General features: G+C 35.7%; 60 protein-coding genes (1 of these 60 running past the window's edge). 54 read left to right on the top strand and 6 right to left on the bottom strand.

What is annotated here, in order from left to right:
• The 42 genes from LSO06_RS05650 to LSO06_RS05450 all read left to right on the top strand — a co-directional run.
• Positions 1-355 carry the 3' portion of a hypothetical protein gene (locus LSO06_RS05650; protein WP_231761134.1) on the top strand. It extends 497 nt beyond the left edge of the window, so 355 of the gene's 852 nt are visible here — the last part of the coding sequence; its start codon lies off the left edge, out of view; it ends in the stop codon at positions 353-355.
• Between the two features lie 218 nt (positions 356-573).
• Positions 574-1,320 (top strand): hypothetical protein, encoded by a 747-nt coding sequence (locus LSO06_RS05645; protein WP_231761133.1) that lies wholly within the window; start codon positions 574-576, stop codon positions 1,318-1,320.
• Between the two features lie 284 nt (positions 1,321-1,604).
• Positions 1,605-2,465 (top strand): hypothetical protein, encoded by an 861-nt coding sequence (locus LSO06_RS05640; RefSeq protein WP_231761132.1) that lies wholly within the window; start codon positions 1,605-1,607, stop codon positions 2,463-2,465.
• 225 nt (positions 2,466-2,690) lie between these two features.
• Entirely contained in the window at positions 2,691-3,395 is a 705-nt protein-coding gene (locus tag LSO06_RS05635; protein ID WP_231761131.1) for a hypothetical protein, read from the top strand.
• 263 nt (positions 3,396-3,658) lie between these two features.
• Positions 3,659-4,423: a hypothetical protein gene (locus tag LSO06_RS05630; RefSeq protein WP_231761130.1), complete on the top strand. Its 765-nt coding sequence runs from the start codon at positions 3,659-3,661 to the stop codon at positions 4,421-4,423.
• Between the two features lie 265 nt (positions 4,424-4,688).
• A complete protein-coding gene (locus LSO06_RS05625) occupies positions 4,689-5,603 on the top strand; it encodes a hypothetical protein (protein WP_231761129.1) in 915 nt (304 codons plus the stop codon).
• Between the two features lie 176 nt (positions 5,604-5,779).
• Positions 5,780-6,343, top strand: a complete 564-nt coding sequence (locus LSO06_RS05620) for a hypothetical protein (protein ID WP_231761128.1) — start codon at positions 5,780-5,782, stop codon at positions 6,341-6,343.
• Complete coding sequence (locus tag LSO06_RS05615; RefSeq protein ID WP_231761127.1) at positions 6,324-6,623, top strand: hypothetical protein; 300 nt, start codon at positions 6,324-6,326, stop codon at positions 6,621-6,623. The genes LSO06_RS05620 and LSO06_RS05615 overlap by 20 nt, the downstream gene beginning before the upstream one ends.
• 741 nt (positions 6,624-7,364) lie before the next feature.
• A complete protein-coding gene (locus LSO06_RS05610; protein ID WP_231761126.1) occupies positions 7,365-8,036 on the top strand; it encodes a hypothetical protein in 672 nt (223 codons plus the stop codon).
• 148 nt (positions 8,037-8,184) lie between these two features.
• Positions 8,185-8,940, top strand: a complete 756-nt coding sequence (locus LSO06_RS05605; protein WP_231761125.1) for a hypothetical protein — start codon at positions 8,185-8,187, stop codon at positions 8,938-8,940.
• Positions 8,941-9,248: 308 nt separating this feature from the next.
• Entirely contained in the window at positions 9,249-9,839 is a 591-nt protein-coding gene (locus tag LSO06_RS05600; RefSeq protein WP_231761124.1) for a hypothetical protein, read from the top strand.
• Positions 9,840-9,887: 48 nt separating this feature from the next.
• Positions 9,888-10,433: a hypothetical protein gene (locus LSO06_RS05595; RefSeq protein WP_231761123.1), complete on the top strand. Its 546-nt coding sequence runs from the start codon at positions 9,888-9,890 to the stop codon at positions 10,431-10,433.
• A 12-nt stretch (positions 10,434-10,445) separates the two neighbouring features.
• The gene (locus LSO06_RS05590; protein WP_231761122.1) at positions 10,446-11,030 is read left to right on the top strand and encodes a hypothetical protein; all 585 of its coding nucleotides are present in this window, start codon (positions 10,446-10,448) and stop codon (positions 11,028-11,030) included.
• A 636-nt stretch (positions 11,031-11,666) separates the two neighbouring features.
• Positions 11,667-12,869, top strand: coding sequence for an anti-CBASS protein Acb1 family protein (locus LSO06_RS05585; RefSeq protein WP_231761121.1), 1,203 nt, complete (start codon positions 11,667-11,669; stop codon positions 12,867-12,869).
• 9 nt (positions 12,870-12,878) lie between these two features.
• Entirely contained in the window at positions 12,879-13,388 is a 510-nt protein-coding gene (locus tag LSO06_RS05580) for a DUF1357 family protein (protein ID WP_231761120.1), read from the top strand.
• A 46-nt stretch (positions 13,389-13,434) separates the two neighbouring features.
• Complete coding sequence (locus tag LSO06_RS05575; RefSeq protein ID WP_231761119.1) at positions 13,435-14,046, top strand: DUF228 domain-containing protein; 612 nt, start codon at positions 13,435-13,437, stop codon at positions 14,044-14,046.
• An 18-nt stretch (positions 14,047-14,064) separates the two neighbouring features.
• Positions 14,065-14,991: a hypothetical protein gene (locus LSO06_RS05570; RefSeq protein ID WP_231761118.1), complete on the top strand. Its 927-nt coding sequence runs from the start codon at positions 14,065-14,067 to the stop codon at positions 14,989-14,991.
• Between the two features lie 2 nt (positions 14,992-14,993).
• Positions 14,994-15,398 carry a DUF3890 domain-containing protein gene (locus LSO06_RS05565; protein WP_231761117.1) on the top strand — a complete coding sequence of 135 codons (405 nt, stop codon included), beginning with the start codon at positions 14,994-14,996 and terminating at the stop codon, positions 15,396-15,398.
• Positions 15,398-15,769 carry a DUF1506 family protein gene (locus LSO06_RS05560; protein WP_231761116.1) on the top strand — a complete coding sequence of 124 codons (372 nt, stop codon included), beginning with the start codon at positions 15,398-15,400 and terminating at the stop codon, positions 15,767-15,769. The genes LSO06_RS05565 and LSO06_RS05560 overlap by 1 nt, the downstream gene beginning before the upstream one ends.
• A gap of 35 nt (positions 15,770-15,804) precedes the next feature.
• Positions 15,805-16,344, top strand: coding sequence for a DUF764 family protein (locus tag LSO06_RS05555; RefSeq protein WP_231761115.1), 540 nt, complete (start codon positions 15,805-15,807; stop codon positions 16,342-16,344).
• 44 nt (positions 16,345-16,388) lie between these two features.
• The gene (locus tag LSO06_RS05550) at positions 16,389-17,465 is read left to right on the top strand and encodes a DUF787 family protein (RefSeq protein ID WP_231761114.1); all 1,077 of its coding nucleotides are present in this window, start codon (positions 16,389-16,391) and stop codon (positions 17,463-17,465) included.
• Positions 17,465-17,884: a DUF1463 family protein gene (locus tag LSO06_RS05545; protein WP_231761113.1), complete on the top strand. Its 420-nt coding sequence runs from the start codon at positions 17,465-17,467 to the stop codon at positions 17,882-17,884. The genes LSO06_RS05550 and LSO06_RS05545 overlap by 1 nt, the downstream gene beginning before the upstream one ends.
• Positions 17,885-18,298, top strand: coding sequence for a DUF1473 family protein (locus LSO06_RS05540; protein WP_231761112.1), 414 nt, complete (start codon positions 17,885-17,887; stop codon positions 18,296-18,298).
• A 48-nt stretch (positions 18,299-18,346) separates the two neighbouring features.
• Positions 18,347-18,571 (top strand): DUF1322 family protein, encoded by a 225-nt coding sequence (locus LSO06_RS05535; RefSeq protein WP_231761111.1) that lies wholly within the window; start codon positions 18,347-18,349, stop codon positions 18,569-18,571.
• Positions 18,568-18,702: a hypothetical protein gene (locus LSO06_RS05805; protein ID WP_255673287.1), complete on the top strand. Its 135-nt coding sequence runs from the start codon at positions 18,568-18,570 to the stop codon at positions 18,700-18,702. Before LSO06_RS05535 ends, LSO06_RS05805 begins: the two co-directional genes overlap by 4 nt.
• A 143-nt stretch (positions 18,703-18,845) precedes the next feature.
• Positions 18,846-19,979: a hypothetical protein gene (locus LSO06_RS05530; protein ID WP_231761110.1), complete on the top strand. Its 1,134-nt coding sequence runs from the start codon at positions 18,846-18,848 to the stop codon at positions 19,977-19,979.
• An 8-nt stretch (positions 19,980-19,987) separates the two neighbouring features.
• Positions 19,988-20,557 (top strand): DUF792 family protein, encoded by a 570-nt coding sequence (locus tag LSO06_RS05525; protein ID WP_231761109.1) that lies wholly within the window; start codon positions 19,988-19,990, stop codon positions 20,555-20,557.
• A 21-nt stretch (positions 20,558-20,578) separates the two neighbouring features.
• Positions 20,579-21,439 carry a dermokine domain-containing protein gene (locus LSO06_RS05520; RefSeq protein ID WP_231761108.1) on the top strand — a complete coding sequence of 287 codons (861 nt, stop codon included), beginning with the start codon at positions 20,579-20,581 and terminating at the stop codon, positions 21,437-21,439.
• A gap of 55 nt (positions 21,440-21,494) precedes the next feature.
• Positions 21,495-22,436 carry a DUF693 family protein gene (locus LSO06_RS05515; protein ID WP_231761107.1) on the top strand — a complete coding sequence of 314 codons (942 nt, stop codon included), beginning with the start codon at positions 21,495-21,497 and terminating at the stop codon, positions 22,434-22,436.
• Positions 22,420-23,040 (top strand): DUF777 family protein, encoded by a 621-nt coding sequence (locus tag LSO06_RS05510; protein ID WP_231761106.1) that lies wholly within the window; start codon positions 22,420-22,422, stop codon positions 23,038-23,040. Before LSO06_RS05515 ends, LSO06_RS05510 begins: the two co-directional genes overlap by 17 nt.
• A gap of 209 nt (positions 23,041-23,249) precedes the next feature.
• Positions 23,250-24,590, top strand: a complete 1,341-nt coding sequence (locus tag LSO06_RS05505) for an ICP22 family protein (protein ID WP_231761105.1) — start codon at positions 23,250-23,252, stop codon at positions 24,588-24,590.
• Positions 24,591-24,794: 204 nt separating this feature from the next.
• On the top strand, positions 24,795-25,649 hold the full coding sequence (locus LSO06_RS05500) for a hypothetical protein (RefSeq protein WP_231761104.1): 855 nt from the start codon (positions 24,795-24,797) through the stop codon (positions 25,647-25,649).
• A 110-nt stretch (positions 25,650-25,759) separates the two neighbouring features.
• Entirely contained in the window at positions 25,760-26,080 is a 321-nt protein-coding gene (locus LSO06_RS05495; RefSeq protein WP_231761103.1) for a hypothetical protein, read from the top strand.
• Between the two features lie 209 nt (positions 26,081-26,289).
• Positions 26,290-27,384 (top strand): hypothetical protein, encoded by a 1,095-nt coding sequence (locus LSO06_RS05490; protein ID WP_231761102.1) that lies wholly within the window; start codon positions 26,290-26,292, stop codon positions 27,382-27,384.
• A gap of 132 nt (positions 27,385-27,516) precedes the next feature.
• Positions 27,517-28,428, top strand: a complete 912-nt coding sequence (locus LSO06_RS05485; RefSeq protein WP_231761101.1) for a hypothetical protein — start codon at positions 27,517-27,519, stop codon at positions 28,426-28,428.
• A gap of 58 nt (positions 28,429-28,486) precedes the next feature.
• A complete protein-coding gene (locus tag LSO06_RS05480; protein WP_231761100.1) occupies positions 28,487-29,425 on the top strand; it encodes a hypothetical protein in 939 nt (312 codons plus the stop codon).
• Positions 29,426-29,566: 141 nt separating this feature from the next.
• Positions 29,567-30,508 carry a hypothetical protein gene (locus LSO06_RS05475; protein ID WP_231761099.1) on the top strand — a complete coding sequence of 314 codons (942 nt, stop codon included), beginning with the start codon at positions 29,567-29,569 and terminating at the stop codon, positions 30,506-30,508.
• A 100-nt stretch (positions 30,509-30,608) separates the two neighbouring features.
• The gene (locus tag LSO06_RS05470; RefSeq protein WP_231761098.1) at positions 30,609-31,361 is read left to right on the top strand and encodes a hypothetical protein; all 753 of its coding nucleotides are present in this window, start codon (positions 30,609-30,611) and stop codon (positions 31,359-31,361) included.
• 246 nt (positions 31,362-31,607) lie between these two features.
• Positions 31,608-32,231: a hypothetical protein gene (locus LSO06_RS05465; protein ID WP_231761097.1), complete on the top strand. Its 624-nt coding sequence runs from the start codon at positions 31,608-31,610 to the stop codon at positions 32,229-32,231.
• Between the two features lie 667 nt (positions 32,232-32,898).
• Complete coding sequence (locus tag LSO06_RS05460) at positions 32,899-33,489, top strand: BTA121 domain-containing protein surface lipoprotein (RefSeq protein ID WP_231761096.1); 591 nt, start codon at positions 32,899-32,901, stop codon at positions 33,487-33,489.
• A 407-nt stretch (positions 33,490-33,896) separates the two neighbouring features.
• The gene (locus LSO06_RS05455; RefSeq protein WP_231761095.1) at positions 33,897-35,024 is read left to right on the top strand and encodes a hypothetical protein; all 1,128 of its coding nucleotides are present in this window, start codon (positions 33,897-33,899) and stop codon (positions 35,022-35,024) included.
• A gap of 123 nt (positions 35,025-35,147) precedes the next feature.
• Positions 35,148-35,465 carry a hypothetical protein gene (locus LSO06_RS05450; RefSeq protein WP_231761094.1) on the top strand — a complete coding sequence of 106 codons (318 nt, stop codon included), beginning with the start codon at positions 35,148-35,150 and terminating at the stop codon, positions 35,463-35,465.
• Positions 35,466-35,657: 192 nt separating this feature from the next.
• Here the strand turns inward: LSO06_RS05450 and LSO06_RS05445 are convergent, their stop codons facing one another.
• Positions 35,658-36,317 carry a hypothetical protein gene (locus LSO06_RS05445; protein ID WP_231761093.1) on the bottom strand — a complete coding sequence of 220 codons (660 nt, stop codon included), beginning with the start codon at positions 36,315-36,317 and terminating at the stop codon, positions 35,658-35,660.
• Between the two features lie 920 nt (positions 36,318-37,237).
• On the opposite strand from LSO06_RS05445, the gene thyX reads away from it, so the two are divergent.
• The 9 genes from thyX (at position 37,238) to LSO06_RS05400 (ending at position 48,780) form a co-directional block, all read left to right on the top strand.
• On the top strand, positions 37,238-38,059 hold the full coding sequence (thyX, locus tag LSO06_RS05440; RefSeq protein WP_370639808.1) for an FAD-dependent thymidylate synthase: 822 nt from the start codon (positions 37,238-37,240) through the stop codon (positions 38,057-38,059).
• An 18-nt stretch (positions 38,060-38,077) separates the two neighbouring features.
• Positions 38,078-38,449 carry a class Ib ribonucleoside-diphosphate reductase assembly flavoprotein NrdI gene (gene nrdI, locus LSO06_RS05435; RefSeq protein ID WP_370639807.1) on the top strand — a complete coding sequence of 124 codons (372 nt, stop codon included), beginning with the start codon at positions 38,078-38,080 and terminating at the stop codon, positions 38,447-38,449.
• Positions 38,427-40,502 carry a class 1b ribonucleoside-diphosphate reductase subunit alpha gene (gene nrdE / locus LSO06_RS05430; RefSeq protein WP_231761090.1) on the top strand — a complete coding sequence of 692 codons (2,076 nt, stop codon included), beginning with the start codon at positions 38,427-38,429 and terminating at the stop codon, positions 40,500-40,502. Before nrdI ends, nrdE begins: the two co-directional genes overlap by 23 nt.
• Positions 40,503-40,511: 9 nt before the next feature.
• Positions 40,512-41,483 carry a class 1b ribonucleoside-diphosphate reductase subunit beta gene (gene nrdF, locus LSO06_RS05425; protein ID WP_231761089.1) on the top strand — a complete coding sequence of 324 codons (972 nt, stop codon included), beginning with the start codon at positions 40,512-40,514 and terminating at the stop codon, positions 41,481-41,483.
• 234 nt (positions 41,484-41,717) lie between these two features.
• Positions 41,718-42,479 carry a hypothetical protein gene (locus LSO06_RS05420; RefSeq protein ID WP_231761088.1) on the top strand — a complete coding sequence of 254 codons (762 nt, stop codon included), beginning with the start codon at positions 41,718-41,720 and terminating at the stop codon, positions 42,477-42,479.
• Positions 42,480-42,606: 127 nt separating this feature from the next.
• Positions 42,607-44,049 carry a hypothetical protein gene (locus LSO06_RS05415; RefSeq protein ID WP_231761087.1) on the top strand — a complete coding sequence of 481 codons (1,443 nt, stop codon included), beginning with the start codon at positions 42,607-42,609 and terminating at the stop codon, positions 44,047-44,049.
• Between the two features lie 290 nt (positions 44,050-44,339).
• Positions 44,340-45,449: a hypothetical protein gene (locus LSO06_RS05410; protein ID WP_231761086.1), complete on the top strand. Its 1,110-nt coding sequence runs from the start codon at positions 44,340-44,342 to the stop codon at positions 45,447-45,449.
• A gap of 174 nt (positions 45,450-45,623) precedes the next feature.
• On the top strand, positions 45,624-46,616 hold the full coding sequence (locus LSO06_RS05405) for a hypothetical protein (RefSeq protein ID WP_231761085.1): 993 nt from the start codon (positions 45,624-45,626) through the stop codon (positions 46,614-46,616).
• Between the two features lie 439 nt (positions 46,617-47,055).
• Positions 47,056-48,780 carry a hypothetical protein gene (locus tag LSO06_RS05400; RefSeq protein WP_231761084.1) on the top strand — a complete coding sequence of 575 codons (1,725 nt, stop codon included), beginning with the start codon at positions 47,056-47,058 and terminating at the stop codon, positions 48,778-48,780.
• A gap of 78 nt (positions 48,781-48,858) precedes the next feature.
• On the opposite strand, the gene LSO06_RS05395 is transcribed toward LSO06_RS05400, so the two are convergent.
• Together LSO06_RS05395 and LSO06_RS05390 are read right to left on the bottom strand one after the other, a co-directional pair.
• A complete protein-coding gene (locus LSO06_RS05395) occupies positions 48,859-49,122 on the bottom strand; it encodes a hypothetical protein (RefSeq protein WP_231761083.1) in 264 nt (87 codons plus the stop codon).
• A gap of 171 nt (positions 49,123-49,293) precedes the next feature.
• A complete protein-coding gene (locus LSO06_RS05390) occupies positions 49,294-50,649 on the bottom strand; it encodes an NCS2 family permease (RefSeq protein ID WP_231761082.1) in 1,356 nt (451 codons plus the stop codon).
• Positions 50,650-51,155: 506 nt separating this feature from the next.
• On the opposite strand from LSO06_RS05390, the gene LSO06_RS05385 reads away from it, so the two are divergent.
• Complete coding sequence (locus LSO06_RS05385; protein WP_231761081.1) at positions 51,156-51,455, top strand: hypothetical protein; 300 nt, start codon at positions 51,156-51,158, stop codon at positions 51,453-51,455.
• 93 nt (positions 51,456-51,548) lie between these two features.
• Here LSO06_RS05385 and LSO06_RS05380 read toward each other — a convergent pair whose 3' ends face one another.
• Positions 51,549-52,553 (bottom strand): hypothetical protein, encoded by a 1,005-nt coding sequence (locus LSO06_RS05380; RefSeq protein ID WP_231761080.1) that lies wholly within the window; start codon positions 52,551-52,553, stop codon positions 51,549-51,551.
• Positions 52,554-52,650: 97 nt separating this feature from the next.
• Here LSO06_RS05380 and LSO06_RS05375 point away from each other — a divergent pair, with 97 nt between their 5' ends.
• Positions 52,651-54,447: a hypothetical protein gene (locus tag LSO06_RS05375; RefSeq protein WP_231761079.1), complete on the top strand. Its 1,797-nt coding sequence runs from the start codon at positions 52,651-52,653 to the stop codon at positions 54,445-54,447.
• Between the two features lie 239 nt (positions 54,448-54,686).
• Entirely contained in the window at positions 54,687-55,298 is a 612-nt protein-coding gene (locus LSO06_RS05370; RefSeq protein ID WP_231760060.1) for a hypothetical protein, read from the top strand.
• 202 nt (positions 55,299-55,500) lie between these two features.
• Here LSO06_RS05370 and LSO06_RS05365 read toward each other — a convergent pair whose 3' ends face one another.
• A complete protein-coding gene (locus LSO06_RS05365) occupies positions 55,501-55,971 on the bottom strand; it encodes a hypothetical protein (RefSeq protein WP_231760059.1) in 471 nt (156 codons plus the stop codon).
• Positions 55,972-56,946: 975 nt separating this feature from the next.
• Positions 56,947-57,576, bottom strand: coding sequence for a hypothetical protein (locus tag LSO06_RS05360; protein WP_231761078.1), 630 nt, complete (start codon positions 57,574-57,576; stop codon positions 56,947-56,949).
• Positions 57,577-57,671 lie beyond the last annotated feature (95 nt).

Below are 57,671 nucleotides of genomic sequence, written 5' to 3'. Positions count from 1 at the left end.
ATTTAGCCTGTTAGTTTCTCTTGAAGATGCTACTAAAAAGATAATGGATGGTCATTTGCAAGATAAAAACTTAACAAAAATTGAGAACGACAAGAGTAAGATCAAGAAGGCTACTGCAGAACTTAAGTTATTTATTTCTTCAAGAGATGCCTTTATTGAAAGTATTCAAAAGACAATAGAGGTGGTGCATACAACTAACTTTACTTCTTCAAACGAAGCAAGGGCAGAATTAGACAAGATTATTGCAACAGATGAAGTAACTAGCTCTGCTGCACCTAGTGAGGCTGGATATCTTCATAGCAAGGTTGAGGCTGTTAAGAAAAATGAAGAAGCACTTGATGCTTTAATGAAATAATAAATTTAGTTAAAACTAAACCAGAAGGCCATAGTAAGTGGCCTTCTTTTCATTTTTTCCAACACAACAGCCAAACTTAAATTTTATTAAAAGAAGTATTATGTTTTTGTTAGTTTTAAAAAGGATACTATCTTAGTTTATAATATTACTAAAGGACATAAGTTATAAGCTAAGAATATTCTTTAGTAATATTATAAAAAACAAAAAGGAGAGTAGGAGTGAAAAAGATTAGTATTGTGCTTTTTCTAATAGTAGCAGTAGTGTTGGTTGCTTGTAATCTGGAAACAAAAGCAGATGGCGGACAAAAAACACCCAAAGAGCTAGCAGAGGAAGCGAATCAATTAGCAGTTGAAACTGAAGAAGCGTACAAGGCATTGAAAACCAAGAGAGATGCGTACAATAAAGAGCTTAAAGACGCAAAGACAGCATACGATGCATTAAACTCAAAAAATGAAGTTTCAATACCTGAGCAAGTAAAAAAAGTACAAGACAATAGCAAACTTCACGCAAGCCTAAGTTATGACAATGAATTAATAAAGAAGTTAGACGAATCAATTAAGGCATTACAACTTGGTAGTGGCGACAAGCATACAGAGATAGGATGGGTGAGCAGCTTACTAAGCATGCTAACTGGGCTTGAAAATGTGACTAGAAAGATATTAGATGATCTTTTGAGTGATGCTAATTTGAAAAAAATTGAGAACGACAAGGCTAAGATCGAGACGGCTACTGCAGAACTTAATGAATTTATTGATTCAAGGAATAAATTTATCAAGAGTGCTAAAAAATCAATAAAAGAGGCATACACAGGCAAATCCAGTCATGACACTTTGAAGGACGCATTAAGGAAGATTGCTTATATACTTGATGGGGTTACTACACCCGGAGAGGCTGGATATTGTAATGCCAAGCTTACAGCTATTGAAGCTAATTTAGCAGCACTTGATGCTTTAATGAAGTCATAACTTTAGTTGAAGCTAAACCTGAGGGCCACTTGGCCTTCTTTTGTTTTTATTCCTCTTCTACTACACTTATATGTCGCCATGCTCTACTGCTACCCCCAAAATATTTAGTGTTTGAACAAGAGGAGCAAAGTTTAAAAATTTTGTAAGAAACTAGTATTTTAATATTCTTAGTTAATATTCTATATTAAAGAACAAAGAAATAAATTTATATTGTTATAAACTAAGAATATTTCTTAGAAAAGAATATAATGAATAAAGGTAGAACAACAAAAAGGAGAGAAAGAGTGAAAAAGATTAGTATTATGTTTCTTCTAGTATTAGCATTGTCTTTTGTGTCTTGTAGTCAAGCAGAAACGGGTGATGGTAAACAACAAACATCAGATAAAAAGACAGTAGAAGCAGGAAGTACAAGCCCAAGGCAAACAGGTGCATCTCAAGAGGTGTCAGACGAAGAAATGGCGGATGAGGAGAAGCAAGCAAGGGCTGAACAATTAGCAGCCGCAACTACGGAAGCTTTTAAGATATTGAAAGATAAAAGAGATGAATACAGTAGTAAAATTAATACAGCAAAGGCAGCATATGATGCACTAGGAACGGCACCGCTACGAACACAGGACAAAGTGGAAATTCCTGGTGGGATAACTGATTTTACAAAGGCAAAAGATCAGCCTAAGTTTCATGCAAGTCTAGGTTATGACAATAAGACTATTGAAAATTTAAACAAATCAATTGATGGTTTAAGTAATGGTGGTAGGATTGATAATCCAGAAAGAAAGAAAACAGTTGCTGGTATATTTAGCCTGTTAGTTGCGCTTGAAGATGCTACTACAAAGATATTGGATGATCTTTTGAAGAACGATAACTTGGCAAAAATAAAGAACGACAAGGATAAGATTGAAAAGGCTACTGCAGAGCTTAAGTCGTTTATTACTTCAAGAGATGACTTTATCAAAGGTATTCAAAGGTCAATAGAAGAGGCATTAAGTAAAACTAAGTCTTCTGCAGAGGCGAAGGCAGAATTAGACAAGATTATTGCAAAAACTTCGGCAACTAGCTCTACTACAGCCGGAGAGGCTGGATATCTTCATAGCAAGGTTGAGGCTGTTAAAAAGAATACAACAGCTCTTGCAAGCTTATTTAATTAGCAGCTCTAGTTCAAGTCTAGCTCAAACTAAACCCGAAGGCCATAGCGAGATGGCCTTCTTTCATTCCCCTGGCAAGAAACAAACTTTAAATTTTTGTAAAAACCCAGAATTGCGCTAACTTTACGGCAGGATGTTATTAATGGTTTATATGTTACTAAAAAATACTACTCCAGAGGGGTGGTGTTCTCTGGTAGCACTGTCTGGTACAACAAGAAGGAAAATAAGATGAAAAGAATCAGTATGGTTGTTTTTTTAATACTAGTAGTAGCCTTAGTGGCTTGTAAGAAAGATGGCCCGCCTGGTGGGGCAATGTACAAGTACAAGTACGAAAAGTGTGAGTACTATAAACAAAAATACGAGAAATATAAACGCAAAAAACAAAAACACGAGGAGAAGAACAAACATAAGAAGAATAAGCACAGCAAGTACAGTGAATATGATGAGTGTGATGTCTACAGACCCGACTATGACGAGTGTGGGGGAGGGGACTGCAAGAAAGTTAGTGCACTGAAGGCCAAGAGAGATGAGTACATTAACTTAGTGATTGACGTAGAAATAAAAATTGAGATAAAAATTGAGTCACTAACGACAAACAATGGGGTACCCGCTCAGAGCATTAGTACTTCAAGGTCAAGTACAGTGACGGATGTACAAGCAATGTTAGCTGAGCTTGATAAAACCACCATAAAAGTATTAGGAGAGCACCTAACGGATGAAAACCTGGAAAAGATTGAGAGCGATCAGGATAAGCTTAACCAGGTTGCTGGAGAGCTTGATAAATTTATTACCTCAAGAGATACATTTGTTGAGTATCTTAAAAAGATGCTAACAGAAAGTAGCTCTAAAGTTGGCGTGGATGAAAGCCAACGTAGTGTGGTTGAAAATATTCAAAGCAGTGAAGTCAAGATTGCAAATTTAGTTAATCAATAAATTTAGTTCAAACTAAACCCTTAAGGCCATATCTGATATGGCCTTTTTTATTTTTTATTATCCATTATTTAATCTTTTCATTCTTCTCCACATCTCGCTTTAAATTTGATCAATGTAAGCAAGTCTTTGCGTTTTTGTAAGAAACTAGAATTTTACCAGTTTTACGGTATAATGTTTTCCTTAGTTTATGTTACCTAGGGGGTAGTAGTTTAATAAGGGAACATTACTCGATAGTGTAACGAGAAAGCAGGAGAGAGAACGCGATGAAGAAGATTAGTTCAGTTGTTTTTCTAATATTATCAGTGGTTTTAGTTGCTTGTAGTATAAAGGTAACAAAGAGAGGCAGTGTAAAACCGGATGCTAGGCAAGACTCAGATCAGGGACAGACAGAGGAGGAGATTAAAGCCGAAGCTGATGCAGTGCTTGATGCATTGAAGACCAAGAGAGATAACTACCATAATAAAATGGAAGACTTAAGGACGAAATTTAAAGAAAAGGATCCAACAAAGCGAAATGGTGTGTCAATGCCTGGTGGATTGTTAGGTTCAATAGACAGGGAGAAAATCTATGCAAGCCTGGGGTATGACAATGAAGCTATTGGAAAGCTGAATTCCGTAATTGGCATGTTACAACTTAATGATTCTGTTAACAATAGGGACAAAGAAAGGGAAACAGTGACTAATGTATTAACAATGTTAGTTGAGCTTGATGATGCTACTGAAAAGATATTAGACAAGCATTTAACGGAAGACTCTTTAGAAAAAATTAAGCAAGACAATAAGAAACTAAAGAGACTAGATAAAGAACTTAAAGCATTTACTACTAAAAGAAGTGCGTTTATAAAAAGCATTAAAACAATAATAAAAGAGGCATCAAAAAAAGCTAACGAGGCAGGTGTGAAGGCGGAATTAGATAAGATTACTAATACTACTATTGGAGTTACTACACCTGGTGAGGCTGGATACTATCATAGTACAATTAGCGCTATTAAAGCTAATGAAATCAATATTGGAATTTTAGTTAAGTAACATCTTCAGCTGAAACTAAACCCGAAATCCATAGCATATGGCCTTTTCGGGTTTTTAGTTGTCCAGCTAAACCCTACCAACATAATTCGGCTTTCAAATTAACATTTATGCTTCCTGTTTTGAAAAATGTAAGCAAGTCTTTGAATCTTTTGCAAAAACCTGCAATTTTGTTAATTTTATTGTAGAATATCTTTCTTATATTATAATATTATTAAAGGATAATGTTATTAAGTAGTGATAAGAATAAAATAAGAAGGAGAATGGGATGAAAAAGATTAATACAATTGTTTTTCTAATGTTGTTATTAGCTTTAATGGCTTGTAACATAGATTTAACAGGCAAGGGCGGCGCGGCATCGGATGACGAGAAAGATTTGGGTGAGGAAAATCTAGGGCAGCAATTGGGTGCAGGCCTAGTGGCATTGGGACGACAATTAGGTGTAAGGATAGGTGATGAAGCAGCAGATGGACCAAAGACAGGGGAAGAAAAGAAAGTAGAATTAAAGACAGTAGATACAGTAGGCGGGAGTTCACCAGTACGACAGCCAGGGACAGTGGAAGTAAAAACAGCAGAAGAAGTAGCTTTTGATGGATTGAAAACCAAGAGGGATAATTATAAGAACAAAATGGCTAAATTGAAAGCAGATTTTGAAGCATCCTCATCACAAAATAAAGTTGAAATTCCCTCTCAGGAAAAAGATTTAACAATAGAGGACCAAGCTAGAATACATTCAAGCTTAGATTATAATAATGGCATCATTAAAGACTTAGACGAGTCAATTAAGGCATTAGGGCTTGTTGATATTGGTAAGCAAAAGGAAGTAGATATGGTGTCTGAGATATTGCATACTTTAGCTGCATTTGATGATACCACCAAAGATGTATTAGATATTTATTTAAAGAATGAAACCTTGGAAACTGTTAAGAATGATAAGGACAAGCTAGATAAGCTTACAGCAGAGCTTGATAAATTTATGAGTGCAAGAGATGGGTTTATTAGGGAAGTTCAAGATATAGTAAAAAGAGCAGTATCTAGCAAATCTGATCATGCGCAGTTGAAGAAAGAATTAGGGAAGATTAATGAAGTTAGCACTACTGAAAGCATTGGTAAGCACCGACGAGCTATGCTTGAAGCTCCTCTTGACATTAAAGTTCTATTGGGTTTAGTAGGCATAAGATAGAATTAAAACTGTGATAAAAGGCCATATCTTTATGGCCTTTTATCATCTTATTACCACAAGCAAGAAGCAAGCTTAAATTTTTAAACTAGATTTTACTTTTCTTATGTTATAACTATACTCAAGTTACAACATTACTTAATAAGGACAGCAATAAAGTAATAAAGAAGTAGGATAAGATGGGGAAGTTTAATTTTATGTTTCCTCTGTTACTAGTGGTAGCTTTGTTTTCTTGTGGGCAAGTTACACCACGTACAGGTAGCGTAACTCCAAAAACAGTAACAGGCGAAGAAAAGGAGAGTGAGGGAGCGGGAACGGCAACAGACCAATTAAGAACAGGTGAAATGACGGGCGCAAGGGTGCAAGCATCAAAAGGAACAACAGGGCAATCTGGAGCAGGGATAACACTAGGGGTAAAGACATCAGCAGAAATAGCAGCACGAGAAACAGCAGCAGCCTTTCAGGCGTTGAAGGTTAGGAGAGATGCATACGAGGCAGGAATGGCTAAGTTGAAGACAGATTTTGAAGCACCATCATCACAAAATAAAGTTGAAATTCCTTTCGAGGTAACACTTTTAACAACATCAAAGGATCAGCCTAAAATTCATGCAAGTCTAGGTTACAACAACACCACACACAAAGAACTAGACGAGTCAATTAAGGCATTACAACTTAGTAGCGGTAACAAGAAAGCAGAAATAGATATAGTTACTGGGGGTGCTATTGCTATTAGCAGCACTTGATGATCAAACTAGAATCTTACTGGGAAGTAAGCTTAAAGACGACAATCTGGAAAAAGTTAAGGGCAACAAGAGTGAAAACGAAAGGTTAGCTGCACTCCTTAATGAATTTATTACCAAAAGAGATCTAGCTATGCAGGATATTAAAACTTATGTAAAGGAAGCAGCATCAAAGATAGGCAATGAGGCACAGGTGATGGACGAGTTCAGTAATATTATTCTTAAGACCGATTCTAAACTTCAGGATATGACTAAAATTATCTTAAATACTAGGATTAAATAATTTAAGTTTAAGGAAAAAAGGGCCTGTTTATAGGGCTCTCTTTTTTGTTTTTTTGCCTTATTCCATTTCTGTTCTTAGGTGTTTTATAGGAGCTATGTTTTAATTAGTGTATAAAACCCTCATGCTTCAAATGACAATAAACAAGAAGTTGGCTTTAAGAAGGCTTTAGCAACAGTGATTAATTGAGTGCATACTAGAACAAACAGGAAACAAAAATATTGTATTTTAAATTGAAATATTACATTTTAATATTTTTATTATCTAAGAATTGTAGTATAATGATGGTTAATAGTATGGGATTAGGTATCATTTGATAATGAGAAGAGGGGAATTATTTAGGAGAATGGATGTGTTGCTTTGGGTGAGTCGTTACGGATCAGGGGGCTTGTTGATCTGTATGACTCTTGGCGCTTGGGGGTTGGATATCTCGTTTGGGGTGTTGTGGATTTCACGGGAATTGGGATACAAGAATTTTAAATAGAAAATAGGGGGTCTTGTGGCCTTTTTTTAAGATACTTAGCTTTACGCTTAAATATCAATTAAATCCAAAAAGATAATAAGTTTAGAATAAAAATAAAAGTTACAGAATGGCAATAATGAAGATGATGCCCAAAAGTGTTATTTAAACCTTAGGATCAGTTTCTCTTCAAAAGAACTTATTATAATAATTCAATGTTTATTTTGTTTATTGCTATAGAATTATTCCAGAATGGGTAAGGTGTTTTTAAAGAAGGAGGAAAAATGATGCGTATTGGTATTTTATTTGTATCCTTGAGTATTGTTGTGTTTGGTTGTAGGTTGTACATTATTAGTGATGATTCAGACACCCCTGAGGCGAGGGAGCGTGTTGCTAGACAGAAAGCGGATAAAAAGGTTGTTTCTTTAGAAAAATCTTTAGATGATGTTCTTGGGGTTCTCTACGAGGGGGGAGGTGCTGCTAGTGCTAAGCAGAAGGCATTCTTTGAGTGGTTAAAAGACAATGATCCTGATTATTCTAAGAGGAAAGAAATAGCGGATGCTATGGAGAAAGTGTACGACTTGATAAAAGAAAAGGCTGAGACTTCACAAGAAATCAAAGAAATAATTGAGCAAGGACAGGGCGACGAGGGGATGAAGAAAGCTGGCCTTAGGACATCTAGCGACCTTAAGAGTGATGAGCAAGTGGGTGCTTTGGTTGGGTACGTTATGAGAGCTGGAGATGCTTTGGACCTAGAAAGCGGAGGTAGTGCTATAAAGACGTTCTTTGAGGAATTAGGGGCGGTGTTTGACGATAGTCTTGCTGATGGGGCGACTAAAGGCAAAGGCGAGAAAAAAGAGAGAGACAATGAAGAGGTTTTCAAAGGTCTTATTAAGTTGCTAACCGATGAAACTGATGGTGAAGAGTTTGATATGTTAAGAAGTACTCTTGAGTAAAAAAGAAGATGATTAAATTGTAAATTTAAGAAGTAGATTCAAGAATTAACCCTGAGGTGCTACTAACTTAAGGGTTGATTCTTGCTTAGAAGGCTTTATTTAAAATTTTTGTTGTACCTTGCTCATGTGTAAGGTTAAGGGAGAGGCAATGAAGAATCTTAATGTTTTGTTTGTGTGCACGCTGGTTTTCATTTCTGGCTGTGGTCTTTGTAGCAAGGTCACGTCTTTAGAGGGAAGTATTGAGGGGCGAGTAGTTGGGCCAGATGGAGAGGTTGAGTTTTCTGCTTCAGGATCTGTTTCATCTTCAAGAAAGGGTACGACGTCTGCAAGCTTAAGCAGTGAGAGGAAGCGTTTTGAAGGGTTTAAGGGGTTCCTAGGTGGTGCTGGTGCTGTTAAGGTAAACCTCGACAGGAAGAACGCAGCAGATATTAAGAGGTACGAGGAGAGGAGGAGAGCCTTTTTTGAATGGTTAGAAAAGAACGACCAAGATGATTCCAAGAGGAAAAGTTTGGTTGATTCTATGAAGAGGGGGTATAACCTAGTAAAGGAGGGGACCCAGAAACAGCCGTTGTCACATGAATTTGAAAATTTAATTGGATGGATACAAGGTTCTGATGATGGGAAGGGAGCTGGGAAGAAGATTTTAGAAGACGCTGGGATTACCACTATTAGTGACGTTAAGAGTGAGGAGCAAGTGGATGCGTTAGTAAAAGCTGTTCTTGCCAGTTCAAGTTGTGACGGAACTGCTTTAAGTCTATTTTTCCAAAGATTAAATGATGTTTTTGATGGCAAGCAGGAAGATAACAGTAAGGTTTTGGCAAAACTTCAGGAGTTGCTGTCAGATGACAAACCTGATGGGCCCTTTGAAAGATTGAAAGCTGGATTAGAAAGAAAAAGAGATTAAAAGATTACAAAATGAAGTACATTTAAAAAACGTAAACAAAGTACATTATAAACCCAGATAGGTCCTAGAGCTCTTAAGCTTTGGGGCCTTTTTTTTATATATTAGTGGCAAAGCTTAAGTTTAAGCGTTTAAGTTGTTTTGTTCTAGCAATTTTTAAAGATAGGTAATATAATGAGTAGACAATATTGATTTAGTTAAATGAATAAATTATCTTGTAATTGACCTTATAATATCAATATATTAGCAGGGTAGGGTTTTGTTTAAAGTAGTATGGGAGTGTTATTTTAAATAATGTTAACTTTCTAAAGATGGGTGTGTTGGATAAGGAAGAAGTTTCTAATTACTTAAGTATGAATCGTGATGTTAGCGTAGCCAGGAAGCTAGAGAAGGTCGCTTTGGATGCTTTAGGTACTGTTTTAGCTAAACTAGATTTGGTTTATTCTACTCCTATTTTAAGGGAAGTTAGCTATGAAATAGATAGAATAAAGGAAAAGGTTGAAATTGTTTCCGCTGTGACTTCTAGGCTTAATAAACACCTTTTACTAATAAGAGATAAGTTTTCTCAAGAAATTGCCTCTTCGTTTGTAATTCAGGTTACAGATAATATATTGGACTTATTTTATTGGATTAGGATGGATTTTCATACTATGGATGATATTGAAAGGCGCATTAACCAGGGGTTAAGTCATACTTACAACGAGCTTGAGTTAATACAGGAGGCTGAGGAGGAAATTGAAGAGACAGAAGATATAGAAAGGGTTAAGATTTTAAGTGTAGTGCTTGAGGTTTTAAAGGCTACTTTATCAGCAGATAAGGCTTTAATGAACATAATTCACGTGTCACTTAGGGCTTCTAGGGAGTTTGCTATTAGAAAAATCGATAGCGTTGTACAAGATTAATGCAGTGCAGTAAAGGCGCAAATATTAGTATATAGGAGGTAACAACTTATGAGAAATAGAAATATTTTTTTAATCTCGTTATTGTTTGTTTTAAGTTTATTTATATCATGTAAGAATTCGTACAAGGAATCAGAAATGGTTTCCATTGAGTATGTTAGCAATAATAGTTATGCGGGGTCTATTAACTTGGATTTAGTAAATGGATACGATTCTTTTACATTAAAGTATGATCTTTTCACAAGGTATTGTGACTTATATGCACAGTTTAAGGAAGCGGATGAGTTTTTGGTTAAAGATATTAAATTGGCTGGAAGTGAGGTTTGTGTTTCACCTGATGCTAACAAGACAGTTTACAAGCATGATGATTTGTGGGAGATGAGTATTAATATTGAATTGGGTCATTGCATAAAGGGATGGAAAGAGTTGGCAAATAAGGCTAGTGGACAAGATTTATCTTTTTCTCTTACTACCGTAGGGAAGGAAAGTGGTGTTAAGAAGGATTATGCTTTCAAAGTTAGTTCAAGAAATTTACTCAGATTTATTGAGTCCGTTGAACTTGTAAATCCTGATGGATTTTCTAGTAATTTTAGTTAGTGAGGTGTGTTTATGAGATTTGTTTCAATAATTTTTCCCATATTACTCTGTGTTTCAAGTTTATCTTATCTCTCAGCAGGTGTTTCGGAGTCTTGTGGTGAACATCTTTGCTCTAGGACTTACGAGATGAGAGTAAATCATGCTGGTAAAATAAAAAGTATTTTATTCCAGAAGGAAGTTTTAAGCAAGGAAGGTGAGGGATATCAGGACTATGAAGAGTCTTATAGGGAGCTCTTAGGTAAGTCTTTCCCCTCTTATCGCCTTGAGTTTAGAATACTTGGCGAGAAGAGAATGCTTAACTTTAAAAATGTTATCTTTGGAGGTCTGGATGCACAGATGTCTATGTTTGATATGACAGAGCGTAGTGCACAACTTGCAGGTATTAAGGATTTTCACATAGCGCCTGTTGAAAATAATAAAGAGCTTTTAGATTTAGTCTTTCCTGTGGAGGTAAAAAATACTTTAGTTGTTTATCTTAAACAGGAATTTGTTGAAAAACTTAAACAAAAGGATAAGCTTAAATTTACTTTAGTAGCTCATGATGATACGGAGTATGATGTTGAGCTTCCCAATTTTTTAAAAGAGCATGATTTTTAGTTTAGTTTATAATGGTTAGGATACAATAGAATTTAAAAGGGGAATGTCTACTGGGGCATTCCTTTTTTGTTAAAAATATTGTTCAAATTCCACAGCTTGGGCATGATTTTAGCTTAAATTGATCTATATTACCTTTAAGTGGGGTAGGCGTGGTTTCCTATTTTTAATGTAAGGGGTGTTTTTCTTGGAGAGTAGGGAGTTATTAAGAGGGATTGCTAGAACAGTTTTTATTTCAACCGTAAGAGTCGTCCGGTTTGTCTTGGCTGTACTCTTAAGCATTGTTGAATTTGTTTTAGTACTGCTGGGGAGCGTGATTGGTTTGTTCTTTGGCTTATTCCTTGGTGTTGGCATGCCGCCTCGGTGGTTCAGTTTGGCTATTGTGCCTATTATAAAAGAGTCGAATCTCTAAAATACAAATGAACAGCAGGTAATAGGCTCTTTTTGTGCTTATTACCTTTTGTTGATTTTATTCATACATTCTTCTTCAAGAGTTCATGAATAGATATTTTCTAACCGTGAACTCTTTATTTATTTGAACACGGGTTTAATAGCAAAGAAATGGAATTAATTTAATTTTAAATTAATTATTAACTTGTAATGAGTATAAAAATTAGAGTTTTTTGTTATACTTAAATTATGATATTTAAAAAAGGTTTTAGCAGGTTTGAAGGTGTGTTGGGTCCTGGGGAGAAGATAGATCCTTTAAAGCTTTACAGGTACTCAATATTTTTCAGGAATTACATTGAAACATCAGCAGAGGATGCTTTGCGTCTTGGTATTAAGCTGGATTTTTTAGACTCTTCTTGGGTTGCCTCTGGGTTTGATTTGTTATCTTTGGAGTTGGAGCTTAAGGAAGCCCTTCTTGAGGCTATGGTAAGTTATAGGTTTAATGGGGCGGGATATATTTTAATTAAACCCAAGTCTTTAGATGAGGATTTAAGCAGAGGGGTTAACGACGAGCTTCCTGCTGGGTTTAAATACCTAGACTATGGGCGGGTTCGGGATGATCGTGAGAGTGATTATGTGGAGTACTTGCGGGGTGATGGGACTAGCATTTTAATGCACAGGAGTAGAGTCATAATATATGAAAATTTTGATCATATATTAAAATCGCATGCACCCGTTTATACACAGAGTTTACTTCTAGATATTTGTCTACTTGAGCAGATATACCTAGAAATTGAGAAGAGAATTGAGCAATATAATTTTTTGTTTTACAAGGATGAGCAACTGGTTGGGCTCATGGAGGCTTTGCATGATTCTAGGACTCAGGTTAGTGGGCAAGGTAAGAGCAGGGGATTGTTTGCCACATTTTTTAACAATAGTGACAAACAGAGTAGGGGTCAAGACATGGGAGGGGATGGTCTTGGGGATGTGCTTGCAAAACTTAAGGAAGGTTTGAGTAATGATGGGATATTTTACAGTGCGGATGAGAAAGCCAGTTTGGAGGTAGTAAAGTACGACCTTTCTTTTTTAAAGGATGCATTTGATTTGGTTAAAGCAAAAATAGGAGCAGATACCAAGGAACCCTTAACTCGCAGTTTTAATGAACAGGTCAAGGGATTAGGGAGTGATGGGAAGGGAGACCGGACTAATTATGTTGATTTTTTGTGTACCGTACAAGAGGCGGCTGCGACTGCTGTTAACAGTAAGCTTAATAAATACTACAGATTAAATATGAGGTTTAATGACCTGATGACATTAAGCGATGATCAAAGATTGGAACAAGACCTAAAGATGCTAGATGCATATTCTAAATATTTAGAGATTATAAAGCATAATTCTTTAAGTGATATTGAGATAGAGTCACTTAAGAATAGATTAAATTTTTCATTTTAAGGAGGTTTAATGAAGGAGTTGGGGGAAAATTTGGAGCGGGATGCAAGTTTGGATGGGGTTGATGAGTTAAGCGGTAATGATGCGCTGGGAGATGAATTATTTAGTCGAGCTGTTTGGATTACCAGGCTTGCTGATGACAATCTAAGTGCGGGATATAACACACAGGGGCTTTTAAATGCAGGTAATTCGCTAACTGAGGTACTAGACATGCAGTCCCTTCAGCTTATAAGGAAATATGTTAATAGTAAGCAGATATTAGCAATTGCAGGCACTCTTGATATTGCTAACATAAGCTTTAAGACTAAAGATATGCTTTTAAGGCTTGCTAATGTCAATATTGATGCGTGCAAGAATAGCAATAATTCATATGGCTTGATGACGTTTAGTAAGGCAGGCTTAGGAGAGGAGTTAAGTTTAGGTAACAAATCAGTTGTAATTAATAGTTATAAGGACTTAAGGCAAGCCATGCTTAATGAGTGGGGACAAATTAGGCAAGAATTTTATAGCGCCAAGTCTTAAGTTAATTTAAAGGTTTTAATTTAAAAAAATATAAGGAGAATATTTTATGCAGGACGAAAGTGATCTGGGGGTAAGCTTAACCACAGTACAGTACGGTAAGAGTAAGGTAGGGAGTCAATTCTTATCTTCTGAGCAGAACAAGCAAACATTGGTTTTGGAAAAACTTAAGAGTGTAAGTTGTAACACATACCCATCCGTTTTCAGTAAACCTGACAAATTTGGGTCTGGGGACATATATTTTGCACACAAAGGGGGGCTTAAGTTTTTTGCAGGAGAGAAATTTGAAAATTATCAAGCGGTTGATTTTTGCTACAAGTGTGGTGTAAAGCTTGTTGTTGGTGATGGGGTTGGGGACAGAGTTGCACGAGGAGGAGAGGAGGATCTTTATGGTATTTGCATAGACTATGATGAGTTTACCAGGACAGCAACAGTAGTATCGGTTGCTAGTAGTTTTGAATGTGTTTTACTTGCTAGTCAGGATGTTAAATCTGGGGATAGGTTAGCTTTTGATGAGTCGGGTGTGCTTAAGAGGGTTCAGAGCAAGGGCACTTACATGCACGCATTAGCCTTAAGTGATGCTTTACAGTTTAAAGATAAAGCTGGGTATTACGGTGCAAGAGTTATGCTTATAAGCAAGCCGATTAAGAAAGATAGTTAAAAAAGGAGAATTAAAACATTGAGTGAAAGTCTATTTAATAATGAAGAATTTATAAATACCATAAGGGAATCTTTATCTATCCAAAGACCAATACCGGAGTACTATCATTTCTTTGATAATGAGCAAGTAGAGGTTAGTGATATATCACTTGCAAGCGAGAGGGTTGTAAAGTGGCATTCAAACCTAACAGGGCCGCCAACGCTTAAGGTTAATGATTTTAGTACGGTTGCTACCGTTAAGTTTAAGAGGCAAGTAGTGTCGCTAAACTACTTACCGTTTCAGTATGCATTTACGTATTATGCCCCTGATGGAAAATTGGACATACAAGCTGTTAATAATATTAATATGAGTGAGGGGCTCAGGTATTCAATAGCTGAGATACACAAACTGATAAGTGCTCAATACTTAAGGGGTGGACTTTGCTTCTCAGATAAGAAGCAGAATAGAACTCTTCTTCTTGATGAATCTAATCAAGAGACCATGTATGGACTACTTAATCTTCCAGGACAAATAGATAAGACAGTACAGGTAGGGGAGGCACTAGATTTAGTTAAAGCTTGCAATGCTGAGATTGGAGAGATTAATTTAGAAGATAACAGGAGTGTTCCTTTTAAAGTTTTAACTACCCCTAGGATTAAGGGTCTTTTGCTACAAAGATTACCGAATAATCATTATTCATACAAGGATATGTTATTTGATTGCTTAAGAGCAATAAATAATGATGCTGATATTGATCTTGAAACTACGAATTTACTAGAAGATGAGATGTTAATTTATCCAAGAAGCCCTAGACTTGTGTTGTTAAAGGATGGGCATCCGCCTGTGCTTAATGCATATACACAAATATCGAGTAGTAACTTCAGAACTAGTTTTCTAGATTTTTCTATTGGTAGTATTCTTGCAAGCGAGAGTTCGATACTTAGACTTAAAGTAACTTGGAAATAAAGATGAACTGCGAAGGAATTTTAAGTTCATTGGAAGAAACATATTCAAGGGTAGGGAGCTTGCTTATGCTTAAAGCAGAAGAGTTCAGCATTAGTGAATTTCATATGTATTTAAGCTTACTTGAGGATGTCTTGCATAGCAGGGACATAGGCATAGGGGATTTAAATGTAGGTAAGGCATTTTTACTCATTTATTATTTCATGGGATGTGAACTTAAGAAAAGAGGTAGGCTTACTCATTTTGACTCTAGTAAAGTGAAGGCAGAGAGATTTAATGAAATATCGGTAGAGTATTGCGACTATGTGGTAAGAGAAGAGGCTTCAAGCCGAGATTTTTGTATTGCATTTAAGAATTTATTGGATGAAATTATTACGGATAAAAACAGAGTGTTAATAGGAGTTGTATGATGAATGGAATTGAAGCAGTTAATTTATCTTTAAAGAACAGTATTAAAAGATATGCACAACCTATGTTTTTATTTAAAAAGGTCTTAGTTAAGAATGAGGCTAATGCTTCTTACGAGAAAAGGATTAGCAAAAATAATGTTGCCAGGTTTGCTGGTGTTTTCCTACCACTTACAAGAGAAGAGAAAATTGAGCTTTTTGATACAAAATTTTTTGCCAATGAATTTTTTGCTAAAGTTTATACAATAGATTTTCTTGATTTCAGGCCGGAAGAGCATGTGATGGTTAATAAAAATTTGCTAGAGATTATTAGCATAACAGGGTATGCTCAAAATGAAATTGGCTATACCACTTTAATCCTTCAGGGACTTTAGTTGCATGAATTTAACTGAATTGGTAATGGATGGGTATGTTATTAGGTTTATGTGAATCTCAAGAATTTCTAATAAAAATACTCCTTAAATTTAAGGAGTATTTAAGGAAGCATTGTCTAGAAATAGAGCTTTTAAATTTGCAGGGTAATCTTTATTTAAGTGATTTACAAGATAAGCATCCCGATTTACTTGTGGTAAGGCCAGAAGGATACGAGGGTCTTGCTCCTCGCGAATTAAGGAGTGGTGGTTTTTACGAGAATGTTAATGAATTTGGGCTAAATTTTACTCTTCATTTTATGGGATTTGTTAGGGATTTAAGTGAAAGAGAGCTTTACCGCAATTTGCATGGCATTTATGAGCATTTTTTGGAGTTTTTGCACTCAAATTCTCATAAATTCGAGTTTACGAAAAAGCTTAAGAGTTCAGATAGCTTGTCACTAGCTTATTACATAAATGCAACAAGTAATTTAAATAATAACGGTTTTGTAAAAGTTTCAGGGAGAAGAAACAGGGCAGTTCTGGGTTTAAGTCAGACCTACAGAGCGAACATACAGGCCACTGAGATTGCAAGTTAAAGTTGAGACTAGAAATTAAAAATTAGATTTAAAAAGGAGATTATATGCCACAAGATACAATTAAGGTTAATTTAATTGAAAATAAGGTTAAGCTAAATAATGTTGGCTACTATAATCCTTTACTTATTTACAAAAGTGACTGTTTAAGTAAAGGGCATTTTGTTTTAAATATTTCAAATTACAAAGAAAGCATAGCATCCATTGAGCTCAGACAGGAATACAGCAGTGACGAGACTCGGAAGAAGACGGCTGAGACACAGCGAACTCTTCTTGCAGGTAAGTTTTCTTCCCTCTTTGCATCCGAAGGCCTGAGGTCTGTTGATTTGTACATCTATCAAGATATTAAAGAGGCAACAAAATTCCTAGGTGAGCATGTACACACCTTTGTGGTATTCATAGAAGAGCCAGCTGAGGGTTCTTTAAAGGGTGATTGTGAAGCTTTAAGGGGGCTGGCTAGGTTTATTGTATTGCCAACTAAGGGCAAGGATTTGCCCAAGGGTTTAAAGGATAGGAGTTCAAGTGAGCTTGATGGGGTAATTCTTGTCTACGTAAAGGATAATGATGATCTACATCTTAAGTTTATATCCCAGTATCTACATCAAGCATCAATTTTTCATTCTGTAAATCCTTATGGGCTTACACTTAAAGCGAGTCCAATTTATGATGCAAGTTTAATTAGTGCGTTGCGAAGAAACAATATTAATTTTTATTCTCTACTCAATGAAACGGGAAGAGATGGGGTTTTAGCATTCAAAGAAGGAGTTGATCTTGCCGGTAATGCAATTGATGAGGCCTTTACGTATTATCTCTTAAGAACAGAAGCCACCCGTGAGCTCATTCGTATTTGGAGTCGTAACAATAGACAAAATAGCAAACTTAGCCAGTTAAAAGTTGGAGACGGCAACAACGCATACACAGCAGGACTTGAGTGTTTATTTAAAGGTTTCACAGATGCGGGACTGATTGTATCTTTCTCTGACATTAAACTTGAGCTTAAGGCAAGCAATGGATTGGCATTAAATTTATCAATTCGTGTTAAATACAATGACAGTTTTAAAAGTGTTGTCCTAGACATAACTAGCGATGATATTAATGATTATTTAAAAAGGGAGGCTGTTTAATGAAGGAATACTATTCACTAGATTTAGTATTTTTTAGCTTTGCAGGTGCTTTAATAGACAGAGGGAGGATACAATATTTAACATCTCCTTCCACCATGGCTACAGCAAGTACGGAGGACAGAAATGTTCCAATTCCTAGTTTCAGGGATCCACGTACCGTTACGCACATATTTAATTTAGAGATAACTAAAGGTTCTCTTGATTATAAGCTTTTAACCAAACTTAGCAATGAGCAATTTTACTCTAATTCTTCAAAATTAGAAAAACTTAAACCATTGGTATTTAATGATCAAATGGGCCTCAAAATTGTGTCCAATAGTGCATTTTTTGCTGAAGTGCCAAGTAGGAGTTATTCAAATGATAATGAGGCTGTTAATTTTGTAATACATGCAATCAATTGTGAAGTTGAGAGGAACTAGATGCGGTACAAGTTAAAAATTTTATCTAAAGACAAGATTTATGAATACACATTAAGAGATATTCCTATGTATGAATGGGATTCTATTTTGGGATTTGATGTTAATCAAGAAACTTTAAGACGTGAGCTTAACGACCTTTCAGTACTTAAAAGAATAAGTTCTTTAATGATATCTCCTGTCTTTTTTGATGAATTTTACGAAATTATTAATAACAATAGAAGACATTCATTTTTGTATAAATATGCCCTTCCCACCATTCTTTTTGCTGTTCAGTATTCTTTAGTAGAAAAAATTGAAGGACTTAAGGAACCTAGTTTGGTGTACGTTGAAAGCCAACAAGACTCTGGTGGGAATTTTGTTAAGTATTCTCATATTGATGATAGGTGGAATTACGAGAGCCTGGTTTCTTTGTAATTTATTAGATTTGTATTTAAATAAGTGAATTTAAACAAAGGTGCGATAATGAGTCATAATATTGCTTTAAATGATTATTTTTCATATTTGAAATACTTAAGGAGTGAGGCTTGTAAGTATTATTTCCCTGTTTTAATGGGTGTTTGTACTTATGAGGAAGTAAGGCAATTTAAATACACTGAACTTGTAGAAATCAACAAAATTGCTAATTTAAAGCTTAAGAAGGAAATTTATGAAAAATTTTTAGCAAAAAGGGCATGTGAGGTTTTATGAGATACGGCCCAGAACGGCAGTTTGTTTTTGATGACACAATTGAAGATTTTTTTCTACTCCCTGCTCCTTCTTTAAGCAACAGGCCTTTGCATCTTCCTGACTTAATGGGTTCGGGGAAGAGGACTTCCTGAGAAAGCAGATTGGATCTTTTCTTTCAGGAGTACGAGCACAAGAAGATTTATTTAAAGAAGGTATTAACAATGCTAATTTACCCTTTATTAGTACTCCAGAGTCAGATAATGACCTAGATTTAACCACAGAGGAATGCAGCGCATTGGGGTTTTGTGCAAAAGGTGTGTTGCTTGATCCTTTAAAACAAGAGGGCAAGCACAGTGATGAGAAAGACTTATCTGGTAATTTAATTGAAAATCTCTTACCAAGCTTAATACGTTTGCTGGATTTAATGCCTAGAACGGACAATCCTTTGGACTTTGCTTTAAAAAGCATTTCTAGCAATAGGGAATCTGAGGGCAATCTCGATTCTAGCTTAAGTAAAGCGCCCAAGAGGCGTGATTTTTTAAATGGTCCAGGCTCCCATCTCTTTTCTTCAAACATTCAAGATAAATTTAATATTAAATTAGATTTGCACAATGGTCTTAAAGAATTTAACTGGGGTAAACAATTTGATGGTATTGGTAATGCTAGACATAAAAACCCGAACACAGATTTAGTGCAGTCAAATGGTACTAGTCTTGCAGGCATTGAAGATGCAACTTATAGTGATTTTGAAAATAAAAGAATAAAAGACATGCTTGCAGATACGGGTAAGTTTGAAACTCAAGTAGACATGAATGATTTCATTTTAAAGACTTGTGGATTTAAATCCTTGCTAGCTAGAGGCGAAACCCCAAGCAGTGAGGAGACATTGCTTGATGCTGTTAAACTTGCAAGCCGTATTAAGACCGGCAGGCACGTGCAAGACAATGAGGAGGCTGTGTCTGTTGTGTATGATTTGTTTAAAGGTGACCAGAGTAGGCTGGCTTCAATTATTAATAAGACAGATCGAAGCAATAGTAATGCTTGCATGCTAGACAATAAACCCATCAACGAATTTGAAAATAATGAATGTTTAAGTGGCGATCTAGTAAAGAATAAGATTGATGGTGCACTTGCAAGCTTTAGTCGCAATTTAGACCCAAACGAAGGGCCTGATGCGAATAGCATTATCTCAGTGAGCTTTAAAGATAATGTCCAATTGCTTACAGACCAAATCAGAGATCTTTTAATTTGTGTAAATTCACTAGATTTCGAAAAGAATATTATTCAACCCTTAAGCGATGCTTTTCTTAATATGGAGAATGCTATTAATAACTTAACAGATTCATTAAAAGACAGTGCACAAGAGAATTGTTTAGGTAGTAATATACATGACTACAAGGTGGGCAGCGAGAGCTCCCGAATGCCCTAGGAGCTTATATGCATAGCATGCTAGAGAAAACAACACTACTTATTAAGGAAATTGTGAGTCAAATTTTAAGTCTCTCAAGTGCATCTAACTTTATTGCACTCTTCCCACGCCCTGATTTTAAAGGACTGGGGTATCTTCCTCAAGTTTTTTTTGTATTTCCCAAAAAAGGGTCTGTTGAGGAGCATTTAACCAGCATTAGTAGTCAGAGGGCAGTTATTAATCCTTCAAACAGGCGTAGTGAATTCGTTAATTATAACGTTACTGCAAATCCAGAAGTAATTACTCTGCATAACGCAACGCTCTCATCTCTTTATGAAAAGGTTTTGCTTGACAATTTAAGAGCTACGCCCTTTGCAAACAGTGTGATGGAGTTTAATTCTAACTTCATCAAGATGCAGTTTAGAGAAAGATTTAGAGCTGGAGTTTATTATACAGTGTATGGCCCTTTCATAGGGTTTCACGAGACGGCAATCATTAATTCCTTGAAAATGAGGAGCACTCCGTTTATTGATGAATTAGATATTAGTTTACAGATTAAAGTAGTTCAAACTTTTAATTTTTCAAACTATAAAGGTTAGAATAGGTTTAGGAGAATATTTATGGTTAAGGTTGTATGTATATTATTTTTATTGTTGTTAAATTTAAATCTCTTTGCAACAGTACCCCCAAGGCCTTTTAATTTCAAGAGCTGGAATTTCCAGCAGGATGTTGAGGATGCATATGGTTTAAGCTATGAATACAAGGAAGGTGCCTTACTTAAGGCAGCTGATGCAACTAGACAACGCAGAGCTGATCGAATTTTAAAAAGAATAACAGAAATTGAAAACTATTATGAAAGTCTTTTTAGCTTCATAACAGATAATCTTTTTTTCAAAGTAGAGGCTGAGTTTTTAAGAAAAGGAAACCAGCATAGTGATGATGATATTTTCATAGAAGTTGATAATAGGATGCAAGATATCATAGAAATCCCTATGGAAAAGCGCCTTGGTAAGGAGAGATATAGGCTTTTAAATTTTAGTAATAAGAATCTAATTGAGAGTCCCGATTACACCAAATTGTTTATTAATGTACAGATACAAGAGATTGAGTTTTTAGAAAATTACATTACACGCAGGCTCGGTATAAATTTAAGTATTCCAGCCGACAATGCAGTCAGAGCAAGGCCAGCAGGCAGTGTAAGGCCAGCAGGTAACGGTAGACCTATATCTAATCAAAGGCCAGCAAGTAGATCTAGAACATTAGGTAATGGAAGACCTACAGTTAACCGAAGACCAGCAAGTAGAGCTAGACCTACGGTTAACCAAAGACCCAATGGCAACGCAAGACCAGCAGGCAGCTCTAGACCCACAGTTAATCAAAGACCTGTTCAGAAGGATAAGCTTGAGGAGGAGGACAAGCCTGAGAGTAACACAAAACCAGTTGAGTACAAAAGACCAGCAGGCGGGAGAGAAGCTTTATAGCTTTAAATGACTTGTTAGAACAAACAAGTTATTTAAGAAGTTAATAAAGGAAATTATGTTGCTGTTTCAATATAACTTTAAAATAGAATTTTACAGTGTAATCAAGGGAATTCTGGGCTCCAGACCCAAGCTTATAATAGAGACAAAAAATGGAGCGCCCCTTGTTAACATTTTAATTAGTAATGAATATTCCACTGTAGGCTCGATGCAATGCAAAAAGGCACGACTTCAGTTTTTTAATATGCCTTTAAATTTTAATAAGTCTTTAAAAATTGGAGATGTCGCCAAGATTTACTATGGAAAATTTTCTTACCAGAAGAGTATAGATTATAAGTTCATTATGGCTGGCTATTTGGGAGCACCCATTGATTTTGATTTTGAAAATGGTGATTTTATTTGCGAGTATGATGTCTACCTTATGTTAAAAGACACATTTTCAAATACAAAACTTACTATTAAAAATTTTGGTGGTAAATCATTAGAGGAAGCAATAAGGACAGTATTTAACAATAAGGCCGTTATTTATATTAGCAGGAAAGACAGAGAACGCATAATAGATGAGAGCTTTTATGTATCAACTCTTAAAGAATTTATAGAAAAACTTATGGGCAAATATGTGCATTCAATATTTGTAGATGCTGGAGATTTGACCAGCGAGCCTGATACTAGGTTTGTTTTTATTAACTTTAATGCATTAAGCGAGGTTAAGAGATTTTATAAGAATTTACAAGACTATGCGCTCTTATTTATTCCTCAAAAGGAAGTAAGGGTATTGGGGCAGTCTAGTTTTAATTTTTGGAACGCCACACTTCTTTTCACAGACAAGATCAAGGTAGGAGACGGAGTGCAATTTGTTAATCGATATGGAGAAATTGTAAAGGCCGTTGTGCAGGAAACTAGTGCTCATTTAACCAATGTAGGAGATTGCACACTAAAATTGAAACTCTACGATGAATCTAATGAACTAGGCGAGGTGGTGTATGAATCAAAATTATGATATTTGCAAAAGTTTGGGTAGTCTAAGCAATGACTCCTCAGCACGTGAGGAAGCAAGGAAATATTTACGTGAGAATGTCTTTATTTGCAGGATTGGAGTCATTAAACAGTTTGATTTTGAAACTCAAGAGGGAATTGTTTTGATCGAAGAATATGAGGGATTAGGGATCCTCACGCGTAATATTTCAAATCTAAGGCTTGACCTTAAACAGGGCGATAGGGTGGTATTGCTTCAAAGTAGTATTAATATCTTCAACGAATCGGACAATAACTATTTTGATAAAAATTATTTTTACATCCTAAATGCCATAAACCCTGAATGTGCAAGTATTAAGATAGATAAATATAGCGTGTCTTCAAAAGAACTTGACATTAAAAGCGAGCAGTTAGGCCTTAACTCTAGGAACGTAAGTCTTGAGGGTGAGAGCATTGAAGTTTCTGTTAAGTCTTTAGTTATTAAGGCTGACAATATTGACTTTAAAGGAAGAGTGTATATTAACGGTAAGTTATTTGAAAGTCATACACATGGATCTGGTAGCATTGTTTATGTAAATGCAGCAGGCGCCCCTACTCCTGTAACGGGCAATACTTCAGGTGTTGTCTAGGCTTAATATTGCCTAATTTTTAAGTTTACTTAACTGGAAGCTTGATAAGAAGATTTAATACCAGTCTTTAAAACTATCCATACCAGTAATGCTGGTAGTTTGCAAGAACAATTTCAAATATAGCTAAATAGAGTCAAAATACAGTATATGTTAAGATATATTATATATTAATACCAAATACAAAATGATAATGAAAAGGAGGGTATTGAATGAAGAGGCTTGGGGTATTATTATTTGCGCTGCTTTCTGTATTAATGGGATGTGGACAAGAAGGGAGTGGTCTTCTTAGGTTGAGTAAGTTTTACAATCCAGAAGAGAAAGTAGGAAAAACAGACACAGAAGAGAAGGAAGCAGGGGAAATTGATACAAATAAAGCAAATGTAGTAAATGCATATTTATTGTTAGGATCAAAACCAGCAGATGGGGGTGAGGGCAGTGAACAGGGCTTAACAGAAGTTGAAGAAGATGCTGGTAGTGGAGCAAGCGAAGGCGCAGATGTGCAGGATGCAGGAACTACTGGTACAGAAGAAAATGAGGCAGGAGCTAAAGATGCTTCAGTTGACACCACAGATGTAGTCGAGGCAGATTCATTAGGATCAGAACCAGCAGATGAGGGTGAGAGTAATGGACAAGGCTTAACAGAAGTTAAAGAAAATGCTGAGAGTGAAACAAATGATGACACAAATACAGTAGATGAGGGAACTAAAGATGCATCAGAGGAAGACGCAGATGTGCGAGGGACAGTAACTAGTGATGTACCTGTAACCAATGAAGCGCCTACAACAACCAGCAGTGTGCCTGTAACCATTGACGTGCCTGTTGTAGACAACACAAACGAAACGGATACAACAAAGACAAATTCACTGGAAGTGGATCAAGTAGATGCAGAGGAGAAGCAAAGACAAGAAGCAGCGAAGCAAAGACAAGATGCTTACCTTGAGCTTGAACAAAAATTAAAGAAATATAAGGCAAAACTTGAGAGTGCTAGAGGTACTTTTGAAGCCGGAAGACATTCATTTACTGCTTTACTGGACAAACTCGGTAAGATGGGGGGTGTCTTTATGGATTTTGGACACTATAATACCTCAGAGAGAAGAAATTACATATATTCGTCTTTCAATTATGATGCTAATGAGATAAAACAATTTGAGGAAATATTTGTTAAATTACCAATCAATAGGCTTGACCTAGGAAAAATTGACGATCAATTTGTTGCTAAAAAGCTAATTGAGTTACTAAATCTCATTGGGACCGCAACTCATACTGTGTTAAATGAGAGTTTTTCAGATGCTAATTTGCTAAGACTTAAAGATAATCAAGACACAACAGTTGTTCCTACAGCTAGCAGTCATTTAGATGATTTTATAAGCGAAAGAGAAGCGTTAATAGACAGGATTAAAAGACATTTGTCATTAGCAGGAAATAAGAAGCATGATGAAGCTTTGATGAGAGAAGAGTTGATGAAAATGACTGGTAGTAAAACAGAGATTCAACAAGCAAAGACAAATTTCTTTAAGTTAAGAAGACAGATTGAAAGATTATTAAAATAGAGAAGATTGAAAATAGAGGAAGTTGAAGAATCAGCTTCTTCTATTTAGCTATTTAATAAAGAATATTAAAAAAGTATCGTCATTTAGGATGTTTTAAATATTGAAAGTATATTAAACTTAATACATATTAATATTTAATTTAATATTATAGTTAATATAAAAATGTTTATGTAATTACATAATATTTATTGAAGGGGTAATTTAATGAGAAGGAAAATAATTGCGTTTCTTGTATTAGTTATTGTATTAATGAGTTGTGGGCAAGACAGCAACAGGGGAAGGAAGTCCAGTTTTAAAAGGAAGACAGACAAAAAGATCACAAAGGAAGTCAAGATTACTGAAGAGAAAGATACTGAAGAGAAAGATACTGAAGAGGATGATACAGAAGAAGAGGAAGACGAGATTAATATAAGTAAAGATGAGAGGGATGCTAGGAAAAATGAGTATGAGGCAAGGAAAAGTAAGTTTCAGCTTACCAAAGGCAGTCCTTTCCAAATAGCTTATGATATCCTGGAGAGCAGAATCTATGCGCTAAGGACAAAGTTTGAGAGTAACTATGGGAAATTTAAAGATTATCGATACGAGGAAAAGTTTATGTCTGTATCTGCAAACAATCCAGCTGCTACTGAGGAAAGACTGAAGAGAGCACACGTGGCGCTAGAATATGAGCTTAGGTCCATTTCAGATTTCAACAGGCTGTTAGAGGAGTTAAGTAATTGTGATTTGTCTGTTAGCGATACGTTAATGAAAAAGATAGGACATATTGGATCACTAACCCATAGCATCTTATATGATCTTTTGTTAGAAATAGACGTAGATAGGCTTCTTTTATCTAGCAATGGTGCAGCCAAGGTTAGTGAGTTTTATACATTGTTTGATGATTTTGTTCAAGAAAAGGAAAGGTTTGTTACGTTGCTTACTATGTCACCATACAGAAACTTAAAAGAGAATTTATGCAAGATTACAGAACGTGATTCAGATCTTATAAGGAAATATGATCGAGTTGTTCAAATCTCAAAAGACTTGATGAATAGAGTGCGTGTTGCAAGTCAAAGTTAAATTTTATTGAAGGAGGAATTTAATGAAAGGGCATGTATTGGTGTTTTTCATTTTAGTTACTGCGTTAATGAGCTGTGGTCAGGATGTTAGTAGGAGTAGAGATGCGTAATATGATTAAGCGAGTAATAGAAGAGAACAGGGTAAAGCCAGTAGAAGGTGGTGTCAATTCAGCAGGTACAGATAAGGTAAAGCTAGGTGAGGGCAGTGTCAATTCAGTGGAAACAAACAGGGTAAATCCAGCAGAAGTCAAGGGCAAGCCAGTAGAAGCAAAGAAGGTAAATCCAAGTGAAGAGGGCAAGATTAGAATAACAGGAAAAGACAAGGGTAGGATTAGACTTAAGGAAAAGCCAGGCGGAGGGAAGCCTAGGGTTAAGGTAAGGGGCAGGATAGAGAACGGAGAATTTAAGATAAAGGAAATTTCTGCATCTTAAGAAGACATACCTAAAGATTAGATTATTGAAATAAAGGAAGCATTAGCTTCCTTTATTTATTTCTTCAGTAGACGATACAAAAGTATTTATATTTAGTACATTTTAAATATTAAGATTAAATTATATTTAATATATAATTAAATTAAGTTTAATATAATATTTAATCTAGCAATGAGTTGATACGTAGTATTTTATTGAAGGGGAATTATATGAGAAGGTATTTATTAGTGTTTTTCATGTTAGTTGCTATGTTAATGAGCTGTGGTCAGGATGGAAGTATTAATACTGCTCAAGAGATGGAAGAGGAAGATGAAGATTTAGAGGAAGATGATGAGATGGAAGAAGAGGAGACAGAGGAAGAAGAGGAAGAGATAGAAGAGGGGACAGAGGAAGAGGAGGAGCAGGCAAGTGACGGGGAAGATGGTACTCAAGAGGAGGAAGAGATAGGCGATGAAGAGAAGCAAGAGGAGATAAAAGAGGAGCCAAAAGAAGAAACAAAAGAGGAGGAAGAGGTAGGCAAGACAAAAGAAGAAGGTAATGCTCAAGAAGAGGCGCTGGAAGAGGAGAAGAAAGAGGAGCCAGTAGAAAAGCCAGTAGAAGAAACGAAAGAAGAACCAAAAGAGGAGCCAGAAGAGGAGATAAGAGAGAAGACAGAAAAAGAGAAGGAAAGGAAAGCAAGGGAAAATATGGCACGAGGCATTTATTCTGAGCTTGTAAGGAGATTAGAAAGATATCGAGTAGAGCTTGGAAGAGATAAGAGTGTGTTTATTGCTGGCAACCATTCATTTCCTGTGCTTGTAAACAAACTAAAGGGAATTAGGTCCAGTTATGCTGATCCAGAGGAGATGAATAAAATTTATGCAGGCTTGGGTTATGATGTTGATTCCATTAGAAAATTAGAAGAATCATTCCCAGGAGTAGTAGTTTCTATGTTTGGAAACCAAAGCGGTACGGTGTTTATTGTCGCTTCATTTTTGAAGTTGTTTGTAGATATTGATACTTACACCCAAAAGATTTTAAATGAAGCCTTGGGAAACTCGAATTTGGCTAATGCTAGAAGTGTTAAAGATCCTTCAATTTTGAATTCAGTTGGGCATAAGATGGGTGAATTTATTAGGAAGAGAGAAGAGCTGCTAGGAAAGATTAAAGCTTGTCTGTCTATAATGGAGGCAAATAAGCATAATAAAGCATTCGTCTATGGTGAAATGCAAAAGATGACAGATGGTAGTTTGAGTTTAAGTGCGGATTGTGAAAGGCTGGGAAAAATCTCGGAAGATATTAAAAAGTTAATTCAATCTAGTTAAATAAGAGGTTCTTTTATGTCTCCATATAATGGTGATATTAAATTAAATCTAATATATAATTAAATTAAGTTTAATATAATAATTAATCTAGTAGTGAATTAATGCATGGTATTTTATTGAAGGGGGAATTGTATGGGAAGGTATATATTGGTGTTTTTCATGTTAGTTACTGTGTTAATTAGCTGTGGTCAGGATGGTAGTAAAAATAAACAAAATAATCTTAATTCAAAGGGACACAAGACAGGGAAGAAAGTAAAGAAGGAGGACCATGGTAAGACGGATGAGGGCAAGGTTAAGCAAGGAGCAGGTAGTGGAGAACTAGAAGAAGGCAGTAAGGAAGGGGGAGTTAAAGTAGGGCAAGGAAAGGGTAAGAGCAAGGAAAAGGAAGTCGATTACAAGATTAATTTCAAGGAAGGCAGCCAGATAAAGGTAGTTTATGATGAACTGGTGAGTGATTTGAAATCACAAAGGTCAGAGCTTGAAAAGGCTAGAGGAATATTTACCAAATTTAAGAAGGAACAACCGCAATTTTTTGTGGATCCATTTAAGAAACATATTCCTAATGTTTCCAAAGAGAAACAGGAAGACATACTAGATAAAATACATGCAGCACTAATATACGATGTATCTAGCATTAGAAGGGTTGGCGAGACATTTAATCAGCTGCTTAATTGCGATCCTGCTGCTGGGCGTGGACTAATAAAAAGGATAGAGCATGTAGCGGAATGGAATCAAGAATACTTAAATCTTTTATCAAAAGAAATCCTATATAAGCTTAATAAAAAGAACCCAGAAGACTTCAGGAGAATTAATGAAAATTTAAAGGCTTTTGTGGAAAAAAGGGCAGAGTACATAAAAGAAATCGAAGCATTGGCAAGGAAAGGCAAAAGCAAAGGTAGAGACAATAAGATAGTACAAGAGGAGCTTTGCAAGGAGGTACTATCTGATCCTAATGGTTATAGTACAACAAAAATTAATACTACATACAATGTGCTTGGCCGAATCCGAAGAGAAGTGTCAGAAATTGTTAGATTGTTACGTTAAGTTGATAGATTCAAGCAGTGATTTTTAACATTAAATCTGTTAGAAGGAGGATAATGAAATGAAAATGTACAGGACGTTACTCATGTTGCTGGTTGTAGTTATGAGTTGTGGGTTACAGACATCTACTAAGGACAAGACGCTAGGCAAGACTAGCAAGAAGGGTGGAGCTAGAATTGTTGCAAGTAATAACAAGAAAGGTGAACTAAAAGGAAAGATAGACGGAGAAGAAGGGGAGATGGATGAGGGGGAGATAGATGAGGTAAGGGTAGGCAAAGGAAAGGCAGGTAAAGGTAAGGCAGTCAGAAGGAGGGGAAAGGATGCTGCTGCTTATGAAGCTTTTAGAGCAAGAGTGAGGGCGTACAGGGCAGAGCTTAAGGAGGCTAGGGATAAATTTGTGGCAGGGAAGCATGCATTTCCTGATGGTTTAGATAGTAGAGAATCTCTTGTAATAGTAATTAATAGTGGTAAATGTTCGTTTCCTAATATTTTAGAGGTTGTTGGATTTAAGATCAGTGAATCTTCTTTTCAAAGAACAGAGGACGTAGATGATCTTTATGCTTCTCTAGATTACGATGCAGCTCTTATTTCAAAGTTAGATGGGATATTTTCTAAACTGGATAAGAAGATAAGTAACAGGAGTACTGCTGCTAGTGATGTAATAGCAATGTTGAGTAATAAAATCGGACGACTTAATCGTTTGGTCTTAAATGAATATTTTTCGGACAAAAATTTGGACAAAATGGAAAGTAAAGGCAGTCCAGGAACTCTTATTACAGCCAATGCGCTTCTAGATACGTTTATGGGAAAGAAGGCAGAATCACTAAAATTGATTAAAGAACATATTGATGCGGCATCTAGGGAGAGAAAGGAAGAGGATATACATTTGCAATTAACAAATATAGCTAAGTATGGTGATGTAAAGGTGCACAATGCAGTTGGTCTTATGGGACTTGAATATGATAAGATCGTAAAGTTTTGCTCTGCATTTGGGAATTAATGAATAAGGGCGCAGATAATGTGGATTAATATTAATGCTTACAGATTAACAATAGAAGAATTAGGTCTTGTCAATTGTGTAAAATGATGCACCCTAATGTTCAGGCCTAGTGCATACAAAGGTAAAAGGGAGGAGATTTAGATGAAAAAATACAGGGTGTTACTCATATTACTAGTTGTAGCTATGAGTTGTGGGCAACAGACGACTAAGGGCAAGGGAGTGGGTAAGGCTAGCAAGAAGGGGGCTGCTCTTGTTTCAGATTCTGGTAAGAAGGAATCTAATCAAGCTGAACTAAATGAGAGGGGGCAAGAGAAGACAGAAGAGGGAGAGATAGCTTCAGGCGCTGGCAAGGGAGGGGAGAAAGTAAAGGATACACTTTACGAAGTCCTTAAGAGGAAAGTAAAGTCATATAAGGCGGGAGTTGAGAAGGCTAGGAGTAAGTTTGAGGCAGGGGGGTATGCATTTCCTTATGGTTTAAATGGTAAAGAAGTTGTATTTAATGAATTTGAAAGAAGGGTGCATGCGTTTCCTAATATTTTAACTCTATTAATGTCTAGAGGCGATATTAGAACATCGCATAATATAAATAATGAATTTTATGGAGTCTTTAAATACGATGTGGCTTTTATCACAAAGTTAGACGAAATATTTTCCAAACTACTAGTAAAAAAAGATCTTGGGTTTTTTGATTCTTCCACTAGTGAGTACAAGTATGCTCTATTTCTAACACAAGTAATTACTGATAATGTTGGATACTGGAATACACTACTTTTTGATCAACATCTATCGGATGAAAACTTGAATAAGCTTGAGAGTAATGATGATGTAACAGCCCTTGCTAAAGCCAATGAAATGCTGGACAAGTATATAGAATCAGAAGCAAAATGGATAAGAGCGATAAAAGCACAGATCGAGGAGACAGCCTTGAAGAAAAATAAAGACGAGATGCATGAGGGAATTAAGCAAGCAACTGGCTATTATAACCAAGGAAGTAAAAGTCAAGAAATTGACAATTTATTGACTGACATTACTAAAATCGGCAAGGCTGCGTACGATTATTTTGCCAAATTGACTAAAGACTAAGAAGTGATAAATATGAGCCTGTATGTTGTCCTTATCTGGGTGTGTTACAATAACATGTAATGATTATTAGTTTGTATTAATCATTACAGGAGGATATTTTATGGAAAGAGTTAGCATAATAATGTTTTTGTTATTTGTAACGCTAACAACAGTTTTAGCTCATACCCAAACGGTAATTGTGGCACAGGGGAGGACTACAAAGGCTGCAATGAAAACATCTGAGGAATTAGAGATTGAAGGGGAAGCAAGGGAGCGAGCTTATGATGAACTTGAGAAAAAGTTACGTGAATTAAGGGAAGAACTTACAGAAGAAAAGAATGAAATGAAGGGTTCATTTACTGCTCTTGAATCTAAAATCAAGGAGTTGCCAAAAAATATGCAACTGGGTAAGGGAGATAGTGAAGCTGAGAGATTAGACAAAATTTGTGCAGGATTGGGGTATGATGCAGATTCTATTGGAAGGGTAGAGGAAATACTAGAGAAATTAGCAGTATCCGGTTCCGATAAAGATGTTGCTTATAGATTATTAAACCTGTTGTATGGAATTGGAAATTTTACTCATCAAGTCGTAAATGGGAATTTGGGGGAAACAAGCCTATCTAAACTTAAGGGCAATAAGAACATAGTAGACATTAGTGACATGTTTAATGAATTTGTCATCTTAAGAGAAGAAGTTATTGAAAGAGTTGATGATCAAATAGAGGTAGCTGTAGCTCAAAAGAATTCTAAGCAGAGAATGTTAGCTGAATTGAGTAAAATTACCAGAAGCAATGCAGAAGTTTATAAGAAAGTATACGGAAAGCCAAATTCTCTTTTTGAAATGCAAAAAGAGTTTGAAAGATTAATTAAATAAGCATTATTAAAAGAATGTAGAAGTCAAATAAAATGGCATCTACATTCTTAAAACACGCCAAAAAGCCCACAAAGAAGTAAAACGCAAGGAATAAGTATTATTTAAAAACATTAAATAATACAAAGTTGACAAAACAAAGTAAAACTAGTACAATATGAAACCATTATAAATATGTAGCATTAGCATTAGATACTACATATTAAAATGGATGATTATTTAATTAATTGTCTAGAGGAGGAAGATTATATGAAAAAATTTGAAATGACAATGTTTGTGTTGTTTACCGTTTTAATGATAAGTTGTGGGAATGATTTGCCCTCAAAAAGCCTACAGAAGGAATTAGGAATAGGAAGTAAGGGGGATGTTGAACAACCATCAGTGCCAGCGGAGGATCAAACACCAGCACAACATCATCCGATAGTAGCACCTTTAGCGCCAACAGCTGAGGAATTGGCATTAGAAGCTAGAAAAGAAGCAGCTAGGAAGGCAGTGAAAGCGGGAGCAAGCGCATTTGGGGCACTAGCGGATGAAGCGAAACAAAAGAAAGCAGCAAAAGAATTAGAAGCTAGAAAAGAGGAAGCCAGGAAGGCAGTAGCAGCGGGATCAAGTGCATTTGAAGTACTAGCAGCGGAAAAGGCAGCAGCAGCAAAGCCAGCAGTAGCACCTTCAGCACCAGCAGTTGGACCAAAACAACCAGTACAACAACCAGTAGTAGCGCCTGCTGGGCCAGCAGCAGCGACAGTGGGACAGAAAGCGCCAGCAGCTCAATCAAATATAGTGTTAGGTGCTGTGTTTCAAAAAGTAAAAGCAGCTATGGCAAACAAGCAACCAGCAGCGGGTGCGGGCGTACAAGGGGTATCAGCACCGTAAAGTGAATTAGGGTGTAATATCTCTGTAGATGATGCGGATTTAGTTAAATAAATAAGCATATTAACTTGAAAAATAGAGGTCAAAGAAAGAGGCCTCTTTTTTTATGGACAAAGATACTTCCCTTCAAGCATAGCCCAGGTGTAAGTAAATTTTAAACAAAAGGCCACCAAGAAGACACATGACGAACCAAACCTGATATTAAGCTAACGTCTTATGTATTACTAAAAAGATGCCGTTCCTTCAAACTGTTTAGCATCACTTTGCGCTCCAGTCTCAAGCACTCTATGAGAGTGTGCACTCTCTTCAACTAAGATATCCCCACTAACAGACGCTCATTGTTTGATTTTCAATAATATGTCGGCCACTCTTACAACGCCCCGCAGCATTTCTCTCACAACGAGCCATGCACACCAGCAACAAAGACATCGTCAAGCATTGTGTTCTCTAAATTTACAATCCCAAACAACTTAAGTTTTCTAATGCAATGGACCCTAGACAATTATAGTATAGATTTCTTGAATAACAAAGAAGGTATTATTGCCCATCTTATTTTCTTACCTTTTAACTTTTATATAAAAGCGTTCTTACACAATTTAAACTGTTTTACTATAAAAATTTTCTTAATAATTAAATGGTATATATTTCTTATAGAAGGAGAAAATAAGTCATGAATATGCGAACTTTTAAGAGTTTAATTCTAATATTGGTATTTATGTTCTTTGGTTGTAAGGACATAAAAGATGCTAAAAATGTAGGTTTATTAGATGAAGATGATGAAGAGGAGGAGACTGAGGATTTTGATTTTGAAGATGAGAACACAATAGAAGGTTTGATTGCAAAATATCAACTCTCTCCTGAAGAAAGGCATGCAGTTCAATATTTAAAGAGTGTTTTAATCAACCCCCTTATTGCAAATGATGTTGCTGGTATTAAGAATTACACAGAAGAGGAGTTTCATGAGTTTTTATTGATGCTGGGTTTAAATAAAACTAAGGAAGCTATTGCGGACATAGTTGTGACCATGAGGGCACGGGATGAGGTGCAAGATGCAATATACGACATGGCAGACGATCATCCACAGAAACAAAATTTGGAGAGCCAATTGAAGGGAAGGGAAGATGAATATTTAAAAGATTTAAAAATATCTTGTAGTAGTGATGAAGGATATGAGGGGGCATACATAGCTTTAAGAGCTAATAGTAGTTCATTTATGTTTAAAGCACTCAAGGGTCAAATAGATGATACCCTGGGAAATTAAGTTTAAAGGGCAGCAGAGAATAATTCTTGCTGCCTTTGGCTAGTTTATCTTTCTTGTCACAAGATGCGGGGGCTTGAAAAAAGAATACAAGTCAGTTAATAGGGCAATAGTAGCTCAGTATTAAATTGAGTTGGGAAGAAGTTTAGTATATCTTAGAAATAAGCTCGATTTGTTTCTGTTTAAGGGCTGGCTTTAGTGTAAGAGCAGAATTTGCCAAAGGGACAAAGAACAGATAATAGTTGATTTAAGGATTTTGTGTAGATTTTTGGTAGGCAATTAGCGAGGCTTGATTAGTAAGGACAAATTTTGCATTTGTAGTGTTTTACTAAAATCATCTAATTCATTATATGATCTTTGAGTTTTTCAGCGATATTGTAGTAGATTTCTCCTTAAAGAGGGGGTAATGAATGCCAATAAATAGGAATTTTATATTTGTAATTCTACTGAGCTTTTTAAGTTGTGATTTCTCGTCACTAGAAAAGGCTAAAGAGGTGGCGGGAGAAGTCCGGTCCATTTTGGAAAGTGGCGAAGATGTTGAAGTTTCGGGATATGCTGATTTGGCAGTAACTAGAGAGGAAATAGACGGTGTGGAAGTGGCTGTTTTATCAGGAAATGCTGGGATAGGGGTATCTTCGGCCTCAGGTTCTGTTGGTGTAAATGTGGAGGGCTCAGGCTATGTTGATGCAGCAGGTAAGTTGTCAGGGCATACGGTTGTTTCAAGTAAGGTTGAGACAGAAACGGGAGCAACAGGTACAACGGTTTACAGTAGTAATACCCACGGGACAGTGGCCGGAGTGTCTGGATTTAGTGATGCAGTGGAAATAACAGAGGCTACATCACCATCACCATTGGGTGTTGTCTCAGGCTCATATACTGGGGAGATGGAAGAAGTAGAAGAAAATGACTTAGAAGAAAGTGATACACTAGACTCAAGCATATACTATGGTACACATTACAGCGGGGGTACTAGTTCTGCTGTGGGGTATTATGGTTCAACAGGGTTTCCTGTGTCAGGTACTCACACTGGAACAGTTGTTAAAAAAACACATGGTGCCCACTTGAGGGAAGCCAAAACAAGTGTGAAAGAATCACTTAGGCTAGTTAAAAAGATAGCAAAGGATTATAACTCTTTTAGTTTTTATCGAGCTGTAAGTCAAGGCACGAGGAATCTTGGGTATCCCAAGAAAAGGGAAAAAGCTGCCGAGAAGGCTGCTGAATATACAAACGAACGCCTAAATGAAGACTTAAATGCTCTTTTAAATGCTATTAAACAATGCCTTAACGCTGCGACTGCTGCAACTGGTGGTGAAGGGAATTTCAAGAGCGAGCTTAAAGCAAAGGAGCAATTGGAGGAGGTTAAAGGAGAGATAGAAAAGTTTGTTGGGGAAGTTAAGTCAGAACAGAAAACAGAAGAGTATGCGTATGGCGCTAAGTATGGCGCTCGTCAAGTAAAGCTTTCTAAAATGGAAGAATCTTTGAAGAATATAAAACGCTTGCTGTACAGCTTTAACAAAGATAGCAACCTTGACGATTAAACTTTATTGATATAAATTTGCTTTGATTAAACGTAAAACAGACTACTCTAGGGTAGTCTGTTTTTGTTTTAAGAGACAAGAGGGTTATTACTAACCCTCTTGTTGGTTTAGTTTGATAAATAAATGGTTTTGAAGTATGATTACTCTCCAGAGGTTAAAAATATGAGAATGACACGACAAAGCAAGTTTTTATGTTTAAGTATTATCTTACTACTAAGTATCTTAAGTTGTAATTTATCTGCTCGAGATGAGTTTGGAAGGGTAACAGGAGAGTCTAACACTGTTTCACAGACGGATGTTGTTAGTTCTAGTTTTAAAAGACCGATTGCAGGTGGTAGAGGCACTAGGACGGTGATGAATGAAAGTGTTAATAAGAGCTCAGTAAGTAGAAGCAGCACTAGATCAAGTACAGGTGGTGTTTCTGTTAGCGTACGCCAGTAGTCCAGAGTATTTTCAGGCCTGCTTGAGGGAAAGGCACATGGCCTATTTTAATTCCTTAATGCAACAAACTAGGCTACATTACATAATAACAAAAACGCCCACTGGCTGGACTGAAAGCGCAGTGGGGCGTTACTTAGAATCTGCTTTTACAGATTAAACGAAGAGTCGACTGCTACAATACATTCAATGATCCTAGTACTTTATTACGTATTGTGTGTAGTGTTTGTGCAACTTGGAATACACCTGTTTGACCGAGTTGTAAAGATCTACAAATTTGGGCATAAACTTTTTAAAGCTTTTGTCAACTTTATTGTGGTCAAGAATGTTTACTGCCGAGAAAAACTCCTTTATATATTTAGGAATTAGCGGCAAACGTCTTTCCAATGATTCTTTGTATTCATGGTAATGTTTTTGTACTCCTTCCGAATCTTCCTGTCTAAGCATGTTTGAAAGCTCTATTGTATCCGCAAGGAGTAGACTCAGAGCGTCTAGTTCATACAAAAGATATGCTGCTTTGTCTGGATTTTTGTCCCTAAGTTTGGTTAAAAACTTAGATGATTTATTGAACAAAGCCTTTTGTGACTCAGTAGAATTAGGTTTTTTACTTTCTGAAATCATTAAGCACAATTTTAATTTGTGCAGTAAGTCTTTCTCAGGTAGTGATTTAAAAGAATTAATACTTGCAATGAAAAAACCGTCAAGGTGTTTTAAATTTTCAAAATTAGTTTTCCACTTGTATACCCTTACTTCTTCTTTTGTCACGCCAGATCCATTTAGAGAAAACAAACTTACTGAACATATCAATAATGCAGACAATAAAATGGTTCTTGTAATTGAAATTATAAATACCATAGATACCTTCTATTTTAAAATATAATAAGTCAATATATAGCATTTATTAAAAGTCACTATATGGCATGTAAAAGGTAATTTAGGGGGAAGCATTTTAATAATAGGAAATACGGCGAAATATATACCATTGATTTGAGTAGATTTGCGCAACAGCGGGTAAAATTATGGCCCGTGTACTCAGGTTGAGCCGTTTTGGTTTAAAGCAGAGGTGTGTAAATAAATATAAGCCTGAGCCTAAACCCAAGCTTATAAGTGTGCTGTGGATAACCAATACCATTCTATTAATTTAAAGCGTCGTCCTTACCTAACAAGTTTGCTTTGTACTTCTCTCTGCTTTACTATCAAGCTTAAAGAGAGTTAAATGGCACCCTTTGCCACATACGGACAACATAAGATCTGCTTTCATAGCAGTCACTGACTTTAAGTATAGTTCCATTTAGAGTTATTGCATCCTTTAACGCACTAGCTTATAGGTTAAATTTAAACAAAGATACTTCTTGTTGCCTAGTTAATAAATATAATTTTATTTTTACCCTAGGGTACAAAAAATTAATATATAAACCAAATTTTATGTGCCAAAAGTAATGCTATTTAGCAGTGTTGTAGCACCTTTTACTCTTCAAGTGAGAAAGTTAGTCTTTAAAAATGCTTATTAAATGTTGTTTAACATTGCAAACTTTTGTGCTAACATTTACCTACTAATTTTCATTCATAAGATATTAAAGTAGTGAAAGGGTAGATTTCATTTAAACAAAAAGAGCTTACTATTGATTTAAGATGGCTTATAGGGTGATTTAGGTTAATATTACTATTTATAATTGGGGCTAGTGTTGGAAGGTCTTTGTCTGGGGTCCGAAGGCTTGAGGGTAGCACATTAGTAATTTGATTAAGAGATTAAGTTAGATTATATGGGGAAGTAAATTATGCATGAACATGTACAAGAAGCGGAAGAAATACTAGACAAGGAATATAAGGTTTTGTGCAAGGGGTTCTTAAGACTTGTTGACTACATGGGTAGTGATGAGCGAATAGTTAGTGCGGCTAGGGTTTCTTACAGGGATTCTAAGGCAAAGCGGGACAGTGCTGGTCTTATTGATTATCTTATAAGAAATGAGCATACAAGTCCTCTTGAACAGGTGGTGCTTACTTTTCATGTAAAAGCTCCAATATTTGTTGCAAGACAATGGATGAGGCATAGGACAGCAAGGATTAATGAAGTTTCAGGTCGTTATAGTGTAATGAGGGAAGAGTTTTATGTTCCCTCTGGGGGTGACATTAACAAACAGAGTGTTACTAACAAGCAGGGGCGTTCTAATGTAAGAGTTGACGAGAAGACTGCTGAGAATTTGATTAATAATTTAGAAGAACACTATAAGAGGTCTTATAAGGTTTATCATGACATGGTAGAAAGTGATGTTTCAAGAGAGATAGCAAGGATATCCTTGCCTTTAAGCTTGTATACTGAATGGTATTGGCAGATTGATTTGAATAATTTATTTCACTTTGTTAAATTAAGAATGTCGTCTCATGCCCAGAAGGAAATAAGGGAATATGCTATTTTGGTATTAAAGATTGCAGAAAGGGTAGTCCCATTAGCTACTGCTAGCTTTAAGAATCATATTCTGGGGGGTGTTATGCTTTCAAAAGATGAATTGCGCGAGATTAAGAGGGTATTAGATCTTTCTAGGCTACATTTGTCAGAGCTTGAATTGAAGAGACTGAAAGAGAAGCTTGGTTTATGAAAAGAGAGGGTTAGCTATATTTTAGTAGTATATGCTTCAAAGACGGGAAATGTAGGGCGCTTTATTGCAAAAACTGGTTTGCAAGATGTCTTTCAAATAGAGACTGGAGATGAGACTGTGGGGGAGCCTTATGTTTTGCTTACTTATACAGCTCCTTTTGGCAACATACCACCTGAGGTAGAAAAATTTTTGGTTAACAACTGGAAGTTGATGGTAGGAGTTGCTGGGAGCGGTAACAAGAACTGGGGAGATTCTTTTTGTAATGCTGTTAATTTAATAAGACGCAAATATGGTGTGGAAGAGATATTGAAGTTTGAACTTGCAGGAAATGTGCACGATGTTAATAATTTTGTAGAAAGGATTTGCGATGAAACACTTAGAGTTAAATAATGAAATTATGGTTTTAAAAGACGGCTTTTACAGACTAGAGAAAGATCTTGAGGCTTTAAGTGTTTTCCTAGACGAGGTTGGTAGTAAGTCTTTAAGGTTTGGTGATCCAAACGAGAGAATGCACTATCTGATTGACAATAATTATTATGAAGATTTTTATGAAAAATATTCTGAGGAAGAAATACTTGAAATATATGCAGTTGTAAGACTTGAGGGGTTTAGGTTTAAGTCTTACATGAGTGCTTCTAAGTTTTACAAAGATTATGCACTTAAGAACGATGATCGTAGTGTTTATTTGGAAGAGTATGAAGACAGAGTGATTGCAGTTAGCCTCTCTCTTGCTTGCGGAGACTTTAATTATGCTAAAAGCCTTGCTATTGAAATGATTAAGCAGCGTTATCAGCCGGCAACACCTACATTTTTAAATGCGGGGAAGAGGGTCAGAGGGGAGCTTGTTTCTTGTTTTTTGCTAGAAGTAGAGGACTCTCTTAATAGTATTACATTCAATATTTCCTCTGCCATGCAGCTTTCAAAGATTGGAGGTGGAATTGCTTTAAATCTTTCAAATATTAGGGCTGTTGGAGAGGATATAAGAGGCATTCAGAACGTTGCAAAGGGTGTCATACCTGTTATGAAACTTTTAGAAGATGGATTTAATTACGCAGATCAAATGGGACAAAGAAAAGGTGCTGGTGCTGTATACTTAAGTATTTTTCATTACAATATTGAGGAGTTTTTGGATACAAAGAAGATAAATGCCGATGAGAAGAGTCGTATGCAAACGTTATCGCTGGGTGTTATTATTCCAAATAAATTCTTCGATATTGCTCGTGATGGGGGTAATTTTTGTGTATTTGCACCCCATTCGCTTTTTAAAGAAACAGGACGACATTTAAGCGATATTGATTTTGATAAGGAGTATGATTGCTTAGTAAGCAATCCAAATATTGTAAAAAAAGAGATTTCTGCTAGAGATATGCTTGTTCGTATTGCTAGATTACAGTTTGAGTCTGGATATCCTTATATAATGTATTCCACAGCATGTAATTTAAATAACCCACTTAAGGATATTGGTAACATCAAGATGTCTAATCTTTGTACAGAGATTTTTCAGATACAGACTCCCTCACTTATTGCTGATTATGGTGATGGGGATAAGATAGGCTACGATGTTAGTTGTATTCTTGGCTCTTTAAATATTGTAAATGTTGTAAATAGTGATTTTGAGCATACGGTTGATGTTGCAATGAGGGCACTAACGGCTGTTGTTGGTATTGTAGATATTAAAAATGCCCCAAGTGTTAAGAAGGCAAATGAGGATTATCATGCGGTTGGCCTTGGTGTAATGAATTTACATGGGTTTTTAATTAAAAACAAAATTCCTTATGAGAGCCGGGAGGCTTGCGATTTTGTTCGTACCTTTTTTATGATGTTAAATTTTTATTCTTTAAAGAGCAGTATGAACATTGCAAAGGAGAGGGGAGAAACTTTTAAGGATTTTACGAAAAGCGAGTATTACAAGGGAAATTATTTTAATATGTATTTAAGTGAGGATTTCTCACCCAGAACAGAAGCAATAAAGAAGATATTTAATGGTTTAAAAATTCCGGATAAGAATGCTTGGTTATGCCTTAAGGATGAGGTTAGAAAACATGGGCTTTATCACTCTTATAGGCTGGCTGTAGCCCCAACACAGAGCATATCTTACATTCAAAACGCAACAACATCTCTTATGCCCATTGTTGAGCTTGTTGAGGCTAGAGTTTATGGTAATTCAACAACATATTATCCAATGCCTTATTTGAGTAGGGAAAATGCCACCCTTTTTAAGTCAGCTTATCATATGGATATGAGGAAATTAATAGATCTCATTAGCGAGGCCCAGCGGCATGTTGATCAGGGGATTAGTACTCTTCTTTATGTTACAAATGAGGCTAGTACTAGGGATCTTGTCAAGCTTTATATTTATGCTAAAAATAAGGGACTTAAGAGCTTATATTATACAAGGAATAAAAATCTATCAGTAGATGAATGTATTCTTTGCGCAATATAGGGGGTATTTATGAGAGATTATGGTAATCGGGAGGCTATAAATTGGAATAGGCTTAATAATGGATATACAAAGATGTTTTGGGATCAAAACATAAGGCAGTTTTGGGTAGACGAAGAGATTCCAATTTCGGGAGATAAACTTGTTTGGCAAACCCTAGCGCCAGAGGAAAGAGATGTTTATGAGAAGGTATTAGGGGGCCTTACCTTGCTTGATACAGAACAGGGTTCTGTTGGCATGCCAAGAATAGCTCTAGCAATAGATAATCTGGACTATAAACCTGTACTCGGATTTATGGGTGCTATGGAGCACATGCATGCAAAAAGCTATAGTAGCATATTTTCAAGTCTGTCAAACATAGACAGAATAGACAATATATTCAGTTGGGTTAGGAACTATAGAAATTTTCAAGATAAACTAGACTTGATCTTGACCAGATATAACAACATTTACGACAGGATGAGTCTATATAAGGCTTTGTGTACTTCTGTATTTCTTGAAACATTTTTGTTTTATTCAGGCTTTTTTTATCCTTTGTATCTTGCAGGTCAGGGTAAGATGATAAATAGCGGTGAGATTATTAATTTAATATTAAGAGATGAATCTGTGCATGGTGTATTTGTTGGGCTTCTAGCACAGGAAGAGTTTAACAAAATGACTAATCGAGAGCAGGAGCTTGCTCAAAAAGAGGTACTTTCCATACTGGAAAGACTTTATAGCCTAGAGCATGCATACACTAAAGAGCTATATTCTTCTATTGGACTTGAGGGGCCTGTGGATGTTTTTGTGCGCTACAATGCCGATAAGGCTTTAATGAATTTAGGGTTTGATCCTATCTTTAATATTAAAGATGTTGATGTTAATCCTTTAGTCTTAAATGGGTTGCGTACTCACACTAAAACACACGATTTTTTTTCTACCAAGGGCAATGGGTACATTAAGCCCATGAGAGTTGAGGTTTTGCAAGATGACGACTTTGCTTAAAACTTAAATATTTAAAATAACTTCATACCCTGTCTTTATTTATACCCCTATGGGTTGTTTGGGGCTTAAAAGGAACTAAAGCCCCTTTGCCGAGTTTAGTACTAAAAATTTAAAAGACCTCCACTAATTTTGATCTTTTGTCGTTCTTCTTAAGTCGCTTATCGCTAAGTCGTTGCTACTAAGTTGTTTATTGCTAGTTATGAAGTATCCTTAGCGAAGAGGAGGGGTATTGCGATGTATCTAAAATTGACAGGTATTTTGGTATTAATGTTGTTTGTGAGTTGTAAGTGGTGGTATAAGGCTGAGGCTGAGGTCGAGATTAAGGTAAAGGTAGTTAAAGAGGATTCAGTGGTTGTAGCAGAAAAGGCAGCAGAGGAAGTAAGCAAGGCTACAGGAAAGGGAGTAGAGGAAGTTAAAACTTTAAGCAAAGAAGAACTTGACGAGATTGCGAAGAAAGTGGCTGATGATGCTAAAAAGACTGTAGAAGATGCTAGGGGGAATAGGGGAAATGAGAAGAAAACTTCTGAGCTGATTAAGGAAATTAAAGAGTCAGCAGAGAAGTTTGAGTTGGCGTTTAAGACATTGGTAGGTGCAGGTTACACTGGTGATGTTGTAAATCCAGTGGTGGGTAACTTGCAGGATGCATTAAAAAGAGTGTCTTTGGTGGACAAGCTGTCAGGGATAGTTGACAGTAGTGGTTCAAGAGAAGATGCTAAGAAAGCAGTAAGCGCGTTTAATGGTGATGCAGGTTCTTGTATGAATAGTATTACTGAAAGTAGGGGGGGCGGGCGTGCACAAAAGGAAGGAACCAAAGAATGTATGAAAAGTCTTATGGGTAATGTAAGTTCGTCGTTTCATGGAGGTGTTTTTAATGAGCTAAGAGATGCCTTAGACTCAGCTCCTGAAAAGTTTAAAGGAGCTTTAGGGATGTTAAGGAGTGCGGCTTGGGATATAAGCAGTGCATCTTCGTTAGTTGAGAATAAGCTTTCTTCTTAAAGGTCTCTCAACTGTTGACGGGGTTTTGTGTCTTTTCTAAATTGTTTGACATGGAAAGGTTATGCTGTTGATATGGGCTCTTGGGTTTGGGGGGGCTTGAATCTTGTCCCTGGACTTAAACATGAAAATGCGGTATAATCTCCCTTCAATAGAAGTTGGAAGAAGTATGGGTTATTGCTATAGTCGTTGTGTGTTTGGTTTTTTGGGCTTAAGAAGAGCTGTTGTGCTCTTCGCTGTCCTTATGATACTCTCCTGCGATAACTACAATTTTGATGTGGGCTTGAGAAAGGACTTGCTGGATCTGGGTGATAAGAAGGCTAGTAGTGAACTTGCGGAGGATCGTCCAAGGTCTGGTAGGGAAGTAACTTCGGATGCTGGTGCGGCAGTTAAAAAGCCTGGGGTAGCTGGTGTGGGGGGGGATAAGGATGTCCTTGATTTGGATGAGAAGGCTGATATTAAGAAGGAAGTACCCTCGGTAATCGAGGCTATTCCCGTAAAGGGTGACTCTTTGCTTCCAGGAGCTCCTGTGAAGGTCGATTCACCAGTAGCTGAGGCGGGGTCTTTAGATTCTGTAATCGATGCTGATGGGGTTGTATTGCTAGGCGAAGAAGTGCTTGTGGAAGATGATAGTGACTCTTTGGGTGCGGGCAAGGAAGAGAAGCAGGATGAGATCAAGGTTGATTGGCTTAATCGTATGGGTGCTAGCCACAAGGAAACATTGGAATATTTAAAGGGTGTTTTGCAAGACGAGCGCTACAAGGCAAGACTTGGTGGTTCGCATGCGGCTATTTATGAGGAAGATGTTCAAAGGTACGCTTACAGTGAAGAGCTCGTCCTTGGGTTTCTAGCAAGCATAGGAGAGCGGGGCACTCAAGATATGCTTACTCAAATAAAGCATGCAAGAGAAGCTGTTGATAAATACAGTGGAGAGGGAGATAGAGAAGATATTCTTTATGATTTAGAGTCGGATTTATCATACGCATTTTATCAAACTAAAATTTATGACAGAAAACCTAACAATGAAGTTTTGGACAAGATTAAGGCTTGTTCTGAGTCTTTTATTAAAAACATCAATAATGAGCTTGTCTTGATGAATAAGGGAGGATTACTTGATTCAGATGAGAGTACTTGGAGTGAAAAACTTAAAGAGCATCTAAGTGAGGATGAGATGCATACGTTAAGGATATGTGAACTTCTTTTAAGAGACAAAGATATATCTTTACAGAGCGTTGGTGATAGATTTATCTTGTTGAGTAAGGATAAGTTGCACAAGACGGTAAAGAAGTTGAAGCAGCTAATATCGAGTGCATTGGTTAAAGGGATTGGTGGCGCTACTTCTGAAAAGATAACAAAGGAAAAGATTGCACAGCAATTGGAATCTTTAAGCGAGGACGATAAGATGAAGTTGGATGCTTTGTGCGACAGATTGCATCATGTATTTCAGCATTTAACAAGTTCGAAGCTCTCTTTAAAGAAGATGTATGAGACTCTTCAAGAGTTGATGAATCAAGCAATAAAAGAACTTAAAGATAACGATTTTAGAATAAAATACGCACAGAGTGCTCCTTAAATTAACGAAACATACTGCGAATAAATATCTAAATTTACGCAATTAATACGCTGGACGTGGGGTTTTACCAATCCAGAGAAGACTTTGCTTAAGTAAAGACTGCAAAAGCACATCCTAGAAGTCCTTAAAGATTCTTATTTTACAATTAAAACCCACAGGTCTTTGTACAAAAATTCTTAAGGAAATGTGTATTATATATTGAAATATAATGAGTATTATATTATAATGTTACGAACATATTTGGTGTACCATGAACTACGCATTATAATATGCGAAATTAGGAGAGAAGAATGAATAAAATTAGTATGTGTGTTTTAATTTTAATGTCGATATTTGTTATGTCATGTGAATTTTGGGGAGGCTTTGGTGCAAAGAAAGCTAAAGGAGATGCTGAGGCGAATGTTGATGTGGGTAGAGTTGACTTTGCTGGAGGCGTGAAGCTTTTAGATAGTAATGCGGGCGCAGAAGTGTCTGGGGGTGTTAATCCTTTGGATAATGCGGGTGCGGAGTTGGCTGGAGGTGTTAATCCTGTGGGCGGTAACGCAGATGGAGGAAACAACCTCGGAAATGGTGGCATGATTGGTAATCAAGCTGGTGGTAAGGGAGCTGTGGTAGAAAACCTTAATACCAAGCTAACTGAAGATGATATGGGGAAGCTTAAGGATTTTATTAAAAATACTAAAACATATCCTGGGGATTTATCATACACTATTAGTAATGCGTATGCTGTGCCTTATGGTAAGATTGGGACTTATTCTGGTTGTTCAGATTATCGTTCTAGTTGTTTTACTAAGGGGCCTTCCGATGAGCGTAAAGAAGGGCTTACTAAGCTAGTTGATAATAAGTTTGAAGAGAAGTTTAAGAATCTTGCAAATATGCTAAGGGACGCAAATGGTTATGAGCCTAAAGATTTGACTAAAGCAATTGCTAAGTATGAAGAGGTTTTAAAAGAAGCTCAAGATGCTAATACTAAAATAGAGAAACAAGATGACTATTTTGATTTTAATAAGGCAGATGGTGAGACAAGAAGTAGAAACATAGGATACCTCAGAAAGGTAAGTGCTACTGAAGAGGCTACTCTTGATGCCATGAGGCAAGCTAGCTTGGACTATGCTAATGCATTTGCTCATTCGGTTGCTGGCGTGTCTTCTAATCAATTTAAGGAAGCTGTTAAAGAATTTACTGAAGCTGCAAGGGAATATGCTGGTGTGGCTAAAGATGCTCGATTTACCATTATTACTGAAGTTATTTCTGTTATGGTTAATGATAAAAATCTTAATTCTCAAAAGAGTTATGCCGAGTATGGACCGGGGGGAAAGGAATTTGTTGCTGCTATTGAGAAGCTAGAGAGTGCTTATAAGGCATCCAGGCCAGATGCTGTACCAAATGTTAAAAAGTAATACTTAAATAAAATTTAGTAAGTAGAGGGATAAGAGTCTTTAGGGATTTCTTGTTCCTTGCCTTTTATTAACAGACGGCTGTTATCCATGTTTTTCCAAATTTTCAGTAAATGATTATTGTATTGTTAGTATTCTGTGCGCATTTGATGTATATATGATACGCAAGGAGAGGATATGAATAGGAGTGGTGTCTGTACTTTGGTGCTTTTGATGTCAGTGTTTGTTGTGTCTTGTGAATTTTGGAAAGGTAGGGATGCAAGTCAAGCTGATGTGTCTTTAAATAAGACTAGTACTAGGGGTGGAAGCGTTGTGGGTGGTGGTGCAGTCGATGAAGGCGGTAAAACTGAAACTGTTGGTGATGATGCTGGCGAAGTGAAACCGATTACTAGATTAACTGTAGAAGACTCTAAAAGAGTTAAGGATTTTATTGAAAAGACCGAGCCGTACGTATTGGATTTATCGGTGGTTATTCATAACAAGTATCTAAAGTTTTCTGGATCTATTATGAATTATGCTAATTGTTTAGATTATGATGCTGCATGTTTCGGCACGGTTCCTTCCGATGCTCGTAGTAAGGTGCTTGAGGAGTTAGAGAAGAGTGATCTTAAAAAAGATTTTCAAAAGCTTTCAAGTTTGTTAAAGCAAGCAAGTGGTCATGATTCTGGAAGTTTAAACGGTGCGATTTCCGAGTATGAAAGGGTTTTAAAAGCAGCTAAAGAAGCTGATGCTCGAATAGAAAAGCATGATCTTTCATTGGCTAAAAAAGTGAGTGATGAGAGGAAGACTAGAAATTTGGAGCATTTAAGAAAGGTTAGGGCTGTTGAGGGTGCTATCCTTAAGACCATGGAGATGGCTTGTTTGGCCTACGCTGATGCATTTACTTCTCTGGTCTCTGGTATGTCTTCTAGTCAATTTAAGGAAGCCGTTGGTGAGTTTGCCAGAGCCGCTAGGAAGTATGCTGGTGCAAATGAAGGTGATGAATTTACCATTATTATTTATGCTATTGATATTATAGTTTCTAAGGAAGACCTTGAGAGATTGAAAAGCTTTGTTAAGACGGGAAAAGAGGGCGCAGAATTTATTGCAGCTATTGATAAATTAGAGAGTGTTTACAGGGAGGCTGTGCCCGTTGAAGAAGAAGATAAGGAAGATGATGATAATGAATAATTAGAGTAAAATAATATAAGTAATTTTAATTATAGAGGAATAAGGGCTTTCTAGGAAATTCTTATTCCTTTTAACTTTTGTTAGTACATAACCTGACTCCATGTTCAGGTGTCTGCTTCGTTGTCTAGCTAGTTTGCCTAGACAGCTTAAAGAGTTTTCTGCTTTGTGTTATATAGCCTTGCAACGTGTAGAACAGCAAAGAAATAAGAGTCATAATGATTTCTATTTCTTTGCTATAAACGCAGTCTATCTCTTGTTTATACTGTTTCATTTTGTAAATGGTATAATTTAATAGTTTTAAGTATTAAATTATACCAGGTTAATAATTAACATGTTATTATAATAACACAATGTATGTTAATATTAGTTATGTTTTAATTTTGGTACTATAATGTACTTAATACATTTGACAAATTGATAAGTAAATTGAGGAGAAGATATGAGTAAAGGTAATATTTTTGTTTTAATGTTTTTGCTTTCGACTTTTATTGTATCATGCAAGTTTTGGGGGGAAATTGACAGAAAGCGAGGAAGAGCGGGTTTAAATATCAACGGATTTAGTAACGTAGAAGATAAAGATAAGTTATTGAAAGATGGTTTTGAATTCCAGGTTGGTGATGTTGAAACTAATGATAAAGACAAACTAGCTCAAGGCGAGGTTCAAGGTATTCAGAGCAGTGACGTAGCAGATTCAAGTAGCAATACCAAAACAGGCATTGTAGATGATAAAGATAAGCTGGCTCAGGGTGATGTTGAAACTAATGATAAAGATAAACTGGCTCTAGGCGATGCTCAGGATGGTAACGCTAGTGCTGGAAGCACAGGTAGTGGTCAAGAATCCCAAAGTTCCCAAAGTAGTGTAGCTTCAAATAGTAGTACTGGACTTGGTGCTGTAGGTGGCAATGATAAATTATTGCAAGGCAGTAATTCTGGAACAGGAGTTTCAGGAGGTGCAGACAAACTAGTTCAAGGCAGTGATCAGGGATCTCAAAAAAACATTGACAGCACAGGTGGTGGCCAAGGGCTCCAAAGTAGTAGTGTGGCTTCAAGTGGCAATGCTAGAAATGGCAGCACAGGTAATGAAGACAAGACAGCACAAGGCGATGTTAAAGATTCCCAAAGCAGTGTTATAACTGACAGAGTGGGTGTTGTTAAAGGGAATCAAGGCATTAGTGTAGCTTCAAGTAGCAATAGTGGAGCAGACAGTGTAGTTGGTAAAGATAAACTAGCTCAAGGTGGTGGTGCTAATTCGGGAGGAGCAGGTAGTAGTGTTAGAGATGTACAAGTTAGTAATGTAACTTCAAGTAGCAACACTGGAGCAGGCAGTGCATCTAGTAAAGATAAACTAGCTCAAGAGACTCAAAATGGTAGTAGCTCAGTTACAAATGGGGTAGCTAGCGAGAGTAGAGTGCCTCAACGTAGAATGCAGCATAGTGATGAAATGAGGCATAATGCGAACAGGGAAAAGGAACATAGACATCCTGACCTTGGTGTTGTTAATAAGAGTTTGGATAGGGGATTAACACAAGAGGATGTTAAGAGTAAATTTAATATTTTAGTTAGTCAGGTTGAAGAATATGAGAATATGTTAAGGCATGTTTATAATGACTACATTGGAGCTTCTAATATAATTAGAACTTATTCTAAAGATAATAATGGTAGTTATACTAGCGAGATAAGAAGGGGACTTGATAAATTGAATGATAGGGGTTTGTATGATTCCTTGAAGCGATTAGGAAACATCATAAAGGATCATAAGCATCAGGGTTTAACTATTGCTATTAGTAGACTTAGTGAAGCTGTGGGGGCCGCTTTAGCGTCTGAGAGAGCTTCTCATGCCATAGAGGCTTCCAATGCTTATATTAGTGCCATAAATAGTGCTATTGTGGCTTATGTTGAATCCTTTGCTGCTGTAGCTTCTACGCTATCTTCTGGGCAGTTTGCCCAAGCAGCTCAAAAATTTGCTGAGGTTGCAAGGGCTTGTGCTGCGATTAATAAAACAGACATTAGTACCATTGCTTGGGCTGTTAGTGGTGTATTTCTTAAAAATAAGGGGAATTTAGATCAAGCCAAAAGGATAGCCAGCAGGTTGTATGGCAGGAAGGGCGGAGAGCTGTCTAGGGCTATTGATGAGTTGGATGCTGCATACAAAGGTTTAAAATAATAAGAAATCAATTGGGTACAAGGCATAAGAGAGTCTACGCTTCTTATGGCCTTGTAATACCTTGTTACAAGATATATTCTAACAATCTATTAGGTCTTCAATGATAGTATCTTTTTTATTTCCCGTGGTCTTTTTCACAGTGATACACCTTTGTTTACTCATATGCTTTTCCATGTTGTCTACCTTTGTAAGCAAAGAGCTCTGTTGAGCATAAATAGACTCAAGCCCCTTTACAATAGTGCCGTTCATGTTCATAGTATCCATGATATAATTCATAATGTCGGCATTAACATTACGAAACATCAATTCTTCTAAAACATCGTCGCTTGAAAACTTCTTCATAAACAAAAACACAACACGGACTAGTCTTTTACACTAAATTTAAAGCATTTGTTATTAAATGTAAAGAAATTGAATAACAAATGCTTTTTTTGTGTATAATGGGCTTATTTTAGCTATTGTATCTACCAAACTACTCTCTCCTGGGAGCAGTAGCTTGGCTTGATGTTGATTTTAGGGGTAGAAAAATAATTTTATGATGAAAATGGAGGCTAGTAAGATCGTTAAGAAGGATATTTTAGGCACCTCCCCTGATATTAAGCCATATATTATGCTTATTACCACATAAGATGCTATTCCAATGCTAAGTCCAGAACCTATGCTATAACTTAATGGAATCAAGAGTATTGTTAAAAAGCTAGGAATAGTTTCCACTGTATTTGATAGGTCAATATTTTTAATTCCTTTAAACATTAAAAATCCCACATAAATTAGGGCAGGGGCTGTTGCACTTGCTGGGATGGCAACAAATAAAGGAGCAAAGAGAATTGATACTAGAAAAAGTACGCCTGTTACAACAGATGTAAATCCCGTTTTCCCGCCCTCAGCAATGCCAGTAGAACTTTCAACATAAGTCGTAACGGTAGATACACCCAGAACAGCTCCGGCTGTAGTAGCAATAGCATCAACTAATAGTATCTTTCCTGCATTAGGAATGTTACCTTTCTCATCTAGCATGTTTCCTTCCCTAGCTACTCCTATCATGGTGCCAACAGTATCAAATAGATCATTAAACAACAAAACTAGTACTATAAAAATAAAGCTCCATATCTTATCTCCCGTCATGTAAGAAAAATCTAACTTATTAAATATGGGGCTAATAGATTCATATCTTAAAACACCATCTGGTAGGTTTATTCCAGAAGCTGAGGCAGCTTCTGCGTAAAGGAGGCCATAAATCCAAGTTATTGATGTCGTTATGATAATTGACCATAAGATATTTCCTCTTATCTTTTTGTATTCTAGAAAGATTATTAAAAATAGTCCCGTGAATGTAATACAAACGTTTATGTTATTAAATGGCCCAAGGCCAACTAGTGTTACGTCATCTTTAATAATAATTCCGCTATTTGTAAGTCCAATAAAAGTTATAAATAGTCCCGTACCCACCGATATGGCATATTTTAAATTCATAGGGATTAAATTTATGATACTCTCTTTTATTTTCGTTAGAGATAGAAAAATAAAAATAATACCTTCAACAAAGACAGCAGAAAGTGCCACTTGCCAAGGAATATTCATCCCTATTACTACAGAGAATGCAAAAAAAGCGTTAAGACCCATCCCGCAAGAGAGGGCTAGGGGTGTATTTGTATAGAGTCCCATAAGGATTGTGGAGAATGCAGATACAAGACAAGTTGCAGTGACTAAAGCTCCTATGGGCATGCCCGTATTCGCAAGGATAGACGGATTTACGGCTATTATGTATGCCATACTTAAAAAAGTAGTAATACCAGCATATATTTCCTGTTTATAATTGATAGTATTATTTTTGAATTGAAAAAGTAACGTTTCTCTTACAGCAAACACCCTCTCCTCCTTTAACCTCAAATAAACTGTGTTTTAATTTTCTAAACAAGCCACCAATAAGCTAACTTATTATTAAAGACAAATAGTACAAAGCCATAATGCAATTTTAACCAAACTTATCTCCACAAGCAATACATCTGGATAAATTTGACACCTTTGCCATTTTTCTACACTAATACACTAGAGAAGTTGTTTAATGTTATTAAATAATATTAAACAACTTCTCTAGTAGAAAACTCATAGCTCTAGAGTGGTATTGTGTTTAAAAATTTTTAGCTACCTTGAAAGATTTTTGGTTAATTTTTAAATTAAGCTAATAATCGAGTTATTTATATTTAAGATAAGCAATTAAGATGTATAAAATGTAGTAAAGAATTTGTGTAACTTAAGGCAGTCTATGCTTTTAAAGCATTTTGCATTCCCAGTCTAACTGTATTATAATAGTTGTTACAGGTTGAGTTTATCGTTTTAATTTGAGGTGTTAGGACTTCATAGCAGGAGACATTTTGAAGGGTGAGATTGTGGATAAGGATTGTGAGCCGTCTGGTGTTCGAAGTGCTTTATTTGATTGTATCAATATTAGTGAGGTTTATATGGACATATATGATGTGCAGAGGGAGTGCCTTAGGGAGTTGTTGGGGGATGGAGATTTACAGAGGGAGAATACTATTTCTCAGATGAGTAGTTTGGATTTGGATATGTTTGGGGGTATCTCAGAAATTGAAGATGAGAGGGGTGTTTTAAGAATTATCCGTAATGAAGATCAGACCATAAACATATGTTTTAAAGGCAAGATTGAGGAATAGGGAGTGTGCTTTAGGGGTGTGTTTGATTGCTTTTGTGGTTAGTGCGGACTCTTACGTTGTCGATTTGGGCGGGACTTTAAATAGTGCTGCTACTTACTTGTATTCCATTAATTTAAGTTTTATGCCCTTAATTAGGCTTTCTCTAGCCAATACTCCTAGATTTAATTCAAAGTATTCTTTTTCGGCTGACTTGATTGCTATCAAGTTGTGATAAATTTCACTGCTCGACTTGTGTTTGTCCTTAGTAATTGTCTCAAATTGAGTTACGGCTTTTAAATAATTTGATTTATTCTTTTCAAATTTTTTCTTTGACCAAGATTCATGTGATTTCTCCAGCTCATTCCAAGCAGTTTCTAATGCAATAAAAGTCATGTCTTTTTTGTATTGCAATGACTGCCATGTACTAAAATTAACTGCATTAGCTTTGTAAGCCTTATTCAATTTATCTTCGCATAACATAAATTGTGAATTTATGTTATTTAAATCCATAACCAATTGGTCTAATTCTTTTCTAAGATTGTCCTTTGCCTCATTATCCTCAATGCGAGTGTCATTGTAACTATTCATTGTATTCCAAGACGAAGTAGCATTTAAAAAATTTTCATCATAAATATTCTTTGTGTCAAACAATTGATAAAGGGAAGATAACAATTTTTCCCTTAATTGCTCTTTATTAAGCTTATAAGTTTGACAAAGCTTTTTAAGATCGATCATATTCTTATGATCTAAATTTTTTTTCTCCTCGGCTTGATGAAAGGCAGCATGCTCTTCATCAAGCTTGTGCTTATACTGCTCTTCAAGCTTTTCCATTAAAGAAAGTTTAATGCTGTTAAGAGATAATAAAGATTGCTCGTAAGTATGGGTTGCTTGATTAATAGCGTCAATAGAGTTGTAGTATTCATCAACGCTTTTAAAGTATTCATCAAGCATAGAATATACGTACTTATCAATAAGATAAAGAACACCATCATGGGTGCTCTTTAGCGAGACTATCTTATCATATTCTGCATGACTGTATGTAATTAAATCTTTTGTAGTTACTAAAGAATTTAACTTAAAAACTAAACATAAAAGTATTAAGATTTGGATCTTTTTCATAAAAATTCTCTGTTACCTATGTTTTATATATTAGAATTTATTTTGTAATGTTACAATAGTGGTAGCATTACAAAATAAAAATCAATAAGGCAAGGATATGAAAATATATTTAGTATTAGCTGTTTTTATTTCTATTTTTTCTTGTAAGAAGCCTGATATTAAAGAAGAAGAACAGGCTAGTGATTCTAATTATTTTTCTGATAGCGAAGAGCTATATGAAGCTAAGTATCATAAACTTAAATATGAATTATATAAGCAAATACAGGAAATTAGACATGATAAATCTATTAAGGCTGTGATTGAATCTCTTGTCTTAAAGCAATCAGATTCGCTTCTTGGCCAAGTTAAGGGGTTTGCAGAGAAGTTTTCAGAAGAAGAATTTGGATTAAGCGATGAAATTATTGTGTATGGATTATATGTTCAAAAAGTTCCTACTATTAGGGAGGAATTAAACATTTTACCCTCAAATGCTCCTCAAAAGCAGATAACAACAGACTATCTTGAGCGTAATTTGAAAGATAGTAGGATATTGGAACCCTTGATTATGTTAAATTCAAAACTTAATAGTAAGGATAAGTTTGAAATTGATAAGATGCATCCTTCTAAAAGCAAGTTTTCTAAATTTATCAATGAGAACGATATTTATCCTATTATGTACAATCTTTATCTCTCAAATAACCAACCTGTTATTTATATTGTAGGCAATAGGATATATAAGAATCAAAATCAAGATAAAGCTATTTTTTACAAAAGAGTATTAAAGCTTGTTCTTGACAAGTTTCATAGTAACTGGGTTTTGTCCCCTAGGGGTACAGAGAATTGGGAAATAAGTCATGAGCATTTAAATCCACAAACGTCAATTGATAACATATACGAGGCAAAATCTTATTATTTAGAAAATAAAATATACGATGAAATGGATAAGATATACGATGAAAGTCCTTTCCATAAGGAATTGGTTAATAATGTTCTTGATAAGAATATAGATTTATTTGTAAACAAAGTTGACGAATATTTGAAAGAATTTAAAGAAAATGAAGGGGAGATTAGAGAACTTAAGATTATTGCCAAGCATGAACAAATCATACCTTATGAAAAATTTGTTAATAGGGATTATATTAGCATTTATGCTGCTATTTATAACCTATACTTAAGTAAGTTTAATCCCAAAATATGTATTGTGGGTAAAAAGTCTTACCCACACCAAAATAAAGACTATGCTATAACTTACAATAACGTATTAGTATTAGATGTTAGAAAGTTTGATAGCAAGCCAATTGATTATTTTCAATTTGAAATTAAGAAGTATAGATTAGATCAGGTTCTTGAGGAACAGACTTCTTTAACAACAGATCTTATTAAGAGTTGTAATTTTTGTAAACTAACCCCCACTAGTAAGGATGAACTTGATCTAAGGGAATATATTTTAAAGCGAGATGTTTATAATCAAATACAGAGAGCTAAGGAGGATCAAGACCTTATTAATTCTCTTGTCTTAAAGCAGGCAGATTCGCTTTTCAGGCAAATTGTAAGTATTATAAAGAAAACATTTAATGATGTAGAAATGGATAGAAATATCTATTTTAGAGGGGTGTATCCTCAAACGGTGCTTGTTGATGAGCTTAAGGAAAGACTGAAAAACACTAAAATATTGCAGAACCCAAGAATAAGTTCAGTTATGGAGTTTGAGTCAAGACCAGAGCAATATAATTACATTTATCCGTTAATTTATAACATGTATTTATATGAAAATAACCCCGTTATTATGCTTTATTCTAAAAATTACTTCCGTTATGAACTTACAGGTCCCTGGATTGCTTGTGAGTTGTTAATAGACAAATCTAGCGACAAGTGGAAAGTTAAGTCCCGGAGGGATACGAGTGAGAGAAAATAAACAAAAAGTCATGTGAAACAACATTTCCCAAGACTTTTTGTAAATGGTTAAAGGTTAAAGATAGATTACAGTTTACCACAAAGTATAAAAAAAACAATAAACATATCTAGAATTTTTGAAAAGTATACAAAAGGGAAGCATAAAAGGGAGATAATTGTATTAATTCTTATTTGATATATATTATAATAATGTACACGAAATAAAGAGAGGAAAATAATTTAGGTTTGAGGTGATAAAAGATGAAACGAGTAGATAAGAGAACCTTCCCTATGGCATTGGTTTGTGATAATTACGTAAAAAAGGGGGGTATTTTTTTTGGAGATGCAGAATATGAAGCAAATTATAAAGCTAGGGTTAATGGGTACGTTATTGACTTCTTTAGGATACCTAGAAGCTTAAAGAATAAATATGAAGTTAATATTAAGTCTTTAAGCGATCCAGAACTCCCGTTTGGAAATATAGCAATGAATTGCATAAATACTTTTAAGCTCATAGTAGACATTGTAAATATGCAAACAGGTAATAATTATGATTATGATAAATTTATAACAGATACAGAAACTGAGAAGATGCTTTATTATGGTGCAAAGGTAGTATCAGCACTTTCAAGACACTTTGACGAGATTAGCGGAAATAACCATAATGAGGGATATTATGAATGGGAGAAAGGTTGGATAGAGAGGAAGTGGATTGATTATGAGCCTAGCGATATAGAGATTAAAGAAATGCAGGAATCAAATAGGAAACTTGATCCGGAAATGAGCATAGGAGCAAAGGGTAAGTTGAGGAAATCTGGAATGAGTAAAGCTGAATTGAATCTCTTAAGAGCAATAGAGAAAGCGGGTAATTAAAGTTTATAAAATAAAATCTTTAAAAATATTTACAAAATTAAAAAAATAAAATAACATTATAGGTAGGATAGAAATCATTCTATCGAGAGTCCCCAACACTCCTATTAATCCTCTCCAAAACAAGATATAGGGGTAGGGACTTTTTTTTATAACCTCTATTTAAGAAGGTATATCAAATAAAGAATAATACAATAACCTTGGCTTAATGTAAGTCCCTCGCAAGATCGTACCAAAGATTAGAATAACGACTTTTGTTAAGTATGCTGGATAACCTGTCTACTTCGTACTTACTGAAGTAAATGCTAGGAAAATCATAGACGTTAGAATCTAGGTATAAAACACCACCAAAGTAATAAAGGTTAGCATATGATATGATGCCTGTAGGTGTAGTTAGTTGGACTTGAGTAACTAACTTTTTGATTCCAAATATAAATTCAATTTCAGAAATAGTGGAGCGTAGAGATGTAATAGAAGACGCTGGAAGAGAAAAAGTATGTCCTGAGTCTAGTAAAAATAAAAGCCTTGTGTCGCCTCTTAAATGGATCTTCTTAATGCCATCTTTGGAACTTACTAGGTGAGTGAAATTTCTAGGAGCTACAAATTGAAGAGTATAGGGAATTCCGTGTCTTTTATAAAAGGGAAACCTATTGTTGAAATTGAACTCCTTAAGCATAACCGTTCCCTTTCCCAATGTTATGATTTCAGTTAGACTTATATCATTGAAATTGGGCGTAGAGTACCTTGTAACTTTTCCTGGTACGTAACAAGAATTGAAGAAAATCAGAAAGAAAAGAACGCATAAAACCACAAGCAAAGGACGAAAATGACTCACTAAGTGCTCCTAAAGATATAAATATTTATAGGCTCTCTCATAGCCTGCGATTTTATTGTAACATATTTAACTATTTCTGTTTACATAACCTATGCTAGATAGAAATAATGTAGAATTGTTTACATATCATCTAAGAATAGAAAGAACAGAACAGTAAAATAATTTAGAAAAACTGGAAATAATTGAATTATTGAACTAATAATTTAGATATTAAATATTCTCCTTTTTTAAAATTAAAAGAATTTATTATCAATATTTACTTCATACCATACATTCTTTTAAATAATCCCCTTCCCCAAGGGGTTTCTTTTTTGAAGGTGTGTATGCATATAGTTTTAAAGTAAGTGGCGTTGGGTTTGACTTTAAAGAAGATTGGTTAAAAGCATGAGATTAATTTAGTTAATTGAAAAAAACTTATTGCAATATGATGCTATCTGTTAGGTGAATTTTAGGTTTAACCTAGTGTTTAATGCAGGGGCTCTTTTGTGTTTGGAGAGTTTTTATCTGGTTAGTATTTAATTTAAAATATCCTCCCTATAATGGATTAAAAAAGTATTTTCACACGGCGGAATTCTATTTTATGTTAGAACAACGTGTAACAAAAAATAGCTTCTTTTGCTTGTAATTTGGGTTTTTTTGTGTAAAGAATGAAGTAGTGCCTCCACTTTTCTGTGAAGAATTTGGGCTTTTTGGCTCGGAAATTACATGGCTAAACAGCTTTAAATGATATCAAGGTTTGGCATTACCGAACGAGGATATATAAACTAAAAGTATGAAACGGGAATCCTTGCTTTTGTTTGTATTTTTGTTGCATCCTTAGTTAGCAATCATTTTTACCTTTAAATTAAATTCACTCCAAAATTTTTGAATTTCACTTTTGCTGAATTTCACAATCGCATAGCTGCTGGCTGTATACACTTTAAACTCGGCCATTTCATCGTATTGATTTTTCATTTTAATAAATTTCATAAACTCTTCTTCTGGAATTACAAACTTGGAAATTGCTGTCACAATATCCCTTCTTTCTATAACGGTAGTTGACTCATATGGAAAATAAGGATTGTAAGATTCATCATATTTCGTGATATTTTTCGTATCTTCAGATATTAATTTTCCCACAGCTTCAAAGTGCATATCTGTGATTACCTTGTCTACTTGAGCTTTTCTTGGGCTCCTGGCTTGAGATTTAACTAAAATTGAGTATTCTTTTTCCTTTTTAGGTTTGTTGTATCTTATTGAGATCAAAGATTTAATCACTCCACTTGTGGAATATTTTGTCTCTAGGTAATACTTAGAGTACAACACTTGAGCAAATCTATCATATTCTATTTGATAAGTCCTGCAAGACCCAAAAATAAGAACAAGAAGCGGGAAAACACTACTGATATTTCTGATTTTATTCAAGATAATCTTGCATTCCGACCCAAAACCACAAATCCCGTTCATACCCAACATCCCTCACCGTATCATTATACAATAAAAAAGCTACTATATCAATTATGATTTGGTTTATAAAATTTAAGCGTTAAAGTAATATTTGG

Source organism: Borrelia sp. RT5S (assembly GCF_021165755.1).
Lineage (GTDB): Bacteria > Spirochaetota > Spirochaetia > Borreliales > Borreliaceae > Borrelia.
This window is presented reverse-complemented; position numbering and strand designations above follow the sequence as displayed.

What these genes read in the sequence shown, in the direction of transcription:
- nrdF (WP_231761089.1), top strand. Translation starts at nt 40,512, where the DNA reads ATGAGAGATTATGGTAATCGGGAGGCTATAAATTGGAATAGGCTTAAT.
- LSO06_RS05485 (WP_231761101.1), top strand. Translation starts at nt 27,517, where the DNA reads ATGGGAAGGTATATATTGGTGTTTTTCATGTTAGTTACTGTGTTAATT.
- LSO06_RS05460 (WP_231761096.1), top strand. Translation starts at nt 32,899, where the DNA reads ATGAATATGCGAACTTTTAAGAGTTTAATTCTAATATTGGTATTTATG.
- LSO06_RS05625 (WP_231761129.1), top strand. Translation starts at nt 4,689, where the DNA reads ATGAAAAAGATTAATACAATTGTTTTTCTAATGTTGTTATTAGCTTTA.
- LSO06_RS05510 (WP_231761106.1), top strand. Translation starts at nt 22,420, where the DNA reads ATGAATCAAAATTATGATATTTGCAAAAGTTTGGGTAGTCTAAGCAAT.
- LSO06_RS05630 (WP_231761130.1), top strand. Translation starts at nt 3,659, where the DNA reads ATGAAGAAGATTAGTTCAGTTGTTTTTCTAATATTATCAGTGGTTTTA.
- LSO06_RS05500 (WP_231761104.1), top strand. Translation starts at nt 24,795, where the DNA reads ATGAGAAGGAAAATAATTGCGTTTCTTGTATTAGTTATTGTATTAATG.
- LSO06_RS05480 (WP_231761100.1), top strand. Translation starts at nt 28,487, where the DNA reads ATGAAAATGTACAGGACGTTACTCATGTTGCTGGTTGTAGTTATGAGT.
- LSO06_RS05585 (WP_231761121.1), top strand. Translation starts at nt 11,667, where the DNA reads ATGATATTTAAAAAAGGTTTTAGCAGGTTTGAAGGTGTGTTGGGTCCT.
- LSO06_RS05400 (WP_231761084.1), top strand. Translation starts at nt 47,056, where the DNA reads ATGAGTAAAGGTAATATTTTTGTTTTAATGTTTTTGCTTTCGACTTTT.
- LSO06_RS05605 (WP_231761125.1), top strand. Translation starts at nt 8,185, where the DNA reads ATGAAGAATCTTAATGTTTTGTTTGTGTGCACGCTGGTTTTCATTTCT.
- LSO06_RS05540 (WP_231761112.1), top strand. Translation starts at nt 17,885, where the DNA reads ATGCGGTACAAGTTAAAAATTTTATCTAAAGACAAGATTTATGAATAC.
- LSO06_RS05395 (WP_231761083.1), bottom strand. Translation starts at nt 49,122, where the DNA reads ATGAAGAAGTTTTCAAGCGACGATGTTTTAGAAGAATTGATGTTTCGT.
- LSO06_RS05360 (WP_231761078.1), bottom strand. Translation starts at nt 57,576, where the DNA reads ATGAACGGGATTTGTGGTTTTGGGTCGGAATGCAAGATTATCTTGAAT.
- LSO06_RS05465 (WP_231761097.1), top strand. Translation starts at nt 31,608, where the DNA reads ATGAAAAAATTTGAAATGACAATGTTTGTGTTGTTTACCGTTTTAATG.
- LSO06_RS05635 (WP_231761131.1), top strand. Translation starts at nt 2,691, where the DNA reads ATGAAAAGAATCAGTATGGTTGTTTTTTTAATACTAGTAGTAGCCTTA.
- LSO06_RS05445 (WP_231761093.1), bottom strand. Translation starts at nt 36,317, where the DNA reads ATGGTATTTATAATTTCAATTACAAGAACCATTTTATTGTCTGCATTA.
- LSO06_RS05555 (WP_231761115.1), top strand. Translation starts at nt 15,805, where the DNA reads ATGTTATTAGGTTTATGTGAATCTCAAGAATTTCTAATAAAAATACTC.
- LSO06_RS05410 (WP_231761086.1), top strand. Translation starts at nt 44,340, where the DNA reads ATGAATAAAATTAGTATGTGTGTTTTAATTTTAATGTCGATATTTGTT.
- LSO06_RS05415 (WP_231761087.1), top strand. Translation starts at nt 42,607, where the DNA reads ATGCGGTATAATCTCCCTTCAATAGAAGTTGGAAGAAGTATGGGTTAT.
- LSO06_RS05470 (WP_231761098.1), top strand. Translation starts at nt 30,609, where the DNA reads ATGGAAAGAGTTAGCATAATAATGTTTTTGTTATTTGTAACGCTAACA.
- LSO06_RS05805 (WP_255673287.1), top strand. Translation starts at nt 18,568, where the DNA reads ATGAGATACGGCCCAGAACGGCAGTTTGTTTTTGATGACACAATTGAA.
- LSO06_RS05495 (WP_231761103.1), top strand. Translation starts at nt 25,760, where the DNA reads ATGATTAAGCGAGTAATAGAAGAGAACAGGGTAAAGCCAGTAGAAGGT.
- LSO06_RS05595 (WP_231761123.1), top strand. Translation starts at nt 9,888, where the DNA reads ATGAGAAATAGAAATATTTTTTTAATCTCGTTATTGTTTGTTTTAAGT.
- LSO06_RS05535 (WP_231761111.1), top strand. Translation starts at nt 18,347, where the DNA reads ATGAGTCATAATATTGCTTTAAATGATTATTTTTCATATTTGAAATAC.
- LSO06_RS05375 (WP_231761079.1), top strand. Translation starts at nt 52,651, where the DNA reads ATGAAAATATATTTAGTATTAGCTGTTTTTATTTCTATTTTTTCTTGT.
- LSO06_RS05475 (WP_231761099.1), top strand. Translation starts at nt 29,567, where the DNA reads ATGAAAAAATACAGGGTGTTACTCATATTACTAGTTGTAGCTATGAGT.
- LSO06_RS05575 (WP_231761119.1), top strand. Translation starts at nt 13,435, where the DNA reads ATGCAGGACGAAAGTGATCTGGGGGTAAGCTTAACCACAGTACAGTAC.
- LSO06_RS05365 (WP_231760059.1), bottom strand. Translation starts at nt 55,971, where the DNA reads ATGCTTAAGGAGTTCAATTTCAACAATAGGTTTCCCTTTTATAAAAGA.
- LSO06_RS05370 (WP_231760060.1), top strand. Translation starts at nt 54,687, where the DNA reads ATGAAACGAGTAGATAAGAGAACCTTCCCTATGGCATTGGTTTGTGAT.
- LSO06_RS05545 (WP_231761113.1), top strand. Translation starts at nt 17,465, where the DNA reads ATGAAGGAATACTATTCACTAGATTTAGTATTTTTTAGCTTTGCAGGT.
- LSO06_RS05580 (WP_231761120.1), top strand. Translation starts at nt 12,879, where the DNA reads ATGAAGGAGTTGGGGGAAAATTTGGAGCGGGATGCAAGTTTGGATGGG.
- LSO06_RS05620 (WP_231761128.1), top strand. Translation starts at nt 5,780, where the DNA reads ATGGGGAAGTTTAATTTTATGTTTCCTCTGTTACTAGTGGTAGCTTTG.
- LSO06_RS05610 (WP_231761126.1), top strand. Translation starts at nt 7,365, where the DNA reads ATGATGCGTATTGGTATTTTATTTGTATCCTTGAGTATTGTTGTGTTT.
- LSO06_RS05560 (WP_231761116.1), top strand. Translation starts at nt 15,398, where the DNA reads ATGAATGGAATTGAAGCAGTTAATTTATCTTTAAAGAACAGTATTAAA.
- LSO06_RS05600 (WP_231761124.1), top strand. Translation starts at nt 9,249, where the DNA reads ATGGGTGTGTTGGATAAGGAAGAAGTTTCTAATTACTTAAGTATGAAT.
- LSO06_RS05590 (WP_231761122.1), top strand. Translation starts at nt 10,446, where the DNA reads ATGAGATTTGTTTCAATAATTTTTCCCATATTACTCTGTGTTTCAAGT.
- nrdE (WP_231761090.1), top strand. Translation starts at nt 38,427, where the DNA reads ATGAAACACTTAGAGTTAAATAATGAAATTATGGTTTTAAAAGACGGC.
- LSO06_RS05405 (WP_231761085.1), top strand. Translation starts at nt 45,624, where the DNA reads ATGAATAGGAGTGGTGTCTGTACTTTGGTGCTTTTGATGTCAGTGTTT.
- LSO06_RS05515 (WP_231761107.1), top strand. Translation starts at nt 21,495, where the DNA reads ATGTTGCTGTTTCAATATAACTTTAAAATAGAATTTTACAGTGTAATC.
- LSO06_RS05505 (WP_231761105.1), top strand. Translation starts at nt 23,250, where the DNA reads ATGAAGAGGCTTGGGGTATTATTATTTGCGCTGCTTTCTGTATTAATG.
- LSO06_RS05565 (WP_231761117.1), top strand. Translation starts at nt 14,994, where the DNA reads ATGAACTGCGAAGGAATTTTAAGTTCATTGGAAGAAACATATTCAAGG.
- LSO06_RS05450 (WP_231761094.1), top strand. Translation starts at nt 35,148, where the DNA reads ATGGTTTTGAAGTATGATTACTCTCCAGAGGTTAAAAATATGAGAATG.
- LSO06_RS05550 (WP_231761114.1), top strand. Translation starts at nt 16,389, where the DNA reads ATGCCACAAGATACAATTAAGGTTAATTTAATTGAAAATAAGGTTAAG.
- LSO06_RS05420 (WP_231761088.1), top strand. Translation starts at nt 41,718, where the DNA reads ATGTATCTAAAATTGACAGGTATTTTGGTATTAATGTTGTTTGTGAGT.
- LSO06_RS05525 (WP_231761109.1), top strand. Translation starts at nt 19,988, where the DNA reads ATGCATAGCATGCTAGAGAAAACAACACTACTTATTAAGGAAATTGTG.
- LSO06_RS05490 (WP_231761102.1), top strand. Translation starts at nt 26,290, where the DNA reads ATGAGAAGGTATTTATTAGTGTTTTTCATGTTAGTTGCTATGTTAATG.
- LSO06_RS05380 (WP_231761080.1), bottom strand. Translation starts at nt 52,553, where the DNA reads ATGAAAAAGATCCAAATCTTAATACTTTTATGTTTAGTTTTTAAGTTA.
- LSO06_RS05455 (WP_231761095.1), top strand. Translation starts at nt 33,897, where the DNA reads ATGCCAATAAATAGGAATTTTATATTTGTAATTCTACTGAGCTTTTTA.
- LSO06_RS05520 (WP_231761108.1), top strand. Translation starts at nt 20,579, where the DNA reads ATGGTTAAGGTTGTATGTATATTATTTTTATTGTTGTTAAATTTAAAT.